The sequence below is a fragment of the Nocardia sp. NPDC006044 genome (assembly GCF_042871115.1).
GTDB lineage: Bacteria > Actinomycetota > Actinomycetes > Mycobacteriales > Mycobacteriaceae > Nocardia.
Map to the genome: position 1 here is coordinate 111,800 of NZ_JBIAID010000009.1, position 54,784 is coordinate 166,583.

A 54,784-nucleotide genomic window follows, 5' to 3' on the forward strand; every position below is an offset into this window, starting at 1 on the left:
GGACGGCAGCAAGACGTGGTCATAGCTCACCCGGACAGGGTACGTACGCGGCCGTTCACGCCGGGCGACGGGCCGTGTGCGGCTCGGCACAGGCGCAGCCGCCGGCCAGGTCGGCACAGTCGACGACGAAGGTGTGCCGCACGTAGTCGAGGTCTACGCAGTCGTTTTCGGTGCATTCGGTGAGCCTGGTCGAGTGCACGATCAGGGTGCCGTGGCAGTGGTCGGCGGCGGACTCGCAGGACGAACAATCCGGCGCGCGCATGCGTCCTCCAGACGTGATCGGTTCGTTATCTTCGTGTTTACCACCTTCGCGCCACCGGCCGCGGGAGGCCGTCGGCGTGTGTCGCACCGCGACCGGCGTTTGCGCTGTTCGGCGCACCCGGTGACCGCTGCGCGATTGTGTCTCACGCGGCCTCCGGCATGTGGTGAACTTGCTGCATGGGCATCAAGGTGTCGCTCGAACACCGGACCATGTACACCTTCGACCGGCCGGTCGAGGTACATCCGCACGTGGTGCGCCTGCGCCCGGCGCCGCACTCGCGCACCAAGATCGATGCCTATTCCCTGCGGGTGACCCCGGCCGCGCACTTCTGCAACTGGCAACAGGACGCGTTCGGCAATTTCCTTGCGCGACTGGTGTTTCCGGAGCCCGCGCGGGAGCTGTCGATCACCGTCGGGCTGATCGCCGACCTCGAGGTGGTCAACCCGTTCGACTTCTTCATCGAGGACTCCGCCGAGCGCTACCCGTTCGGCTACGGCGCGGAACTGCTCGCGGACCTGGAGCCGTATCTGCGGCCGGTGGACGAGGCGGGGCCGGGTTCCGGGCCGGGGGAACTGGTCGCGGACTGGGTCCGCGCGCACACCGTCACGGATCGGCCGCGCACCATCGACTTCCTGGTCGAGCTCAATCGGGCGCTGCGCCACGACGTCGGCTACACGATCCGGATGGAAGCCGGGGTGCAGACGCCCGATCACACGCTGCGCGGGGCGCTCGGGTCCTGCCGGGACTCGGCCTGGTTGCTGGTGTCGATCCTGCGCGAACTCGGGCTGGCGGCGCGGTTCGTGTCCGGGTATCTGGTGCAGCTGGCGCAGGACGTGCCCGCGCTGGACGGGCCGTCGGGGCCGCGGGCCGACTTCACCGATCTGCACGCCTGGACCGAGGTGTATCTGCCCGGCGCCGGTTGGGTCGGGCTCGATCCGACATCGGGGTTGTTCGCCGGGGAGGGACACATTCCGCTCGCGGCGACGCCGCATCCGGTGTCCGCCGCGCCGATCACCGGGGCGACCGGGCCGGCCGGCGCCACCATGGAGTTCTCCAACACGGTCCGGCGGTTTCACGAGGATCCCCGGGTTACCCTGCCCTACACGGCATCTCAGTGGAAGCGGATCACCGCGTCGGGTGCCGCGGTGGACGCGCGGATGGCCGCCGAAGACGTGGGCCTGACCGTCGGCGGTGAGCCGACGTTCGTCTCCATCGACGACCGGACCGGGGCGGAATGGACCACCGAAGCCGACGGCGCGCACAAGCGGGAACGCGCGGTCGATCTGGCCGATCGGTTGCGCCGGATCTACGCGCCGACCGGGTTGACGCAGTATCGGCAGGGGAAGTGGTATCCGGGAGAACCGTTGCCGCGCTGGGAGATCGCGGTCGCCTGGCGCGACGACGGCGAGCCGGCGTGGACGCGGCAGGATCTGCTCGCCGACCCATGGAGCTCGTCGGCGGGGCGTGCGCCGGATCCCGATGCCGCACGGGACTTGATCGCGCACGTGGCGGCGAGCCTGGGTCTGCCGGACCGGCAGGTCCGGCCGGCCTACGAGGATCCGCTGCTCCGGCTGGCCGGGAAAGTCCGTGCCCCGGAGGGAGATCCGGTCGATCCGATCGACGATCTCGACCCCGATGTGGACTCGGCTCAGGCGCGCAAGGAACTTCTGGCCCGCCTCGATGCCGAGGTGACCGAGCCAACCGCCTACGTGCTGTCGTTGTATCGCCGCGACGACGGCTCCGGCTGGGCGAGCGCGGACTGGCGACTACGCCGTGGCGTCTGCGCCGCCCAGCCCGCCGGGCGAATCGTGTTGACGGAAGGCGATTCTCCGGCCGGGCTGCGCCTGCCCCTCGACTCCGTCTCCTGGCACACACCACCGCAACGCCCCGACCACGATCCGCTGTTCGCCGCGCCGTTGACGGTCGAGCGCGCCGAGGAACCCGCGGTCGTCGAACCCGCCGACTGGGAGCCGACGACAGCCCTGGTCGGCGAGGTCCGCAACGGACGACTGCACGTATTCCTGCCCCCGATCGCGGAACTCGACGACTTCCTCGATCTGCTGCGCCGGATCGAGAACGCGGCGGTCGCGGTCGATCGTCCCGTGGTGCTGGAGGGCTACGCCCCACCGGTCGACGCTCGCCTGCGCACCTTCTCGGTGACCCCCGACCCGGGTGTGATCGAGGTCAACGTGCAGCCGACGATCTCGTTCGCCGAACAGTCCGAGTTGCTGTCCACCCTCTACGAGCAGGCCCGGCTGGCCCGGTTGAGCACCGAATCGTTCGATGTCGACGGCACGCACAGCGGCACCGGCGGCGGCAACCACATCACCCTCGGCGGGGCCACGCCCGCGCGTTCGCCGCTGCTGCGCCGCCCCGATCTGCTGGTCTCGATGCTGACCTACTGGCAGCGGCACCCGTCGCTGTCTTACCTGTTCGCCGGCCGGTTCGTCGGGCCGACCTCGCAGGCGCCGCGGGTGGACGAGGGGCGCGAAGAGACGCTGTACGAACTGGAGATCGCGTTCGCCGAGATCGCGCGCCTGGCCAAGCCGAGTCGGGTTGCGCGGGTGACGGATTCGGCCGCTCGCTCGGTGGGTTCGGCACCGTGGCACATCGATCGCGCGCTGCGCCATCTGCTCACCGATCTCACCGGCAATACCCATCGCGCCGAGTTCTGTATCGACAAGCTCTACAGCCCCGAAACCGCTAGGGGCAGGCTCGGATTGGTGGAGTTGCGCGGCTTCGAGATGCCGCCGCACTTCCAGCTGGCGATGGTGCAGTCGCTGCTGGTGCGCGGCCTGGTCGCGCGCTTCTGGTCGGAACCGTTGCGGGCGCCGCTGATTCGGCACGGCGCGAATCTGCACGGACGATATCTGCTGCCGCACTTCGTGGTCGCCGATATCGCCGAGGTCGCCGCCGATCTGCGCGCGCACGGCATCGACTTCGACGCGGGCTGGCTCGACCCGTTCACCGAGTTCCGCTTTCCCCGCATCGGCACCGTCGTGCTCGGCGATATCGAGCTCGAGCTGCGCGGCGCCATCGAACCGTGGCACACCCTCGGCGAGCAGACCACCACGGCGGGCACCGCCCGCTACGTCGACTCCTCGGTGGAACGCCTCCAGGTGCGGGTGACCGGCGCGGATCGCGGCCGCACCGTGCTGACCTGCAACGGCATGCCGGTCCCGCTGCTGGCCACCGGCACGGCCGGCGTGCAGGTCGCGGGCGTGCGGTACCGGGCGTGGCAGCCGCCGAACTCGCTGCATCCGTCGATCACCGTCGACGTGCCGCTGGTGTTCGACCTGATCGACACCGACACCGGCCTGTCCCGCGGCGGCTGCACCTACCACGTGGCGCACCCGGGCGGCATGGCCTACGACGAACCCCCGGTCAACGCGGTAGCGGCGCAATCGCGGCGCAACCGGCGCTTCGAGGCGGCCGGACACACCACGGCACGGGTCGATCCGGGGGAGTTACGTGCGAAAATGGCGGCACAGTCCATGGACAGCGGTGTGCGGGGCATCCTCGATCTGCGCCGGGCGCGGACCGTCTGGGGCTCGATCGGCGACCGTTAGGCACCTCTGGCAGCGGAAGTGAGGTCGGCGCGGTGACGATGCGCGAGGACGCACTGCGGGAGACGACGGCGGCGCCCGGCGTGCGCGAGCAGGTGGCCGAGCAGTTCGCCCGCTACCGGACCGGCGGCGTGGAGACGGCGCCCTACGACGAATGCGGCAGGCCGACCGTGGGCTACTACGACGAACTGGTCGACGCGGGCGGCAAGGTGCGCCGGATGTGGTCGGAGCTGTCCGCCGATTTCGTCGAACTGGGCACCGCCGGACTCGGCCGGCTCGACAGCCGGGTGCGCCGGCTGATCGAGGACGACGGCATCACCTACACCGAGGTCACCGGGGCGGGCGAGCAGGCGGTGACCACGCCGTGGCGGCTCGATCCGATCCCCCTGCTCATCTCCGCGGACGACTGGACCCGGCTGGAGGCCGGTCTGGTGCAGCGCTCGCGGGTGCTCGACGAGGTGCTCACCGATGTCTACGGCCCGCGGCGCACGCTCACCAGCGGGCTGCTGCCGCCCGAGGTGATCTTCGGTTACCGCGGCTATGTCCGTGCCGCGCACGGCATTACGGTGCCGGGCCGGCATCAGCTGTTCCTGCACGGTTGCGATATCAGCCGGTGGAGCGACGGTGAGTTCCGGGTGACCGCCGATTGGGCGCAGGCGCCCTCCGGCGCCGGGTACGCGCTGGCCGACCGGCGGGTGGTGTCCACGGCGATCCCGGAGGCGTTCGAGCATTCCAATCCGCGCCCGCTCACCCCGTTCGCCCGGGCGATGCGGTTGATGCTGATCGAGTCGGCGCAGGAGGGTGAGTCCGACGATCCGTTCGTCGTGGTGCTGAGTCCCGGCGTGCATTCGGAGACCGCGTTCGATCAGGCCAATCTCGCGTCCATGCTCGGCTTCCCGCTGGTGGAGAGCGCGGATCTGGTGGTACGCGACGCCGCGCTGTGGATGCGCTCGCTCGGCACGCTGCGCCGGGTGGACGTGGTGCTGCGCCGGGTGGATGCCGAGTTCTCCGATCCGCTCGACCTGCGGCCGGATTCGCGGCTCGGCGTGGTCGGGCTGGTGGAGGTGTTGCGCAGGGGCGCGGTCACCGTGGTCAATACGCTGGGCAGTGGGCTGCTGGAGAACCCGGCGCTGACCGGTTTCCTGCCGCGCCTGTCCCGCGCGCTGCTCGGGGAGGATTTGCTGCTGGAGAGCGCGCCGACCTATTGGGGCGGGGACGAGAAGGAACGCGCTCATCTGACGAAGAACCTGCACCGGTTGATCATTCGGTCCGCGGTCGACGGCGCCACGCTCTTCGGTCCCGAGTTGTCGATCCGGCAGCGCGCCGATCTGCGCGCCCGGATCGAGGAAAGCGGCTGGCAGTGGGTCGGGCAGGAACCCGCGCAGTTCTCGGTGGCGCCCGCGGTCGAAGGGTATGGCGGGCTGGCGCCGGCTCCGGTCGGCATGCGGCTGTTCTCGATGGCGCGGCGCAGCGGGTACACCGCGATGGCGGGTGGGCTCGGTCAGCTGCATCAGCGCACGATGCCCGAGCGGGCGGTGATCAAGGTTGCGGCCAAGGACATTTGGGTGCGGGCGGCGCCGGCGACGGTACCCGCGGTGGGCACCGAGGCGCCGCACGAGGAGCGCGAACGGCGGGCGGCCCCGGTCGTCGCGGCGATCAGTTCGCCGCGTGTGCTCAACGATCTGTTCTGGATGGGACGCTACAGCGAGCGGGCGGAATCCGCGGCGCGGTTGCTCATCGCTACGCACGCGCGTTATCAGGACTATCGCTATCGGCCGTGGCTGGAAGGCGCCGAGGCGGTGCCGGTCTTGATGGCGGCGTTGGGCCGTGCCACCGCGACCATCGCTCCGGTCGCCGTATTGTTCGGCGTCGATGATGCTGCGGCAGAGCAGGATTCCACAGATCACGAAGTCACCCGCCGTATGCCTGTGGATAGTTCGGCCGCCGCAACGGACGGGCCGGCCACCAGAGCCGGCCAGTCGACATCGCAGTCGAGCGAATCCGGGACTTCGGCAGCGGCACAGGCTGGTTCGAGTCAGCAGCAGTCGATGGGTGCACCCTCGAGGTCGGTTGGGGCCGACTCCGATTGGGCGGGTGTGGACGACGCGGGCTCGGGTATTGCCGAGGAAATGAACGTGACCATCCGACCAGGCGTGCTGCACCGGGCGATGGTCGCTGCGGCGAGCGCGGCCGAGGAGCAAGGCGTCGCGCCGCCCGGACCGGGATGGACGCCGGTGGCCGGTGCGTCCAGGGAGGGCTACGAATACTTGGCGGCGTTGACCATCGACCGCGACCTGCCCGGCTCGCTGGCCTTCGCGATCGATCGCTACGAGAACGCCGCCCGCGCCGTGCGCGATCAGCTCTCCGCCGATACCTGGATGATCCTGAGCGCCGTCGACCGCGCGCTCGCCGAGTACCGCGACACGCACGAAGACCAGGAATCCGCGCTGTCGGCGGTGCATTCGCTGACCTTGGCGGCGCTGCTGTCGCTGTCCGGCATCGGCGCCGAATCGCTGGTGCGCGACTCCGGTTGGTACGTCATGGATATCGGCAAACGCATCGAGCGCGGACTGGCGCTGACCGCGCTGATGTCGGCGGCGTTGACCCAGACCTATCCGGACGAAGCCGGGCGGGTGGTCACCGAGTCGGTGCTGCGCGCCACCGAGTCGCAGGTGAGTTACCGTCGGCGGCACGGCGATTCGGTGCGCATCTCCGCGGTCGCCGGCCTACTGCTCTTCGACACCGCCAATCCGCGATCGCTGGCCTACCAGCTCGATCGCCTCGACGCGGACCTGCAGGCGCTGCCCGGCGCCTCGGGATCGTCACGGCCGCAACGCTTGCTGGCCGACGCGCAACGGATGCTGCGTCGCGTCGACCCGGACGATCTCGACGTCACCGACGACGAAGGCACGCGCATCGAACTGCTCGAATTGCTGGAGGGTGTGCACCTGCGGCTGCGCAAGCTGTCCGAGTCGTTCGAAACCTCGAGGCTGTCGCTGCCCGCCGGCTTCCAGCCGCTGTGGGGCAGCACCCGGGTGGTCGGATGAGCGGCCGCAACGGGACGGCCCGGCGCTATCGGGTGGCCCACCGCACCACGTACTGCTATTCCGACGAGGTCACCAGCTCTTATGGGCGTGCGTACCTCACCCCGCGCGAATTCCCCGGGCAGCGCCTGCTTTCGCACGACCTCTCGATCGATCCGGTGCCGTCGGATCAGTCGGTCGGCCCGGACGTGTACGGCAACACCACCTCCTACTTCCACGTCACCGCCGAGCATCGGACCCTGGTGGTCACCGGCGAATCCCTGGTCGAGGTCGACCGTCCCGACCGCGCCGCGAACGGACCGGCGGCCCAGGCGTGGGAGCACGCCCGCCCGAGCGGCGCGACCGGCCCGCTCGCCGTGGAGTTCACCCTCGATCTGCAACCACCCGAGATCACCCCCGAGGTCCGGGCGTACGCGGCCGAGTCGCTGACCCCCGGCCGGCCGCTCATCGACGCGCTGGCCGAACTGAACACCCGCATCCACACCGACTTCACCTACCGGTCCGGCTCGACCACCGTGTCCACCAAGGTCGCCGACGTGTTCGCCGCCCGGGCCGGGGTCTGCCAGGACTTCGCCCGAATCGGCGTGGCCTGCTTGCGATCCCACGGCTTGGCCGCCCGTTACGTGTCCGGCTATCTGGCCACCGACCCGCCGCCCGGCAAGGAACGCATGGTCGGCGCCGACGCCACGCACGCCTGGTCGGCGGTGTGGGTGCCGGATGCCGACGAGCACGACCGCACCGGTCACTGGATCGACTTCGACCCGACCAACGATCAATTCGGCGACGAGCGCTATGTCACCGTGGCCTGGGGCCGGGACTATGCCGACGTGCCGCCGCTGCGCGGCATCATCTATACCGACGCCAAGGAGAGCACGATTACCGTCTCGGTCGATGTCTCACCGGTGGAGGTGTAACCCGCGTGCGCGATTTCGCCTGCCCCAACTGCGGCCAGCAGTTGGCCTTCGAGAACTCGGTGTGCCTGTCCTGTTCCAGCCCACTGGGTTTCAGCCTCGCCGATATCGCCCTGCTGGTGATCGGCTCGGCGGACCAGCCGATGACCGGGGTGGTGGACGCGGGCCGGTTCCGGCTCTGCGACAACCTGCATGTGGCGCAGTGCAATTGGCTCGTCGCCGTGCCCGAACCCGGCGCGGATGCGCCCGAGCCCGTGCTGTGCGAATCCTGCCGGCTCACCCGGACCCGCCCCAACGACCTCGACCCCGCGGGCCTGGCCGCCTTCGCCGAAGCCGAAGCGGCCAAGCGCAGGCTGATCGTCGAGCTGACCGAGCTCGGCCTGCCGATCGTCGGCCGCGACCGGGATCCGGATCGCGGCCTCGCCTTCGACCTGCTCACCAGCGTCGGCGGCACCGTCGTCACCGGCCATAAGAACGGCGTGATCACCCTCGACCTGGCCGAGGCCAACGACCCGCACCGCGAACAGCTGCGCATCGAGATGGACGAGCCCTACCGCACCCTGCTCGGCCACTTCCGCCACGAGATCGGTCATTACTACTACATGATCCTGGTCGCCACCGACGAAGCCGCGCAACGCTTTCGCGCCCTCTTCGGCGACCCCGACGCCGACTACCAGGCGGCGCTGAACCGCCACTACGCCGACGGCGCCCCCGCCGGCTGGGAATCGGACTACGTCTCCTCCTACGCCACCATGCACGCCGCCGAGGACTGGGCCGAAACCTTCGCCCACTACCTGCACATCCGTGACACCCTGGACACCGCCGCCGCCTTCGGCCTCGCCCCCGCCGGCGCCTCCCTCGACCGGCCCCAGGTCGGCCGCGCCGGCTTCGACAAGATCATCGACCTCTGGCTGCCCCTGGCCTGGTCGCTCAATATGGTCAACCGCTCCATGGGTCATCCCGACCTCTACCCCTTCGTCCTGCCCGACCCCGTCCTCGACAAGATGCGCCTGGTCCACGATCTCTGCGCCACTCCACGCCGACCGGGACCGGCCGAGGGCGGTGGCGCGATCGACGACGGTGGACTAACCTCTTAGCTAAGGAGGTGGGTCATGGCGGGCGAAGCGGCTGGGCAGTTCAATATTCACGAGGCGAAAACCAACCTGTCGCGCATCATCGAGCGGGTCGAACGCGGCGAGGAGATTATCATCAGCCGGGCCGGCCAGCCGGTCGCCAAAGTGGTTCCGCTGAGCCGCAGCGCGAACCGGGGCGGTCGCGGCTCGCTGAGCGGGCGGCTGGTCCTCGCCCCCGACTGGGACTCCGAGGAGACCAACGCCCAGATCGCCGGCGACTTCGGGATGGTGCCGTGAGGCTGCTGCTTGACACCCATGTGGTGCTGTGGTGGCTCACCGACGATCCGACCCTCGCCGACGCGATGAAGGAACGGATCACCCACGACCCGGACATCCTGGTGAGTGCGGCCACGATCTGGGAGGTCGCCATCAAACAGGCCCTCGGCAAGCTGCAGGGACCGGTCGGGCTGGCGGACTACATCGGCAACGGCGGATTCATCCCGCTCCCGATCGGCCTCGACCACGCGGCCGCGGCCGGTCGGCTGCCCATGATCCACCGGGACCCGTTCGACCGAATGCTGGTGGCGCAGGCGCAATTCGAGGACCTCACGCTGGTCACCCGCGACCCGTGGTGCCGGCAGTACGACGTTGCCGTTCTCCCCGTGTGAGGCGCGTCAGGCGTGCGCGGCGTAGATGTGGGCGGATACCTCGTCGCGCTGGTGGAGGAAATCGGGGTGGGCCCGCAGGGTGGTGAAAGAGGCGTCCGGGAGCAAGGATTTGAACGTGGTCGGCTCGTCGTAGATGACGCGACCGGGGCGGGTGCCCATGACCAGCACACGGGTGCCCAGCAGCAGGGCCTCGTCGATGCTGTGGGTGACGAACAGGACCGTCTTTTTCCGGTCGCGCCAGAGGGTTCGCAGTTCGCCCTGAAGGTTTTCCCGGGTGAGGGCGTCCAAGGCGCCGAACGGTTCGTCCATCAGGATGATCTGGGGATCGTTGACCAGCACGCGGGCTATTTGAGCGCGCTGCTGCTGGCCGCCGGAGAGTTCGTAGGGGCGGCGATTGCCGAGGTGGTCGAGGCCGACGAGGGTGAGCATGCGGTCGGCGTCGGCACTGCGCCGATCACGCGGCACGCCACGGACTTTGGGGCCAAACTCGACGTTCTGCCGCACGGACAGCCAGGGGTAGAGGCTGGGTTGCTGGAAGACGACCCCGCGCTCGGGATCGGGTCCGGTGATCGGGCGGCCGCCGACCTGGACCGTGCCCTCGGTCGGTTCCAGGAAACCGGCCAGCAGGCTCAGCAAGGTCGACTTGCCGCAGCCGGAAGGACCTACCACGCAGACGAACTCGCCGCTGTCGATGGACAGGTCGGTCGGCGCGAGCACCTGCGTCGGGCCGTCGGCACCGGGGTAGCTCTTGCTCACTCCGATGAGCCGGACGAGCTCGGTCACGAGCTCGCGCCCTTGGCCGCATCGCCGTAAATGCCGGTGCGGTAAGCGGATTCGTCGCCGACCGCGCCGATTCCGCCCTGGCTCAACAGGAATTCGGCCGTCTTGTGCAGATCGGCGCCGAAACCGCCGCCCAGGTACTTCGCATCGGCCTGCTCGGCCGCACCGAGGTAGGTGTATCCGGCCAGCTGCGGCCCGACCAGCTTCGGCTCGATGCCGAGCTGCGCGCCGATCGAGACAGCCGCCTCGTCGGGCTTGGTCCGCAGCTGCGTCACCGCGTAGTCCTGCAACTTCGCCCACACCACCGCGAAGCGCGGGTTCTCGTCCAGGAACTTCTTGCTCGCGACGGCCAGGTCGAAGGTCGGCGCGCCCGCGGCGGCGGTGTCGGCGCTGGAGGTGACGACGTGGCCGCCGGATTCGGCGAGCTTCGACAGGGTCGGGTCCCACACCCAGGCCGCGTCGATCTGGCCGCCGGTCCAGGCGCCGGGAATCGCGTCCGGCGTCATGTTGATCAACTGCACGTCGGCGGCCAGGCCGGCCTTGCCGAGCGCGGCGAGCAGGCTGTAATGCGCGGTGCTGCCGAACGGTGTCGCGACGCGCTTGCCGCGCAACCCGGCCAGCGAGGTGATCGAGTTGTCCTTGGCGATCAGCGATTCCGACTTGCCGATCACGTCGTGGATCCACAGCACCCGGACCGGCAGATTCAGCGGCGCGGACAGCGCCTTGGTCGCCGGGCTCGATCCCATGGTGCCGATGTCGAGGCTGCCCGCGCCGAACGCCTGGACCACGTCGGCGCCCGAGGAGAACTGGCTCCAGGTGACCTTCGCGTTCGGCAGGCAGGCGGCGAGTAGTCCGCGATCCTTCACCAGCAGGTCGGCATTGGGGATGGCCTGGAACCCGATCCGCGCGGTCGCGGTCACGCTCGGATCCGCCGCGAAGGGGCACGCTGTCTGCGCCCCTGCGGCCGCGGTGTCGCCGCGACCGGACTCGACGCATCCTGCGGTCGTCGCGACCACGGCGGCGACGGCCAGACCGGCGGTGACCGCCCGGCGGAGTGCGGATTTCATACCTTGCCTTTCCACGGAACTGCTTTGGCACCAAGGAATTTGATGACCGAGTCGAGCACGAGCGCGGCGCAGCCGATCACGATGATGCAGGCGATGGTCAGCGGCGTATTCAGCTGTGTGCCGGAGATATACGCGAGGCCGCCGATGCCGGGGATGCCGTTGTTCAGCTCGGCGGCCACCACGGTGGTCCAGGCGAACGCGGTGGCGATCCGGATGCCGCCGATCACCTCGGGCAGCGTCGCGGGCAGCACCACCCGCGAAATCACCTGGGCGCGACCGGCGCCCAGCGAGCGGGCGGCATTGAGATAGTCCTGTTTGACCCCGGTGACGCCGCTCAGCGTGGCGACGGCGATCGGCGGGAAGGCGGCCAGGAACAGCAACCAGATCTTCGACATGTCGCCGATGCCGAACCACACGATCAGCAGGCCGATATAGCCGAGCGGCGGCAGCGACCGCAGGAAGTTCAGGATCGGCTCGGTGACCAGTCGCACCGGGGTGAGCATGCCCATCCCGAAGCCGATCAGCGGGCCGGCCACGACCGCGAGGCCGACCCCGGCGGCGATCCGCTGCAGGCTGGCCAGCAGATGCTCCCACAGGTAATAGTTCTGCTCACCGATCACCGTGCGATCCACGCCCGCCGCGATCTGATGGCGAGAGTTGGCCCGCACGAACGCATCCCACACCGCGTGCGGGGACGGCAGATACAGCGGATCGACCAGGCCGGCGGCGGTGACCACGGTCCATACCCCGAGCACGAGCACCAGCGCGCCGAGCCGGGTCAGCGCCGGACCGAGCAGACGACGGTAGGCCCGAGGACGTCGCGGCACGACCGCAGGCGCGGCCACGTCCACCGTCGGCGTGTCCGGCGTGGTGACAGCGGTCATGCGGCGCTCGGTGACAATCCACGCCGATGCGGGCCCACGTCGGACACGGCACTCTCCTCAAAACTCGGCAAACCTCGACGCTATCCGCGCCGAAGGGGTCGAGGGGAGAGTTAGAAACGCCGTGAACTTAATTGGCGGGCGGGCCGATCACGCTATTCCGTTGACGCTGCCGTTCATGCCGTTGACGCCGTTCATCCCCACGTGCTCGCCGATGTTGCCCGCCAACCACTGGTTCTGCGCCAATGTCTCGAAAACACAGATCAGCAACAGTTTCCGGCTGCGCCGGCTGACCGAGTACTCGAGATCGGGCGCGGTTTCCGGACCGCGCAGCGCGCTGCTGATGCCTTTACGCAGGTTCGGCTCGGACAGCAGCCAGAATAATTCCGGCCCGATCAATACCGATTGCCCGCCGGTTTCGTGGAACCAGCGCCCGGCGAATTCGATCAACAGGTCGGTGAACGCGTCCCCGCTTTCCACCGATTCGGTGAGCTGGCTCAGCGCACCCGATCGGTCCACGCTGCTCTGGATCACCGAGGCGAGTCTGCTCGCTACTTCACGGAATTGATCGACGTCCTGGTCTTGCCAGACTGTGAGAGACATGCGTTTTCTCCATCGAAGTAGTCGAGCGTGGGTGAGTTACTAACTACCTGGACGTCGCCGCGGGATTATCGGTGGTTGACCAGCTTTCGGCCCTCGGCGTCGAAAGTGTTGAAGCGCATGGGGGTATTCGGGCCTGCGGCGAAGGGGCCCGCCGCGGGCTTCGCGGTCTCGTGCCCGTTCGCCGGTGTCTGGCCATTGACCTGAGGATGTCCGTTGAGCTGCGGCGATGTCACCTGCTCCGGCAGTTCCTCGGCGGTCACGTAGTGATCGATTTCCGAGGCGAGCGTGTCCGGGAGCTGGCGCGCGGCGGTGCTGCGGCCCAGCAGGATCAACGTGAGATGCACCGCGAACAGCAGCGTCAGCGGCATTCCGGCATAGATGATCAATGACACCGGGCCGCCGCCGATCTCGCGTGCGTATTCGATATTCCCGGCCACCGATACCAGCGTGGAAAGCACGAAAAGCCCGGTGGCATACCACCAGCCGGCGCTGCGTTTCGGGAATGAGGCGGTGGCGACGATGGAACCGACGACCAAGCCGTCGATGGCGATCGGCACATTGGACGCGAGATCGGCTTCCACCAGATTGCGCACGGCCAGATGGTGCAGCGCGGCAAAAGACATCTCGAATGCCTTGAGCGCGACCACCGAGGAAACGATCAGCGACAGATACAACGGACGCGGCCGCACGATGCTGCGCCAGCGAGTCCATATCGGGGGACGGCGTGGCATGACCGGCTGCGCCATTGATTCGGCAGGCAACCCCGGCGTGATCGTCGTCATAGCGGGGAGCGTAGCGCGTCGATAGCTCAGCGCATCGGAGCCTATCGGCCGAGTCGCGTTTATGGATTGGCGAGGTCGCGACCTCGCATTGTGTTATCTGGTGCCGGAGTTCCTAGGCGCGCAGCCGTTCACGGCGAAGTTGCTCGACCTCCGGCATCGGCAGCGGCGCCAATTCGGTGACGCCGAGCGCCCGCATGAGCAGCAGATCGGCCAGTTCCGGATTGCGGGCCAGCGCGGGACCGTGCATGTAGGTGCCGATCACCGAGCCCTGCACCACACCCTCGAGGCCGTCGCCTACCCCGTTGCCGACGCCGCGGGTGACCTTGGCCAGCCCGGTCGCGTCGCCGCCGAGTTTCGTGCCGCCCCGGTGGTTTTCGAATCCGGTCAGCGCCGCGCTCAGCCCGGACAGCAGGGGCGCGGTGGTCACCTCGCCGATCGCGCGCTTGGGCTGCGGAGAGGTGGTCACGTCGATCATGCCCACGCCGTCCACCCGCTCGCCCGACGACGTCTCGTACCACTGGCCGAGCACCTGGATGGCGGCGCAGATGGCCAGCACCGGAGTGCCGTTCGCGGCCGCCTGTTGCAGGCCGGGGTAGCGCTGCAGGTGCCGGGTGGCCAGGCGCTGCGCCGAATCCTCCGCGCCGCCAAGGGTATAGATGTCCAGCGAGTCGGGAACCGGGTCGGCCAGGGTGATCTCGACGACCTCGGCGGCGTAGCCGCGCAGCCGCAGCCGCTGCCGCAGCACCAGCGCGTTGCCGCCGTCGCCGTAGGTGCCCATCACGTCGGGCAGCACCAGACCGATGCGCACGGTCGATTCAGTCATGACTTCGCCTCGAGGTCGCGGTTGAGATCCCGGAATGCGGTGTAGTTTGCCAGCACCTCGACGTGCCCCGCCGGGCAGGAGGCGATGGCGCGCAACGGATTCGGCACCGTGGTGTGCTCGACGCCCGCGTAGGTGAGGCGCACGGCGAGGTCGGTGGCCCGCTCGCCGGAGGCGACCACCTGGACGCCCTCGAAGTGCTCGAACCGCACGTCCCACAGCCAGGACAGGTCCTCGCCGTCGGGTACCTGCCCGTTCACCGCGATCACCAGCCCGGCCGAACTCGGCTCGATCATGGACAGCGCTTCCTGCCAGCCCGCCGGGTTCTTCGCCAGCAGCAGCCGGGCGTCGTGCTCGCCGACCTGCACGGTGCGGTAGCGGCCGGCGATCTCGCGCACGGTGCCGGTCGCGGCCACCGCGGCCGCCGGATCGGCGCCGAGCGCGATCGCCGCGGCGACCGCCTGCGCGGCATTGCCGCGGTTGGCCCGGCCGGGCAGCGCCAGGGTCAGCGGGAACCGTTGCTTGCCCGGACCGATCAGATCATCGCCGTCCAGCCACCAATCCGGTTCCGGCCGTTCGAAATCCGCCCCGGTGCTCCGCCAGTGCTCGCCCTCCCACAGGACCGGTTCGCCGCTGCGCGGGCAACTGGTCGCGTCCATCGACCAGCCGCTGCCCGCGGCCACCCACACCACGTTCGGGTGGTCGTAGGCGATCGAGGTGACCAGCACGTCGTCGCAGTTGGCGATCACCACGGTGTCGGGGTGGCGGGCGAGGCCGGCCCGCAGCTTGCGCTCGATCATGTTGATCTCGCCGACCCGGTCCAGCTGATCGCGGCTCAGATTGAGCAGCACGACCGCGGCGGGGTTCAGCGCGTCGGTGACGTGCGGCAGGTGCAGCTCGTCCACCTCGATGGCGGCCAGCTCGACGCCGCGATGGGCGCTGAGCGCGGCCACGATGCCCGCGTCCATGTTCGCGCCGTCGGCCTGGGTGGCGACCTCGCCGAGCGTGCTGAGCGCCGCGGTGGTCATCCTGGTCGTGGTCGACTTGCCGTTGGTGCCGGTGACCAGCACCGTGCGCCGGCCGCGGCCGAGCTGGTCCATGATCGTCTTGTCGATCTGCAGCGCGATGAGCCCGCCGATCATCGATCCCTTGCCGCGTCCCGCCTTCTGCGAGGCCCACGACGCTGCCGCCGCGGCCCGCAGGGCGATTCGCCCACGCACCGAAATTTCTGCCACGCCGCGAGTCTATGTTCGACCCGGGTTACCGGCGCGGTCCGGGCCAGTGGCGTAGCCCACCCGGCGCGGCTAGCCCTGGTACAGCTTGCTGTTGTAGTTGGCGGGGGCGTAGTGGCGTTCGAGTTCCTCGAGCGTTTCGGTGGTGTCGGTCTGGACCTCTTTGACCAGGCGCGGCCAGGACGGCAGGCCGTCCTCGGGCCACTGCTCCGGTTCCCACAGATGGCTGCGCAGGAACGCCTTCGCGCAGTGGAAATAGATCTGCTCGATGTCCACCTCGACGGCGAGGATCGGGCGGTGGCCGCGCACCACCATCTCGTCGAAGTACGGCGCGTCGCGCACCAGCCGGGCGCGCCCGTTGATCCGCAGGGTCTGGCTGCGGCCGGGGATGACGAACAGCAGGCCGATGTGCGGGTTGGCGAGGATGTTGAAGTAGCCGTCCGCGCGCCGGTTGCCGGGCCGCTCGGGAATCGCGAGGGTCCGGTCGTCGAGAACCCGGACGAAGCCCGCCGGATCGCCCTTCGGCGACGCGTCGCAGTTGCCCTGCGCGTCGCTGGTGCTCATGACCAGGAACGGGGTGGCGGCGATCCAGTCGCGATCCCGGGGATGCAGCGTGACCCGCTCCTTGTTCGCGGCGCGGGACCCCACCTCGCCCAGCAGATTTCGCAGTTCGACGGGGTCGGTGAGCTGTTCGGTGGACTCGCGCATACCCGATTCAAGCATCCGGATCGCGGTGTGCCGCCGGGAGATCGGTCACATCAGATCTGCACGTCGAACAGGTTGGGCTGGCCGGCGGCGTAGCGGTCCGCGTCCATCCGGCGCAGCGGCTCGAGTTCGGTCGCGCGGTAGAGCGTGTACATCCGGCAGCGTTCGGCGTTCGAGCCGGACACGTCGAGCAGCGCGTTCACCGCCGCCCTGGCCGACTCGTTCGCGCCTTCCATGGTGGCCAGGTCGACATTGGTGCGGACGTAATCGCCTGCCAGGAACAGGTTTTCGAGCGCGCCGTGTGGCTCCGGCCGGAACTCCCAGGAGCCCGCGGTGTTGATCAGCAGCGGGTCGGCGTTGGCGTTGCGGTGCAAGCCCTCCTGCCAGGAGATGCCGGGATCGAGGTGCCAGGAGTGCAGGTCGGCGTCGCGCAGCACGTCACCGCGGTCGTTGAGATGCGCCGTGATCTGCGCCCACACCTCGCGGGCGATCTCGTCGTGGGTGCACTCCTTGGCGGGCTTGCCGTACAGCATGCCCGGGGTGTTCCAGTCGGAGATGTCCACCGACAGGCAGTCCTGCACGGAGCCGTCGCCGAAGTCGGTGAATTTCCGCGCCCAGACCTGGTTCTGGTTGATCGAGGTGAGTGCCCATGGCGCGTCGATATAGGCGGTGTGGCCGCGCGAGATGTCGGCGGGCCTGCGCAGATAGAACTGCAGGCCGTTCATCCAGTCGGAGAAGAGCCGGTCCATCGCGGCCAGTTCGGGGCGCACCGCGAGCACGTCCTTCGACCACAGGGCACGCGCCTGTTCGGCGGGCATGGCGACCACGAAGTAGTCGGCATCGATGGTGCGTTCCGTGCCGGACTTGTCCGCGATCCGGGCCGCGGTGATCCGGCCGTCGCGCACGTCGAGCCCGCGCACCTCGGCGCCGAGCTCGAATCGCACGCCCAGTTCGCGCATCCGCTGCAGCCACGGCTCGATCCAGACGGCGTTGGTCGGCCCGTTCAGCACCCGGTCGAGCCCGCCGTCGTTGCCGATCTCGGCCGGATTGCCGAGGAACTGCTCGCCCATGTTGCCGATGGTTCGGACGCTGGCCACGTCCTCCTTCGCGGCGACCATGATGCTGGTCAGCGTGCGGGACAGGAGTGCGCGGAATTCGTGCGAGCGGGCGTTGCCGCCGACGTAGTCACGCCAGGACGTGTGCTCCCACTGGCCGAGCCTGCGGGCATCGCAACTGCTGTTGAACACGAGCAGTCGATTGGCGAAGTAGAGGCCCTCGTTGACCGGCATGTGCAGCGTGGTGGAGATCGTGGCGCCGAGGGTCTCGCGGAAGCTGTCCGGGGTGAACCCGGTACGGGCGCGCGGGCCGAGCGGCAACCGGAAGTCGTCGCCGTCGCGCCGGGCGAAGCGGGCCTCCGGCACCGCCACCAGGTTGTTCCACACGCCGTTCGGGTTGCCCGCGAACGGAATTCGGCGCATGGTGTCCGGCACGTGTTGATAGAAGCCGGGGAAGAAGCGGAAGCCGTGCTCGCCGGGCAGGTCCGCCCGGCCCGCGGATCCGGTGCCGGGCACCGGCATGCTGCGCGCCTTACCGCCCCACGCGCGGCGCTCGAAAATCGTTACCTGGAAGCCACGTTCGATCAGTTCGTGCGCCGCGGTCAGGCCCGCCACGCCACCACCCAGTACCGCGACCCGCCTGCCGCCCGGACTACCCGCGGCAGGCCCGGATCTCAGCGCCCCCGCCGTCAGTGCCCCCGCTGCCGCTACCCCCGCCACAGCCGTTCCGCGAAGCAAGGTCCTTCGCGATACGGTCCACCGATGTTCTGCCATGCGCCGCTCTGTGCCTAGCCTCGGGACCTTTGTTACATGTTGTCACTACTGTAAAGCGGCAGGTCCGCACCGGCGTACCCGCCCTGTGCCTGGTCCGAGGTGAAGGCTGATTCGGTCGGCGGATGTGAGCATAGCGATATCCGGGATCGCGTAGGCGAACCTGTGACGACGGTTTCCCGAACCCGTTGGTAGGCATAAATATCTGCGCCCGCGCCGGCCCGCTCGGCGGCCCGGGCGAGACCGCGGGCGGCATCCTGCGCGGGGTTCAGGCCTTGACGAGTTCCGGGGTGCCCGCGGCCGCGTCGAGTTCCGCGGCCTGTGCCGGGTCGACCTTCGTGCGCTTGCCCGCGGTCGCGGCGAACGCGCCCGCGATGACGATCACGCCGCCGAGGAGCGACAGCGGTGTCGGGGTCTCGTCCAGGAACGCCCACGCGGCGGCGATGCCGACGACCGGTACGAGCAGCGTGAACGGCGCGACGACGCCCGCGGGGTAGCGGCTCATCAGGTACGTCCACATGCCGCTGCCGACGACCGTCGCGAGCACGGCGGTGTAGGCCACCGCCGCGAGCGCGGGCCAGCCCGCCGCGGAGAAGGAATCGGCGATCGCGTGCAGACCGGTCGTCGGCCCCTCGGTCACCGCGGACAGCACGAACATCGGCAGCGGCGGAACGACGGCGATCCACAGCGTCAGGTGCATGGTGTTGAGGCCGGGGGATTCGACGGTGGCCTGCCGCGCACCGATATTGCCGAACGCCCAGCCCAGCCCGGCGGCCAGCGTGAGCAGCACCGGCAGCAGCGAGGCGTGCTCGAGCCGATCCCAGCCGATCACCGCCATGCCCGTCATCGCCACCGCGATGCCAGCGACCTGCACCGGACGGATCCGCTCGCGCAGGAACAACGCGCCGAGCAGCACGGTGAACGGCGCGGACGACTGCAACACCAGCGAGGCCAGCCCGGTCGGCATGCCCGCGCGCATCGCGGTGAACAGGAACGCGAACTGCAGGATGCCGAAACCGGTGCCGTACAACAGAAGCCAGCGCAGCCGGACCTTCGGGCGAGGGACGAACAGCAGCACCGGCACCGCGATGACCGCGAAGCGCAGCGCGGCGAAGAAGAACGGCGGGAAGTGGTCGAGTCCCGCGCGCAGCGCGAGGAAGTTCAGTCCCCAGAGCAGAACGACGGTCAGTCCGAGCAGGCGATCACGAGCGGTCATGGGACCAATCGTGCGCGGGCCTAACCATCAGAACAATCGAATTAATATGGACTATTGATGTAGTTTTGCTTCATGATCGACAAGGACGCTCAGGCGGGTCTGTCACCAGGGCAAAACCGTGGTTGACCGGCCGGTTGGGCCGCCGATGTCAGTCGAGCGCCTGCGGGTGCTGCGCGAGTTCGCCGATCGCGGCACCATCGCCGCCGTCGCCGGCGCGCTCTCGATGACCCCCTCCGCGGTGTCGCAACAGCTCAAGGTGCTGGCCAAGGAGGCGGGTGTCGCGCTGCTCGAACCCGACGGCCGCCGCGTCCGCCTGACCGATGCGGGCCGGGCGCTGGTGGTGCGCGCGGACGAGGTGCTCGCGGCGATGGATCGCGCGGTCGCGGAGATGGCCAACTATCGCGGCTCCCCGCGTGGCCGGGTCCGGGTCGCGCTGTTTCCCTCGGCCGGCTCGCTGCTGCTGCCGCTGGTGCTGTCCGCGCTGGCGGGTAGTGGGGTGGACCTCGTCGCGAGCGATGTGGACCTGCCGCCGTCCGAGGTCACCCGGCTGCTGGCCGATTTCGATGTGGTGCTCACCCATCGCGACGAGCGCGCGGCGCCGATCGCCGACCCGCGGATCGCGGTCCGACTGCTCATGCGCGAACCCATCGATGTGGTGGTGGCGCCGTTCCATCGGCTGGCCGGCCACGCCTCGGTGATCCCCGGGGAACTGGCCGACGAGACCTGGCTGAGCGTGCGCGGCGGCTATCCGATCGACGACGTGCTCCGCTCGATCGCCACCCAGACCGGTGTGCAGCCGCGAATAGCCCAGCGGCTGAACGACTTCCGCGTCATCGAGGCGTTGGTGATCAGCGGGTACGGCGTCTCGTTGATGCCGCGCTACTCGGTGTCGCACCCGGACCTGTCGCTGCTGCGCCTCACCGGAGTCCGCGCGGCCCGCATGTTCGAACTGGCCACCCGCCCCCGGGCCGAACGCAGCCCGGCCATCGCCGCGGTGCTGGCCGCCTTCCACGATGCCGCGGCGAGCGTGGTCGCGGAGTCCGGGCCGCGGTCTACGGGGCAGCGGGAGAAGTGATTTCGGCGTCGCGTCGAGTTGTCGGCTTTCCACAGCGGGTTGCGGGGTGATCGAAATGGTGTGACGCGAAGGCACTGGTACGGGAGTCGGGGGCGGAGCCTAAGCGGCCGACTGTTGTTGCGTCGTTGGCACATTCTCACAATTCCTGGGTGTGTCCTGTGAGAGTTCCGCACATGTCGCCGCCCGGTTCGGCCAAATAGATTGCTGGACAGGCTTTCCGCGTGGTGCGGCTCGACGAAAGGACACGCGACGGCAATGCGTGATATCACCCAATTCTCTACGCGCAACGGAGGATTCCGAAGCGTGGTGGTGACCGCGGTAGAGGTTTCCTCCGCACTCGGCGCGGACGCGGAGTCTACCTGGAAGGGGTTGCTGGCGGGGGAGAGCGGTGTGCGGGTGCTCGACGATCCGGAGGTCGAGAGCAGGCGGCTGCCGATCAATATCGGGGCGACGTTCAAGAGCGATCCGACCGCCGAGCTCGACCGGATCAAGAAGCGGCGCATGTCCTATGTCCAGCAGGTGGCCTACGTGATGGGCAAGCGGATCTGGGAGACGCTCGGCGCGCCGGAGGTGGATCAGGACCGGCTCGGCATCTCGATCGGGACGGGGGTCGGCGGCGCGGAGGTGATCGTCGACTCGAACGACATCATGCGCGACCAGGGGTATCGCAAGGTCTCGCCGTTCGCGATCCCGATGGCCATGCCGAACGGACCCGCCGCGGTGCTCGGACTCGAACTCGGCGCGCGGGCGAGCGTGGTCACGCCGGTGTCGGCGTGCTCCTCGGGCTGTGAGTCGCTGGTGCACGCCTGGCGATCGATCATCCTCGGCGAGGCCGACATCATCGTCGCGGGTGGTGTCGAGGGGCGGATCAATGCCCTTGCGCTGGCGGGCTTTACGAATATGCGCGCGCTCAGTTCGCGGGTCGGGGAGCCGGAACGCGCGTCGCGGCCGTTCGATCGTGACCGGGACGGTTTCGTCTTCGGCGAGTCCGCGGCGTTGCTCGTGCTGGAGTCCGAGGAGCACGCGCTGGCGCGTGGGGCCCGGCCGCTGGCCCGGTTGCTCGGTGCGGGGCTGACGGCCGACGGCTACCACCTGGTCGCGCCCGATCCGGAGGGGCGCGGGAACGCCAGGGCCATGCGGCGCGCGTTGGCGACCGCGGGCGTCGACGGCGCGGATGTCGATCACGTCAACGCGCACGCCACCGGGACGCCCTTCGGAGATCTGGCCGAGGCCAAGGGAATCGAGGCCGCGATCGGTAAACACCCCGCGGTCTACGCACCCAAATCCGCGCTCGGGCACTCGGTCGGCGCGGTCGGCGCGCTGGAGGCGGCGATCTCGGTGCTGAGCCTGCGCGACGGCGTGATCCCGCCGACGCTGAACCTCGACAACCAGGACACCGACATCACGCTCGACATCGTCAGCGGCGCCGCGCGATACACCGACGTCCGATACGTGATGAACAATTCCTACGGCTTCGGCGGCCACAACGCGGCGGTCCTGTTCGGTAAGTACTAGTCCGCAAAACACTGCGGCCCGGCGCGAGAAGCGCCGGGCCGCAATGGTTTTCGTCTGTTCTAATGCCCCATCGGGCCGGGGTGGTGGTATTGCTGCGCGCCGACGTAGCCGAAGTCGTCGGCGACCATCGCGGCCAGTTCCAGCAGGGCCCGCCGGGTCGGCTTGCTGACCAGCTCCAGGTCGATCTCCGCGCCCTCGGCGAGGTGATCGTCGAACGGCACCACCTGAACCGCGCGGGTGCGGTCGAGGAAGAGCTTGCGCAGCTGGTCTAGGTCGACCGTGGACGCGCCGCGGCGGGAGGCGTTGACCACGACGACGGTGCGCTCGACGAGCTTGCCGTAGCCGTGGTGGTCGAGCCAGTCCAGGGTGGCCGAGGCGCTGCGCGCGCCGTCGATCGCGGGCGAGGTGACCAGCACGAGCGAGCTGGCCATGTCCAGCACGCCGGCCATGGCCGAGTGCATCAGGCCGGTGCCGCAGTCGGTCAGGATGATGTTGTAGAACGACTGCAGGATGCCGATCGCCTTGCGATAGTCGGCCTCGCTGAACGCCTCCGAGACGGCCGGATCCTGTTCGCTGGCAAGCACTTCCAGTCGGCTCGGCGCCTGCGAGGTGTGCGCCCGCACGTCGGAGTACCGGCTGATGTGCTGGTCTTCGAGCAGGTTGCGCACGGTGGAGCGGGTCTGGCGCGGCACCCGGTGGGCGAGTGTGCCGAGGTCCGGGTTGGCGTCGATCGCGATCACCCGGTCACCGCGCAGCGACGCGAACGTCGAGCCGAGGCCGACCGTGGTGGTGGTCTTGCCGACGCCGCCCTTGAGCGACAGGATCGCGATCCGGTAGTCGCCGCGCACCGGCTGGTTCACCCGGTCGACCAGGTCGCGGTAGACGACATCGGCGGCGGACTCGCCGGGATTGAGCACGCCGCCGGTGGCCTTGTGCACCGCCCGGCGCCAACCGCTGCGCGGCGCGCGACGGGCGCGCTTGAGCAGGTTCAGGTCGTTGACCGAGTGGCCGGGCTGGCCCGGCGCGGGCACATGCTGCGGCTGGAACGGCTGCGACGGCTGATGCGGGTTCGGCCCACCCTGCCAGCTCGGCGGCGGCACCTGGCCCATCGGCGGTCCGGGCGGCTGCTGGCCCATCGGCGCGGGCGGCGGCTGATACGCGGGCGGCGGCTGGTGGGTCACCGGCGGGGGCGGCGGCGCCCAGCTGTAGATCGGCGCGGCCGGCTGATCGGGTTGCGGCGCAGCGGCTTCGGCGTGTTCCTGCGGCACCCGGCGGACCAGGCCGTCGGGGCCGATCTCCTGCCGGTACTCGCCATAGCCCGGGTTCTGCGGCTCGGGCGCGATCTGATGGCTGCCGCTGTGCGCGGTCACCGGCGGGTACTGGCCGGTCTGATACGGCTCATATGCGCCAGTGGGCGCGAACGCCCCGGCGCTCGGCGGTGCGTAGCCGCCGTACTGCTCGGCGGGGGCGGGCGGCGCGAAACCCTCGGGCGGGCCGTAGGACTGCGGTGGCGTCGGCGCCTGCGGGTAGGACACCGTCTGATCCGTCGAGCCGCCGAAGTCGGGCGCCGCCGGTTCCGGTTCCGGCTTGTCCGGCGTTTCGACGGTCTCGGACTCCGCCACTTCCACGTCGCCGGGCTGCTCGGCCGACGGGTCGGCGGCTTGCTCCGACTCGGCGCCATCGGCCGTGTCCACCGACTGACTCTGCAGCCAGGGCGGTGAGGTCGGGTTGTGGTCGTTAGTTGTCACAGTTCCCCCATCTGCTCGGGACTACGAGCAGAGAGCTCGGCGCTTGAGTGCGAAACCAACGCTAGCACGGGGTTCGCGGGCTCGCGTCGCGGTCCGCGGCCTCGAGCATCCGCTCGCGCAAGCGCAATATGGAGCGGACGCGCCCGGATGACACGCCGCCGATATCTGGTCTCCGACAGCAAGATCGAGAGCCGGGTGCGGGGTCGATCGACGACCACCACACCCGGCTCTACCGTACTCGACCTGCGCGATCAGCGTGCTCGGTTGGCCGAGGAGACGGGCACGCGTACCGCCGGGGTTGCGCTCAGTGTGCCCGGTTCACCGCGGAGACCACCGCGCGCAACGACGCGGTGGTGATGGAGGTGGCGATGCCGACGCCCCACACCACCTTGTCGCCGATCGCGCACTCGACGTAGGCGGCGGCCTGCGCGTCGTCGCCGGCGGACATGGCGTGCTCGGAGTAGTCCAGCACGCGCACGTCGAAGCCGACCGTGGCGATCGCGTCGATGAACGCGGCCAGCGGGCCGTTGCCGGTGCCGGTGATCTCCTGCTCGACCCCGTCCACCTTCACCACGACGGAGATGGTGTCGGTGCCGCCGTCGGTCTCGGACGCGGTGACCTTCTGCCGGATCCGCTCCAGCGGCCGGATCGGGCTCAGGTACTCGTCGGCGAAGACGTCCCACATCTCCTTCGGCGTGACCTCGCCGCCCTCGCCGTCGGTAATCCGCTGGACCGCCTGGGAGAACTCGATCTGCAGCCGGCGCGGCAGCGCCAGGCCGTGGTCGGTCTTCATGATGTAGGCGACGCCGCCCTTGCCGGACTGCGAGTTGACCCGGATGACCGCCTCGTACGTGCGCCCGACGTCCTTCGGGTCGATCGGCAGATAGGGCACCGCCCAGATCATGTCGTCGACGTCGGAGTCCGCGTCGTCGGCCGCGACCTTCATCGCGTCCAGGCCCTTGTTGATCGCGTCCTGGTGGCTGCCGGAGAACGCGGTGTAGACCAAGTCGCCACCGTAGGGGTGGCGCTCGGCGACCGCCAGCTGGTTGCAGTATTCGACCGTGCGGCGGATCTCGTCGATGTCGGAGAAGTTGATCTGCGGGTCGACGCCGCGGGAGAACAGGTTCATGCCCAGCGTGACCAGGCAGACGTTGCCGGTGCGCTCGCCGTTGCCGAACAGGCAGCCCTCGATCCGGTCCGCGCCGGCCTGGTAGCCCAGCTCGGCGGCGGCCACCGCGGTGCCCCGGTCGTTGTGCGGGTGCAGCGACAGCACGATCGACTCGCGGCGGGCCAGGTTGCGGCTCATCCACTCGATCGAGTCGGCGTAGACGTTCGGCGTCGCCATCTCGACGGTGGCGGGCAAGTTGATGATCAGCGGCCTGTCCGGGGTCGGCGCGATGATCGCGGAGACCGCGTCGCAGACCTCCTTGGCGTACTCCAGCTCGGTACCGGTGTAGGACTCCGGGCTGTATTGGTAGCGCCAGTTGGTGTCGGGGTAGCGCTTCTCGATCTCCAGGCACAGCGTCGCGGCGTCGGTGGCGATCTTCTTGACCGCCGCGCGATCGGCGCGGAAGACCACCTTGCGCTGCAGGATCGAGGTGGAGTTGTAGAAGTGCACGATCACGTTCTGCGCGCCGGCGCAGGCCTCGAAGGTGCGCTCGATCAGCTCGGCGCGACACTGGGTCAGCACCTGGATGGTCACGTCGTCCGGGATCGCGCCGTCCTCGATGATCTCGCGGACGAAGTCGAAATCGGTCTGGCTGGCCGACGGGAAGCCGACCTCGATCTCCTTGTAACCCATCCGCACCAGCAGGTCGAACATGCGGCGCTTGCGGGCCGGGCTCATCGGGTCGATCAGCGCCTGGTTGCCGTCGCGCAGGTCGACCGCGCACCAGCCGGGCGCGACATCGATGATCTTGTCCGGCCAGGTGCGGTCGGGCACGCTGACCGGCTCGACCTCCTCGGCGAACGGGCGGTACCGGAAGGTCGGCATCGAGGAGTTCTTCTGCGCGTTCCACCCGGGCTGGTCGGCCGGGGCGGGCTTGGACGGCGGCGCGATGGTGCGTGAGCCGGATACGAATGCGTCAGCAGGGGACATGGCGATTACTCCGAGGGTGTGGTGTTTCCCAAAGGGTGGGTCGACCGGCGCGGCGAAACCCCGCGACGGGAGCCGGTCCGATCAGACCCCGTCGCGGCGGCTGAGAAGAAGTGCCCGCTGCATGATGTCGGCGAGTTTACCGTGTGGCAATACACCTCGGAACCCCGGTCCCGTCCACCGTTCGACCGACATTGCGGCTAGCGTTCGAGCAGAGCAAACGCTTGTACGGACCAACCGGTCCGACGGGACGTGGAACGGATTCGACGTATGACATGGCTGGAACAGCTCGCGGTCTTCGGCGCGGGCATCGGAGCGGGCGGCATCAACGCCGTCGTCGGCTCGGGCACCCTGATCACCTTCCCGGTACTGCTCGCCTTCGGGCTGCCGCCGGTGACCGCGAACGTGTCCAACACGATCGGCCTGGTACCGGGCTCGCTCAGCGGCGTGCACGGTTACCGCCGGGAACTGGCCGGGCAACGCGAGCGGCTGCTGCGCTTCGGCACCGCGTCGCTGCTCGGCGGCATCACCGGCGCGATCCTGCTGCTCGTGCTGCCCGCGACCGCGTTCAAGGCGATCGTGCCGGTGCTGATCATTGCGGCGCTGGTGCTGGTCGTCGTGCAACCGCGGTTGTCGCGCTGGGTCAAGGGCCGGCGGGAGAACGGCGACAGCCCGGCACCCAAGCACGGCGGCCCGATCCTGCTGGTGGCGATCTTCGCGACCGGCATCTACGGCGGCTACTTCGGCGCCGCGCAGGGCGTGCTGCTGATGGGGCTGCTCGGCGTTTTCGTGCACGACGACATGCAGGTGCTCAACGGCATCAAGAACGTGCTCGCGACCATTGTGAACGGGGTGGCCGCGGTGATCTTCATCGTGATCGCCGACGTGGACTGGCGGGCCGTGGTGTTGATCGCGCTCGGCTCCATCATCGGCGGCCAGCTCGGTGCGAAGATGGGCAGGCGGCTGCCGCCGACCGCGTTGCGCGCGGTCATCGTCGTGGTCGGCCTCATCGCGGTGGTCCGGCTGTTGACGACCTAGGAGGTGGCGGAGATCTCAGGGTGCAATTCATCCCTGTGGTGGACGACGGCCGTGCCGTTGCGGCACAAGATGTTCGATATGCGTGGGTGGAGGATCGTCGTCGTCGGTGCGCTGGCGGCGACGTTGGCAGTGAGCGGTTGCGGTACGCCGAAGAAGCACGAACAGGCGGTGGCCGACCTGGTCGCCCAGGCCGATGCCGCGCCGACGCCGCGGCTGGACTGGGCGCCGTGCCAGGAGAAGACCCTGAGCAAGCTGCAATGCGCGACGGCGACGGTGCCGGTCGACTACGCGCACCCGGACGGCCCGACGCTCGGGCTCGCGCTGGTCCGCCAGCCCGCGACCGATCAGTCGCACCGCATCGGCACCCTGTTCAGCGCGGCCGGCGGGCCGGGCGCCTCCGGCATCCACTGGGCCGGCGGCGGTGAGATGTTCCCCGGCGAGATCGCCCGCCGCTTCGACGTGGTCACCTTCGATCAGCGCGGCGTCGGGCGCAGCTCGCCGGTCCGGTGCTTCCCCGATGCCGAAGCGGAGCAACGGTTCTGGGCCGGGACCTGGATTCCGCCGGTCGGTGCCGAGCAGGAGGCCGCGCAGGCGCGGTTCAGCCGGGACCTCTCGGCCGGCTGCGCGGCCAACAGCGCGGCCCTGCTGCCGCACCTGACCACGGTCGACGCCGCCCGCGACCTGGACCTGCTGCGCCGCGCGGTCGGGGACAAGCGGCTGACCTACGAAGGTGGTTCCTACGCAAGCTATCTCGGTGAGGTGTACGGCGCCGTCTTCGGCGACCGGGTGCGTGCGCTGAGCCTGAGTTCGATGATCGATCCGGACGCCTACACCTCCGACACCCGCACCGAGGTCGCGGCCGCGGCGGCAGGCACCGACGAGGTGCTCGGCGAGTTCTACCGGCTGTGCGCCCAGGCGGGTCAGCCGCGCTGCGCCTTCGCGGGCGCGAGCAAGCCCGCCGCCGATCCGATCGGTCAGATTCGCAGCGACCAGAAGCCAAGCGGCGGTGACGATTTGCGCGCCCGCGACCTGGCCCTGCTGGACCGGCTGCGGCAGGGGCCGATCACGGTCGGCGAGGGCGAACGCGCCCGGACGGTCGCCTTCGACGACGTCGTCTCGCCGCACACGCTGATGCTGTACGACCCCGAGAAGGGCTGGCCCGCACTGGCCCAGCTGCTCACCGAACTCGAGCGCGGAGCCGCGGGCAACCCCGACGTCGTGCGCGCGGTCCTCGACGCGAACGCGGTGCCGCCCGGCTTCCTCGACTCGTTCATCGCAATCTCCTGCGCGGACAACACCTTTCCGCGCGATCCGGATCAATGGCCGGCCATGGCGAAGGAATTGGGCGCCGAGGGTTCGGTGCTCAGCGGCTTCTGGCTGTACCTGCGGCAGTCGTGCGCCTCGTGGCCGTCGCCGCAGGGCGGCTACCCGCAGCGCTACGCCGGTCCGTGGATCCTGCGTTCGGACGTGCCCGCGCTGCTGTTCAACAACCGCTTCGATCCGGTCACGCCGCTGACCGCGGCGCGCAAGGCACAGCAGGCGCTGGTCAACGCTCGCCTCGTGGTCATCGACGGCGGCTACGGCCACGACACCACCGTCGACTGCACCCGGCGGTTGCAGGAGCGCTACCTCATCGACCAGCAGCTGCCCGCGCCCGGCGCGACCTGCAAGGCCGATCGGGCGCCGTTCACGGAGTGAGCCGCCGACCCCTCCCGGCCATCTGCCGAAGGCCTCGCGTGGCCTGTTCGTCACGCCGCCGTTGCCGCCGCCGAGCGCGGGCCCGGTGCCATCGGGCGGGACAACGGAAGGGGGACAACGGATGACGGTCCGGCAACGACTGTTCAGCCCGCCGGAATACCGGTAATCTGCGCTCGGCCATGCGTGATGAGGGAGGTGGCTGGGTGCGTAGACGCGCCTTCTTCAAAGCGGCGGGTACGGCCGCGCTACTCGGTGCTGTCGCGGGATCGCTGCCGGGCGCCGGACCGGCGTCCGCCGACCCGGTCTGGAACCTGCTGTTCCAGTCGTGGGTACCGGAGATCTTCGCGCCGCTGCCCGATCCGCCCGAGCATTCGCCCGCGATCGTGATCGGCTCCGGCTTCGGCGCCGCGGTCACCGCGCTGCGCCTGGCCGAGGCCGGGATCGCCAACACGGTGCTCGAACGCGGGTCGCGCTGGCCCAACGATCCGTGGCGGGAGATCTTCACCGGCGACGATCTGCCGGACGGCCGCGGCTTCTGGCATCGGACGAACTTCACCGGCGTCAGCAAGGTGCCGATGACCTTCGCCAGCTTCGGCGGCGTCCTCGACTGCACCGAATACCCGGGCATCGACGTGTGGCGCGCGGCCGCGGTCGGCGGCGGATCGGTGATCTTCACCGGCGCCATGGTCGCGCCCGAACGCCGCTTCTTCGACCACCTCTTCGGCGGCACGGTCGACTACGGCGAGCTGGACCGCGTCTACTACCCGCGGGTGCGGCAGATGCTGCGCCTCGATTCGATGCCGGGCGACATTTACGCGGCCAAGCCGTTCGCGCACTCCAGGGCCTGGGACGACCAGGTGCGCAAGGCCGGCTACCAGCCGACCCCCAACGACTCGATCTTCAACTGGGACATCCTGCGCGCCGAGCTGGCCGGCGGCTCCCGGGCCTCGGCCACCGCCGCCCGCAGCAACCTCGGCAACTCCAACGGCGCCAAGTTCGACCTCAACCAGAACTATCTGAGGTACGCCGAGGGCACCGGCAAGTCCGCGATCTTCCCCGGCCATCAGGTGGAATCGATCGCGCAGGAGCCGGGCGGCCGGTACTCGGTGCGGGTGTCGAAGCTGGCGCCGACCGGCGAGGTGCTCGGCACTCGCACGCTCACCTGCGATCGGCTGTTCCTCGGTGCGGGCTCGGTCGGCACCTCGGAGTTGCTGGTGCGCGCGCAGGCGACCGGCACGCTGCCCAACCTCAACGAGCACGTCGGCGACGGCTGGGGGACCAACGGCGACGTGGTGCTCGGCCGTGGCGCGAGCGCGCTGGCCGGTTTCGGTCAGGGCGTGCCGAGCGCGAGCCGGATCTTCGACGATTCCGGCCTGCCGCTCAGCCTGGAAAGCTGGTACATCCCTGGCATTCCGTTCGAGACGGGCGCGCTCGCCTCGCTCGGCATGGTGCTGGACCCGGCCCGCACGCGGTTCGGCTACGACGCGGCCACCAACCGGGTCGGGCTGTCCTGGCCGTCGCGCAACCGGGACGACATGGTCGCCGCGGCCCGCGCGGTCGATCACCGGATCGCCGAGCGCGCCGACGCCGTCCTCGAATACGGTGCCCTCGGCTACGACGCGAACGCGCTGTTCACCGCGCATCCGCTGGGTGGTGCGGTGCTCGGCCGGGCCACCGACGGCTACGGCCGGGTGCACGGGCATCCCGGTCTGTACGTGATGGACGGCGCCGCCATTCCGGGCAGCACCGGCACGGTGAATCCGTCGCTGACCATCGCCGCGCTCGCCGAGCGCAATATCGAGGCCATCATCCGCTCCGGAAAGTAGCGGTCCAGCCGAAGCGCGGTCGTGCCGACTAGTGTCGGCACGACCGTTCGGCGTTGAAGGGACATCCAGGTGACAGCTGCGCGAACCACTCCGGTCAGCGAGGAACTCCCGGAGGGCGATTACCCGCGTAAGCCGCCCGCACTGTGGACCGACTTCGTCATGCTGGCTCTGGCCATCGTGTCGGTGGTGCTGGTCGTCTGGATCACCTTCTTCGACGTGTCCGCGCACACCCACCGCGCGATCGTGACCGTCGACTGGACGATCTGCGGCGTGTTCGCGGTCGAGTTCCTGTGGCGCTGGCGCCGGGCGGGCTGGCCGTGGACGTTCCCGTTCGTCTACTGGTACGAGGTCCTCGGCATGATCCCGGTGACCAGCCCGTTCTTCCGAGGCTTCCGGCTGCTGCGGATCGTGGTGATCGTGGTCCGGCTCGGCCGGGTCGCCGACCGCGTGTTCGGCGACCGGATCACCGCCGCGCTGGTCAACCGGTTCGTCCTGACCATCGTGGACACGATCAAGCGGCCGATGACCATCGCGGTGATGGACGAGGTCGCCGCGGTGATGCGCACCGGCCACTACACCCGCAACATCGCCGCGGCGCTACAGGAGAACCGCGCCGAGATGGACGAGATGATCCTGGAGCTGATCAAGAAGGACCCGCAGGCGGGCCGGGTGCGCTACATCCCGTTCCACGACGACATCATCCGGCTGATCGCCGACACCACCTTCCGCATCCTGTTCCAGGTGCTGGAGGATCCGCGCACCGACGAACTCGTCTCGGATGTGTTGCGGGAGAACATCGATCAGATCCGGCACGCGGTGCGCAACGATGTCCGGGTGCCGCCGTCCGCGTACGGGCCGACGCCGGCCGAGCACAGCGTCCGGCATCACCTCAGTCGGATACCCCGTGCCTGATCTCGTCGCGCGGCTGCGCGAATCGGATTGTTTCCCAGACGATCAGGATGCCGAGCACCGCGCACAGGATGGCCAGCGACGCCAACGCGGGCAGCGCGGCGGCCAGCGGGATCAGTGCGAGCAGCGCGACGATGACGATCACCCGCGGCACGCTGATCTGCCCTGTCGCATAGTGTTTCGCGCCGACCAACGCGATCAGATACAGCACCACTCCGCCGTACAACGCGAACAACGGAATTCCGTACAACGCGTCTTTCAACGTGTGATGTGACTCGTCGCCGACGTAGTAGAGGACTTTCTTCAATCCCAGTGAGAGCGCGATGATTCCGACGATCATCGGGAAATGCCAAAAGGTGTAGGCGCCGCGCGCGATCTTGATCTGCCTGGCGCCGTCGGCGTGGTTCAGCTCGTGTTCGATGGACAGCGCCGCCACATCGAAATAGGACCACCACAGCAGTCCGGATACCGCGAGTCCGAGCAGCGCGCCCACCGCGATCGGCCAGGAGATGGGCAGTCCGGCCACACCGATACCGATCGAAACGATCGATTCCCCGAGCGCCACAATGATGATCAGTCCGTAGCGTTCGGCGAAATGGGTCACCGAATTCAAACGCCAGTCGGTGCCGGCCAGCAGGGTCCACAGGTAGTCCCCGGCGATCGCGCCGATCCACAGCACGATCTGCACCGTGCCGGAGGTCGTCGCGGCAATCACCAGCAGCGTGGTGCCGATGGCCAGCGAGCCGATCGACCAGCGCAGCACCTGACCGCGCAGCTGCGCGTCCTCGACGCTGGCCAGCCAGAACATCACGACGTGCACCAGCCGCACGACCAGATACGCGATGGCGAAGACCAGCGGGCCGAACCAGCCGCCGGGCAGGTCGTGGAACGCCTCCGGAATGGTGAGCGCGGCCAGGAACGCGCCGCCCATCGCGACGAACATCGCGACCCTGGCGAAGCCCTCGTCGGCGCGGATCACATTGCCGAGCCAGGAGTAGGCGATCCACAACCACCACATCACCGCGAGCACGAGAAACGCGCGCAACATGTTCTTCGCGCTGGTCTCTTCGGCCGCCAGGTCGGTGACCATGGTGAACGCGAAGACGAGCACCAGGTCGAAGAACAGCTCGAGCTGCGTCACCGACTCGCCCTCGGCCACTGCCGTGAGCCGAACCCGTTTGGAACCGATCATGACGCACATAGTCGCACCCCGATCGGGTCGCCGCCTGCTTGCCGGCCTGCGCGTCGCCCGATTTCGCTCAGGGCGTGCGGCTACCGGAGGTTATTCGTTATAGCTATACGGCTTCATCGTTTCCGCTTCCGGAAACGACTCGGCGAACTCGACGAAATTCTGCACAGCGATCTCGTGCTGCTTGCGCACGGTGCGCTTGAGTAGTAGCCCGGGCACCGGGATGGGTAGGTAGACCTCCGCGTGGAACCATACGTCGGTGCCCGCCGCGGCCTCGGTGACCTCGAACCAGCCGCCGCCCTTCGCGCCCCGGGCACTGTCGGTGACCTGCCACGATGACCGTCCGTCGGTCCAATCGTATTCCAGCACCTGCATATCCGAGCTGCCCAGCAGTTCGGTCTTGACGAAAACCCGGACCGGCCTTCCGGCTTCGTCACGTGATGCGACTCGGGCATCGGTATATCCCGGTGACCATTCCGGGAGCATTTCGACAGCGGCCAGCGCATCCATCACTTGCGCGGAATCGGCGTCGACGACGAATCGAATATCGGTTCTCGTGCGCATGCAAAACCTTCCGACCCCCGATGGACAACTGCGCCCGATTCTCTCTATCGGTTATCTGTTCCGTCAACCTCGTCGTCGAGACCGATAGTCCATGGGCGCTGCCGACATGGCCTTATGTGTCCAAAAGTGGACATCGGAAGTAGGTGAACAAGTTCCACGCGGAAGATTTGCGCCGAGTCCGCGCGTCAGGTGGCGGGTTCGACTATCGCGTCCGGACCCGGAAACACCAGCGACTCCCGCCCGTCGGCATATCGCACGAGGTAGGGCGGTGCGCCTTCGGGCCCGCGAACTTCGATGATCTCGCCTTGCCGATCACCCTGCCCCACAACGTGTCCGTGTACGAGCAGTCGATCTCCGACTTTCGCCATCATCGCCTCATTATCGAATATCGGTGACGTGGGTCACAAGGATTCGGCGATGCGCACCGCGGGGTTTTCAGGGGCCGACGAGGCGGTCGACCGCGGCGTCGATCAGTTCCTGGCTCTGTTCTTCGGTGAACACGCCGGGCAGCGTGAGGCGGTCCACGATCAACCAGTTCAACGCCAAATAGAGCAGCTGCACGGACTTTTCGTCGCCCGGCAGTCCGGCGTCGAGGTGATTGCGCACGTTGAACTCCATGTCCGCGCGCACCCGCTCGGTCAGCACGGCGCGCAGTTCCGGCCGGCGGGTCGCCTCCAGTCGCAGCTCGAGCAGCGCGAGGTAGCCGGTGCGGAACGCCTCGATGCGCTCGACGATGTCGCGCATCAGCGTCCGGATGTGTGCGCGGGTCTTCGGTCCTTCGGTCAGCTGGGTCATGGTGGCCGCGCTCGGCGCGAGTCGCTCGTAGAAGCGGCTGCCCACTTGAGTCATGAGGTCGTCGCGATTGGCGAAGTAGTTGGACGCGGTGCCGGCCGGCACCGATGCCTCCTTGTCCACTGCGCGAAAGGTGAGTCCGCGGGCTCCCTCGCGGGCCAGGACCTCGATCGCCGCGTCGAGCAGCGTGTGCCGACGTTCAGGATTAGTTCGCACTTGACACCACTCCATCTGTAGTACTACCTTCGAACCACTACATGCAGAGTACAACAGTTTAGGCGGTACTGGAATGCGAAAGCTCGTCTACTACGTCGGCGTCACGCTCGACGGATACATCGCAGGTCCGGGCGGCGAATACGACTTCTACCCGGTCGATCCGGAGATGGCCGGGTCGATCAACACGGAGTACCCGGAGTTCGTCCCGACCCAATTCCGGCCGCAGGTGGGAATGGCGCTGGACGCGCCGAACAAGCACTTCGACGCGGTGATCATGGGCCGCGGCACCTATGAGCCGGGCTTGTCCGCCGGTTTCCCCAGCCCGTACGCGCACTTGAGGCAGTACGTGGTGTCGAGCACCCTCGGCCGGATCGATGACCCGGCCGTCGAGTTGGTCGACACCGACCCGATCGGTCTGGTCCAGCGGCTCAAACAGGAAGCGGGCCAAGATATCTGGCTCTGCGGCGGCGGTAATCTCGCCGCCCAGCTGCTCGGCGAGATCGACGAGATGATCATCAAGAGCTACCCGGTCGTCGCGGGCGGCGGTATCTCCGTCTTCGCCGGTGAGTTCCGGCCGACCCGGTTCGCGCCGGTCCGGCGCGCGGAATTCGGCAACGGCGCACAGGTCACCTGGTTCACCCGCGCCTGATCACCATTCTTTTCGAAAGAGGTTCTGCTATGCGAAAACTCGTCTATTTCGTCGGCATGTCGCTCGACGGTTACATCGCCGCCCCGGATGGCGATATCTCCTTCTATCCGCTGCCCGCGGACTTCGTCGAGTGGCTCGGCCGGGAATACCCGGAGACGCTGCCCACCCACGTCCGGCCACATTTCGGGGTCGCGGCGGATGCCCCGAACCAGAAGTTCGACACTCTGGTGATGGGCCGGGGTACCTACGAGCCGGGGCTGGCCATCGGAGTGACCAGCCCGTACGCCCACATGCGTGAGTACGTGGTGTCGAGCACGCTCGGCCGGATCGATGACCCGGCGGTCGAGCTGGTCGAGCGGGACCCGGTCGCGCTCGTGCGGCAGCTCAAACAAGAAGCGGGCCTGGACATCTGGCTGGCCGGCGGTGGAAAGCTCGCCGCCGCCCTGCTCGAGGAGATTGATGAACTGGTGATCAAGAGCTACCCGGTCGTCGCGGGCACCGGCATCCCGGCCTTCGCCGGCGAGTTCAAGCCGACGCTGTTCACCCCGACCGCACGCAAGGACTTCGGCAACGGCAACCAGGTCACCTGGCTGACCCGCGCCTGATCCGGCACCGGCGACGGCCGAGCGGTTTCGCCGCGGCCGTCGCCGTCCGGAGGGAGATCATTCGCCGCGGACTCGGTCATAGATGAGGTACAGCGCCCCGGACTCGGTGCTGGACAGATCGGTCAGCGACCAGCTCGACGCCGCCAGGCCGTCCTCGAAGAGGCGGGCGCCGCCGCCGGCGATCTCGGGGCACTGGGTGATCAGGATCCGGTCGACCTCGTCGGCCGCGAGCAGCGCCTTGATCACGCTGCCGCTGGCCAGCACGACGATGTCGCCGCCCTCCTGCTCGCGCAGGTGCTTGACGGTCGCCACCGGATCGGCGTCCGCGATCCGCGAGTGCTGCCACGGCGCGTCGGTGAGCGTGCTGGAGAAGACCACCTTCTCGACGCCGTCGAGCCACTGCCCGAAGGCGCGGTCGCGCGGATCGGCGTTCTCGTCGGCCGCGACGGACGGCCAGTAGCCACCGAAACCCTGGTAGTTCTTCCGGCCGAGCAGCGCGGTGGTGGCCGCCTCGGCCATCTGCACCATCCGGTCACGGACAGTGTCGCTCACCGCGTGCGGCACGATCCAGCTCATGTCGTAATCGCCGCCCGGGCCGTTGGTGCGGCCGTCCAGCGAGAGCGAGATGTTGGCAACGACCCGGCGATTTCCTGTGTTCGTCATGATGTTTCCTTCTGGTCTGTGACGCTGTCTGCGTCGTTGAGACAGATACTTCCGCCGCGGCGGCCGCGGAACATCTGCCACCTGGCCGATATCCGGTGGCTGAGGTGGCCGAGTTGCCGAAGGCGGATAGGGGTCGCCCGCGCGAGCCCGGCGTGTCAGACTGCTGACGCGATGTCCACCGACGCACTACCCACCGAGCTGTCCTCGTTCATCGGTCGCACCGAGGAACTGGAGGCGGTCGGCGCCGCCGTCGGACCGGGCCGGGTCGTCACGCTGGTCGGCCCCGGCGGCTGCGGCAAGACGCGGCTCGCGCTCCGGGTCGCGCGCACGGTGTCCGCGGACTGGCGAGCCGGTGTCCGGTGGGTCGCGCTGGAGGACGAACACGACGACGCGGCCGTCGTGCAGCGCGTCGCCACCGCTTTCGGTGTGCTGATACCCGGCGGCGCCGATCCGGTCGCGACCGTGGCGCGTGGGCTCGCCGATCGCGAAACCCTGCTGGTACTCGACAATTGCGAGCAACTCGGCGACGGCGTCGCGGCGCTGGTCATCGGGCTGCTCGGGCGTTGTCCGCGCCTCGGCGTGCTCGCGACCAGCCGCGCGCCGCTCGGGATCGGCGGCGAGCAGGTGCGCCGGGTGCCCGCGCTCGGGCTGGCGGACGCGGTGACGCTGTTCCTCGAGCGAGCGCATGCGGGGGGGCCGACGCCGCAGGCGCGTGCCGCGGCCCGCCGGGTCTGCGACCGGCTGGATCGACTGCCGCTCGCCCTCGAACTCGCCGCGGGCTGGGCGGGCACGTTGTCGCTGGCCCAGCTCGCGGATTCGCTGCGCGAGCCCTTTGCCGTGCTCGACGGCGGTGCGCGGACCGCGCCATTCCGGCAGCGGACGCTCGCGGAGTCGATGCGCTGGAGTCATGAGCTGCTCGACGACGACGAACGGGTGTTGTTCCGCAGGCTCGGGGTGTTCGAGCCCAGCTTCTCCGCCGACGTGGTGGCCGGACTGGACCCGACGCCTGGTCGCGCCGTGCGGACGTTGCGCGGGTTGATCGACAAGTCGTTGGTGGCGGCCGATACCACCGATGCGGTGGCGCGCTATCGAATGCTGGGCGTGGTCCGGGATTACGCGCTGCTGCGGCTCGCCGATGCCGCGGAGACCGAGCGGCTGCGCGATCGTCACCTCGCGGCGTATCTCGCCCTGGTCGAGCGGGCCGAACCGTTGCGCAACACCGACCAGGACGCCTGGCGGGCACGAATCACGGTGGAGCTGGCCAATATTCGCACCGCCCTCGACTGGGGGCTCGGCCGTGACGATCCGTCCGACGGGCGCAGGCTCGCCGCCGCGATGGCGTGGTTCTGGTATCTCGAACCGCGCGGTGTCGAGGGCGTGCGGGTGCTGCAACGGGCTGTCGACCGGGGCGCGGGGAATCGCGACGAACTACAGGCGCGCGTGCTGGCCGGACTGGCCTTGGTGTGCGACACGGCTGTGTATGGTTTCGCCGGGTACGAATCCGCCAGGGCCGCAGCGGCATTGGCTTCCAAAATCGGCGCGGACGCGGTCGGCCGACTGGCCAGGTCGCTGTGCGCGGTCGAACAACTCGGCATCGATCTGGACCGGGCGTACGCCGACGCCGAGGCATTGCACCGAGAAGCGCTGCACGCCGCCGACGGCTTCGTCGCCGACTCGGCCCAGGCGCTGCTCGGCCTGATCCACCTGTTCCGCGACGAATACCGCAGCGCCATCGAACAACTCGACAATGCCCTGGTCGGAATGCGCAAGCGCAACGACCGCGGCTTCGCCTCCTTCGCCCTGACCTGGCTCGCCAGCGCGACCGCTCGGTCCGGCGATTTGCCGCGCGCCGCCGAACTCGCCGAACAGGCCGTCGCCACCGCGCAACCGCTGCACGACTTCCACCACATGGGCTCGGCTCGCGCGGCCCTCGCCGAAATACGCGTGATCCAGGGTCGTTTCGACGACGCGGCGGCGGCGCTCGACCCGATCGATCGCCTGCTCGACGGCGAGGCCTCACCGTTCGTCCCCGGCTGGGAGCGCGTGCACGGCATGCTCGCGCTGGCGACGGGCCACCCCGCGGAGGCGATCGCGTGGTGCCGCAGGGAGGGTCGCACGCCCGGCGATATCGCAGACGGACCGCTCACGCCGTGGACCCAGGTCGTGCTTGCCGCAGCACTTCGCGAACTCGGCGAATCCGATTCGACAGCAGCGCTTCTCGACACACTCGTGCGTGATCCGAGCATCCGGGCGCTGCCCGCGGTCTCCGCCGAGGCGCTCGATCAGCAAGCATTCCTGTTGCACGACAGCGATATCGAGCAGGCGCTGCGCCTGCACCACGAAGCACTACGCATCCGCACGGAGCGCGAACTCGTCCTCGGTCGCGTGGCAAGCCTCGAGGCGCTCGCCGTGGTGCTGGCCCGGCGCGGCACGCTCGAATCGGCGGCCGTCCTGCTCGGCGCCGCCGAGCGCGCCCGCTCCGACACCGGGTCGGCGCCCGGCAGGCCGGCGGGGGTGGCCCGCACCCTGCTGGATTCCCGTGTCGCAGAACCGGATCTGGCCGGCGCCCTCGACCGCGGCCGAACCATGGGCATAGCGCAGGCCGTCGACTACGCCACCAAGGCGCGCGGCAAACGCAACCGCCCGGACTCCGGCTGGGCGAGCCTCACGCCGATGGAACGTTCCGTCGTCGACCTCGCCGTCGACGGCCTGTCCAACCCGGAGATCGCCGCGCACCTGTTCATCAGTCGCGGCACCGTGAAAACCCATCTGGCCCACGTCTACGCGAAACTCGGCGTCGCCAACCGCACCGAACTCGCCCGCCTGCACGTGCCCGGGGAGAACTAGCCGAGAAACGACAACCGCACCTGACGATCCGGATTGTCGATATTGAGATCCACCAGCGCGACCGACTGCCAGGTACCCAGCGCCATCGACCCGCCGATCACCGGGATCGTCGCGTACGGCGCGATCAACGCGGGCAGCACATGCGAGCGTCCGTGCCCGCGTGACCCGTGCGCATGCCGCCAGCGATCATCCGCGGGCAGCAGATCGCGCAGCGCCGCGAGCAGATCGTCGTCACTGCCCGCACCGAGCTCCAGCACCGCGACCCCCGCGGTCGCGTGCGGCACGAACACATTGAGCAGCCCGTCGCCGCCGCCGGAGGCTTCGCCCGCGAACGACGCGCACTGGCCGGTGATGTCCTGCACAACCTCGGTCCGTCCGGTGGTCACCGTGAATACCGTGCTCTTCATCACTCCATCCTGCGTCATTCACCCGGCGTCGGCCGCGCGCAAGGCCTTGGTTACCCGGACACAAGGTCTCGTGCAGCCGGTGGAACAGCCCGAGGATCAGCTCCAGCTGCTCGACGGTGTACTCGGCGGCCACCGCCCCGAACTCCTTCGCCAGCAGTTCGTAATGCGGGGCCAGCTCGTCGATCCGTGCCGGGACGGCGGTGATGATCACCCGGCGGCGGTCCCGCTCGTCGTGTTCGCGCCGCACGGGCCTTCCACAACACCAAATATCACTGGTTGCTCGCGAAGTTCGCGACCAAGTCCGACCAGCGCAGCAGCTCCGCCGCGGCGCTCGGCTGAGGAGCCAGCCGGAATTCGCTGGACCACGGCCGGTACGCTGGGTGCCTGTTAGCAGCTGGTAGTCGATCTTGGAGGACCCTGTCGTGGCTCTCGTTGTTCAGAAGTACGGAGGATCCTCGGTGGCTACCGCCGAGCGCATCCGGCGCGTCGCTGAACGGATCGTCGAGACCAAGAAGGCGGGCCACGACGTGGTGGTCGTCTGCTCGGCCATGGGCGATACCACCGACGAACTGCTCGACCTCGCCCAGCAGGTGGCGCCCGCCCCGCCGGCCCGGGAAATGGACATGCTGCTCACCTCGGGTGAGCGCATCTCCAACGCGCTGGTGGCGATGGCCATTCACTCGCTCGGCGCGGAGGCCCGCTCGTTCACCGGCTCGCAGGCCGGGGTGATCACCACCGGCGCGCACGGCAACGCGAAGATCATCGACGTCACCCCCGGCCGCCTGCGCCAGGCGCTGGACGACGGGCAGATCGTGCTGGTCGCCGGTTTCCAGGGCGTGAGCCAGGACAGCAAGGACGTCACCACGCTCGGCCGGGGCGGCTCCGACACCACCGCGGTCGCGCTGGCCGCGGCGCTGGAGGCCGACGTCTGCGAGATCTACACCGACGTGGACGGCGTCTTCACCGCCGACCCGCGGATCGTGCCGGACGCGCAGCGGCTCGAGCAGGTCTCCTACGAGGAGATGCTGGAGCTCGCGGCCTGCGGGGCGAAGGTGCTGATGCTGCGCTGCGTCGAATACGCGCGCCGGTACAACGTGCCCGTGCATGTTCGCTCGTCCTATACCGACAAGCCGGGCACCTACGTTTACGGATCGATGGAGGACATCCCCTTGGAGCAAGCAATCCTCACGGGCGTCGCGCACGATCGCAGCGAGGCCAAGGTCACCGTGGTCGGGCTGCCCGACGTTCCCGGCTACGCCGCCAAGGTGTTCCGCGCGGTCGCCGACGCCGAGATCAATATCGACATGGTGCTGCAGAACGTCTCCAAGATCGATACCGGCAAGACCGACATCACCTTCACCCTGCCCAAGACCGACGGCGCGCGGGCGGTCGAGATGCTGACCAAGCAGCAGGACGAGATCGGCTTCTCGCAGGTGCTCTACGACGACCACATCGGCAAGGTCTCGCTGGTCGGCGCGGGCATGAAGAGCCACCCCGGCGTCACCGCCACGTTCTGTGAGGCGCTGGCCGACGCGGGCGTGAACATCGATCTGATCTCCACCTCCGAGATCCGGATCTCGGTGCTGGTCCGCGACAGCGAGCTGGACGAGGCCGTGCAGGTGCTGCACCGGGCCTTCAACCTCGGTGGCGACGAGGTCGCCGTCGTGCATGCTGGAACAGGACGTTAAACCATGGGTGTTCGGGTAGGAGTGGTGGGCGCGACCGGTCAGGTCGGCGCCGTCATGCGAAAACTGCTGGAGGAGCGCAACTTCCCGGCCGACGAGGTGCGGTTCTTCGCGTCCTCGCGCTCGGCGGGCAAGACGCTGCCGTGGCGCGGCGGCGAAATCGTCGTGGAGGACACCGAACTGGCCGATCCGTCCGGCCTGGACATCGCGCTGTTCTCGGCCGGCGCCACCATGTCCCGGATCCAGGCCCCGCGCTTCGCCGCGGCCGGCGTCACCGTGATCGACAACTCCTCGGCCTTCCGCAAGGACCCCGACGTCCCGCTGGTGGTGAGCGAGGTCAATCCCGAGCAGACCCGCAACCTGGTCAAGGGCATCATCGCCAACCCGAACTGCACCACCATGGCCGCGATGCCGGTGCTCAAGCCGCTGCACGATCTCGCCGGCCTGCGCCGCCTCATCGTCTCCAGCTACCAGGCGGTGTCCGGTAGCGGCCTGGCCGGCGTGGAAGAGCTGGCGACGCAGGCGCGCGCGGTGATCGACGACGTCGAGCGGCTGACTCACGACGGCGGTGCCGTCGACTTCCCCGCGCCGAACAAGTACGTCGCGCCGATCGCGTTCAATGTGCTGCCGCTGGCCGGTTCGCTGGTCGACGACGGCTCCGGCGAGACCGACGAGGACCAGAAGCTGCGCAACGAGAGCCGCAAGATTCTCGGCCTGCCCGACCTGCTGGTCAGCGGCACCTGCGTGCGCGTCCCGGTGTTCACCGGGCACTCGCTGTCGGTGAATGCCGAATTCGACCAGCCGCTTTCGGTCGAACAGGCCAAGGAGATCCTGGCCAAGGCACCCGGCGTCAAGCTGGTCGACGTGCCCACCCCGCTGCAGGCGGCCGGCGCCGACGACTCCCTGGTCGGCCGCATCCGGCAGGATCCGGGCGCGCCCGACGGCCGTGGCCTGGCGCTGTTCATCTCCGGGGACAACCTGCGAAAGGGCGCCGCGCTCAACACTATTCAGATCGCCGAGGTTCTGCTCAGCAATCGCTGAGGACGTTTCGGTACGACGCGGCCGTGGATCCCTGCCGGATCCACGGCCGCCGTCGTTTCACTCCAGCACGTAGCCGGTGGTCAGCCGTTGATCGGCGATCGAATGACTCGCCTGGATCTCGTATGCGCCGGGCACCTTTCGCCACGTTCCCTCGTCCCAGATCTCGAATGCCCGGTCCGGAATGCGGATCTCGGCCTCGACCAGTTCGCCCGGATCGGCTTCGACGCGGGTGAAGCCGGCCAGCCAGCGATCGGAGCGCAGCGCCGAATCGGCCACGGGCGCAAGGTAGAGCTGCACGACCTCGCCGCCGCGGCGGTCGCCGGTGTTGCGCAGGCGGACCGTCACCGTGGCGCCCTCGCTGTCGATCGACTCGTAATCCCATGTGGTGTAACCGGATCCGTGTCCGAACGGATAGGCCGGGGTGGTGCCCGCGCGCTCCCAGGCGCGGTAGCCGATGAAGAGGTCTTCGCGGTAGACGAGCTCGCCGTCGGTGGGGGTGACCTCCGAAACGGGGCAGTCGGCCAGGGTGGCGGGCCAGGTGGTGGGGAGACGGCCGCCCGGCTCCGCGTCGCCGAGCAGCACGTCGGCGAGCGCCGCGCCGCCTTGCTGGCCGGGGAACCAGCTCAGCAGGATTGCGGGAACCTCATTACGCCAAGGCATTTCGACCGGCGAGCCGGCGTTCACGACCACCACGGTGTGCGGATTGACCGCGGCGACCCGGCTGACCAATTCGTCCTGGCGGCCGGGAAGTTTCAGGCTTGTCCGATCGAAGCCCTCGGATTCGACCTGCTCGGTGGTGGCGACGACGACCACCGCGACGTCGGCGGCGCGGGCCGCGTCGACCGCCTCGGCGATCAGCTCGTCCGGGTCGCGCCGGGGATCGCTGTGCGCCAGGGTGAACAGGATCGCCTGGATCGGCATGTCCGCGAACTTCACCGGCGTGTGCGTCATGGTCAGCTCGACCGTCGTCCCGGCGGTGAGGTCGACCGTGCCGCGTTCGGTCGGCGTGCCGAAGAAGGCCTCGAACGGGTCTGCGCCGGTGAGGGTTTGACCGCCCTCGAACAACACGGTGTCATCGATGACGAGGCGGAAATCACCGACTCCCTTGGTACCGAACACGTGCGCGCCGGTTTCCTCCGGAGTGAAAGTGCCGTACACCTCGACGGAGTGCAGTGCGTCGTAGTCGATGCCGTCCGGCAGCTCGCCGAGCCAGTTGACCATGCCGTTGGGCAGCGAGCTTTCGCCGAGCAGTGCACCGTCCGCGTCGAAAACCCGGGCGTGCAAGTCGAATCCGCGGTCCGCGGCACCCAGGACATCGCTCGGGGCGGCACCGATCGCATAGGTCAGCGCGCCGTCCGGCAGCGCGGCGGTCAGCCCGTCCAGCGGCGACACCACGGACTCGGGGAACACGGTGGCCGAGCCCCCGCCGAGGATGCGGGCCTCCCGGGCGGCCAGACCGATCAGCGCGACCTTCGTCCGGCTCGCGTCGAGGGGGAGTATGGAGCGCTCGTTGCGCACCAGAACGAAAGCGCGCGAAGCGATTTCCCGTGCCAGCGCGACGCCGTCGAGCTGTGCGGGCGCAGTGGTCACCGCGGGCTCCGCGCCGTCCAGCAGCCCGGTTCGCGCCGCGAGCCGCAGTACATTGCGTACCGCCGCGTTGACGACGGACTCGTCCACCTCGCCCTTGCGCACCGCCGCGACCAGCGCTTCGCCGTAGACCCCACGCGGCCCGGGCATCGCGACATCCAGCCCGGCGGTGATCGCGGCGACCGTCGACCTGGCCGCCATCCAGTCCGAGACGACGATGCCGTCGAAACCCCATTCCCCGCGCAGTATTCCGTTCAGCAGCTCGCCGTGCTCGGTCATCGTCGTGCCGTTGACCTGGTTATAAGCCGCCATTACGCCCCACGGCCCGGCCGCGCGGACCATCGCTTCGAACGGCGCCAGATAGAGCTCGCGCAACGCCCGCTCGGACACGATGTTGTTCACCGTGAAGCGTTCCGTCTCGGCGTCATTGGCGACGAAATGCTTGACGGTGGTGCCGATTCCGCCGTCCTGCACCCCGCTCACATAGCCGGTTCCGATCCGGCCGGTCAGATACGGGTCCTCGGAGTAGGCTTCGAAATGCCTTCCGCCCAAGGGTGATCGGTGCAGGTTGACGGTCGGCGCGAGCACCACGTGCACGCCCTTTCGCCGGGCCTCCTGCGCGAGCACTCGCCCGGCCCGCCGGGCCAGTTCCGGATCCCAGGTGGCCGCCAGCGCGGTCGGCGACGGCAACGCGATGGACGGATCGTCCGCGGTCCAGCGCACCCCGCGCACCCCGATCGGCCCGTCGGACATCACCAGCGACCGCAATCCGATCTCCGGCAGTGCGGGCAGCGACCACATGTCCTGCCCCAGCAGCAACCGGGCCTTGGCCGGCAGGTCGAGCTTCCCGATGGCCGCCGTCACCGCCGCTTCGCGGGCCTCGTCGGCTGGACTCATGATGAACTCCTTTGTCTACCAAGGTCGTGCGGACAGGTTCGGCCGGATGTCATCGACAACCGGTGAGCGCAGACAGCGGGCGTCCGCGATTACCGCTGAAACTCACCTAACCAATAGTAGGTGTCGTTATCTTGTCGTTATGATACTGATCAATCGCACCTAGTCGGCAGTACCACCGGCCGGCCCGAGCAACGCGACGAAATCCTGGAACGAAGCCGCCATATCGACGGCCTCCGGATCGAGCAACCACTGCGTCTGCAAACCGTCCAGCACCGCGATCAGCAGCGGCGCCACCTGCTCCGGCGTCCGCCCGCCCGCCAGCCGCTCCCCGAACTCCGCCCGCAACAGCTCCGTCAGCCGCCCCCTGGCCTGCGCGTACCGCTCGACGAAATACTCCCGCGCCGGATGCCCGCCCGTCACGCTTTCCCCGGCCAGCGCCGCGAACGTCTGCACCACCCCCGGCCGCGTCGCGTTGTATTCGACCAACTGCTCCAGATGCGACAGCCGCCAACTCTGCGACCCCCCGGCCAGGAAAGCCGCCGTATCCCACCGGTCCCGAGCCTCCAGCACCGCCACCAGCAGATGCTCCTTGCTCGGAAAATAATGCAACAACCCCGGCTGCGTAATCCCCACCCGCTCCGCCACCGCCCCCAGCGAAACCCCCCGATACCCCCGCTCCGCGATGACCTCCCGAGCCGCCGCCAAAATAGCCGCCCGCCGCTCAGCAGCCTGCACCGCCCGCCCACCCCGCTGTCCCTGAGTCACAAGCCCGAGCGTAACCAGCAACCCCGCCGTCGATGCACAACCGGCGCGAACGCGATCACGCTGTCACTCTTGCCGGACTGTGCGCTCCGCGCGAATGCCGGCATACATCGCCGACACTCGTTGATACGTCTGGTCGAAAGGACCGACCATGTCGTTCGCCAGCCGCCGCAATGAGATCGGGTCGTCCAGCAGCGCTTGGACCCTGTTCGAGTCCGCCGTTTCCAAGAGCCGCGCGATATCTTGGCCGAGTCGGTGCGCGCTCGCCAGCGCCGCGTCGTAGTCATACGCGGCGAGCAACTCGATGTGTCCTGTGTACAGCTCATCCAATTGATGGCCGCTGTCGTACCAGCGGAGCATCGTTGCCAGGTCGATCGCGTCTTTCGTGCTGCGCCAGTGTCGATCGTGCCAGGCGACGAGCTTCAAGAGCGCCTGTGCCGCGATTGCGGGAACTCGTATGCTCAACCGGCCGGGTAGAACGGCGACGTCGGCCGCGGCGAAAGCTTCGCGAAAACCGAGCGTGTTCATTCTGAAGTCGCCCGGCCAGTCGACGGTGCGATCGTTATTCTCGATCGGCCCGCACGGGATGACATCGACTGGAACGCCGCAGACCTCGAATCTATGGCATGACTGATCGATGGCAGACATCTCTGACTGCAATCGGCGGACTTCATCCCAGCTGGCAACGGCAATGGCGATGTCCACATCGCGGGTTGCGCGTGCCGGGACAGAGCCGAATACCCCGAGAGACACGACGTTGCGTGCGGTGGCCCCGACCACCAGGAATTCGATCCCATGGGTTACCAGTAGCTGATCGACCTGGCTGAGCACGGTTGCGGCCAGCGAGATTTCAGGATCTGTCGAGTTCGACAAGTCGATTGTCATGCGCCCGAACCCTTTCTGCGTGTGCTCGTTGGCGAGGATCACCCGACGCCCACATATCGGCGTAGATGAGCGTGCTCGGTACCAGTGCGTCGAACGGTTCGAGTGACGTCCAGAAACGTTTCCTGACAGTAATATTCGGCTCCTGCCCGGAGCGGCTCCAGCGCCGTTCGGCAACGACGGCCGCCGGAATGGAATCGCAATAGAGAGTGGCCGTCGTCGGTGTCAGATCGGGGTCGAGCACGGCGCCCCCGGCTTCTCCACCGAGTTGAACCTTGTTCTCCAGCAATAGCTCTCGCGAATCACGCCACCAGCGTTCGGTGCTGTCGTGGAATTCGCCGATCGTCAACTTGTAGCTGACCGATGTTGTGAATGCTTCGGTCCATCGGTCCAATAGCTCTTTACCGTTGGCGAGTGCTCTTACTCCGTCGGCGGTGTAGAGGTAGCCGCTGGCTTCCAGCTCGTTCATGACGATCTGGGTGGTGCCCAGCGAGACGCCGGCCCGCTCGGCGATCGAACGCAGGGGAAGATCGAGTGTGTCCGGCCAGCTCAAAATGGCGAAGAGTACTTTTGCCCCGGCGGGACTGAACGCGCGTGGCGCACGCCGAGACGACGCGTACTCAGGCGCGGGGCGTCGGTTGCCGATGATGTAGATCAGCATCGCGGGCCAGCTGATCGAGATGTTCCCCGCACGGTCGACGAAGTCCACCCCGTTCCGCCGCAGCACCTCGGCGCTTTCTCTGGAGACATACGGCGTGAGGAGAAGCGTCGGTAACTCGGTTGGTGGTAGCGCGCGTGCGCTGGTGCTCGTGAGCTGGGCTTTGAACTCGACGGCATAGGTCCGGTCGCCGCGTGCACCCGCATCTAGTCGCGCGGCCAGATCGTGCCGGCGATCAGTGTTCGTGTCGGGTCCGGTCACCGTCAGGCTGATTCCGTGCTTCGCGAGCGCCGCCTGCGCCTCCCGCACGAGCATGTTCGCTTCGTAGCTACGTTCATCCACAATGAACATACTGAAATTATGTACAACGAAATCGTTGAAGGCAAGTATCGAGCTGCCCCACGTGTCAGAGCTACTCGCTGTCTACCAGCTCATGATCTGGGGCGAGCGTCCATGAAATCCGGTCGCCCGCTCGCCCGGGCGGCTGTTAGCCTCCGCCGATGGCAAACCCCTATCCCCATGTGTATCTAGGTGACCGGATCGTTGCGGCCGAGGCGGCTACGGTCGGGGTCGCGTCGTCGGCGGTGTTGTATGGGCTCAGCGTCTATACCGTGTTTCCGGTTCATGTGGCGGGGGCGGCACGGACCGCGTTCCGGTTGGACGATCACTACCGGCGGCTCGAGGAGTCGTGCAAGATCATCGGGATCGATCGGTTCGCGCGGGAGTGGGACTACCAGCGGTTCTATGCCGCGGTGGTCGAGGTGGTGGGGCGGAATGCGCCGGTCGAGGACGTATTCGTCCGGGCGACAGTGCATGTCGTCGAGTCGATCCCGGGCACCCGGGTGCGTGGTTGTGCGATTCAGGTCAGCATTTTCGTCTACGACGCGGTGCCGATCGTCCCGCAGGACGGCATGCGGCTGAAATCCAGTCCGTGGCGGCGCATTCCGGACAACGCGATTCCGTCGCGCGCGAAAGTCAACGGCGCCTACGTGAATTCGGTGCTGGCCAAGCAGGACGCGATCGACAGCGGCTACGACGACTGCATCTTCCTCGACAGCAACGGCCACGTCTGTGAGCTCAGCGCCGCCAACATCTTCCTGGTCCGCAACGGCACGCTGATCACCCCGGACGTGTCCTGCGACATCCTCGACGGCATCAACCGCCGAACCATCCTGACCCTAGCGGCCGAGGACGGCATCCCGGTCGTCGAACGCGCCGTCGACCTGACCGAGCTCTACATCGCCGACGAGGTCTTCGTCACCGGCACCTCCGCGGGCGCCGCCCCGGTCTTCGAGGTGGACGGCCGCACGGTCGCCGACGGGCAGGCGGGCCCGATCTCCCAGGCCCTGCGCAAGCGGCACGCCGCCGCGCTGCGCACCGACGACCTGCACGGCTGGATCACCCCGCTGAACTGACAGCCCGTGTGCCCGGGCTAGGCCGGCGAGTGCTCGGCCCGGCGCACGCGCGCGGACTCCGGCCGGAGGCGATCGAGCAGCTTCCCACCGAACGTGGCGGCCAGTGGAACGAAGAACCAGACGTACCAGATGTACGGCGTGACCCACACCAACCCGGCCGTCAACGCGAAGACCGACGTGACCGCGGCGGACGCGTTCGCGCTGATCCGGAGCTTCGCCGAATCGACGCCGGGCCGCAGCACCGCGCGCCGCCAGGCGAATTCCTTCATGATCGCCTCGGAGCCGAACAGCGCCGCGGCGGTCGCGGCGAACAGGCACGCGGCCAGCTTGTTGTCCGTGGCGTGCCCGAATATCGCGGTCGGGAACGGCAGGAAGGCGGCGAACAGCAGCAGCGGCGCGTGCGCCGCGGTGGTCGCCCGGTCCAGCCGCTCGACCTCGTCGATGAAGATGTGGTGCCTGCGCCACACCGACCACAGCAGGAAGAACGCCAGCACGAACGCGACGAACGACGCCTTCTCGTGCCAGAGGAATTCGGCCAGGGCGTGCGGGCTCGCCAGCTCCGCGCCCTCCGGCCGTTTGATCTCGATGACCAGCAGCGTGATCGCGATCGCGAGCACCGCGTCGGCGAACGCGCCCATCCGATGGGCGCTGAAGAATCCGTCCTCCGCAGAGGGCACTTCGCGGTCGGTCACTGCTCGGCTCCTAACGGCATGCGGTGAATCGGTTGAACCGTATCGGATCACCGGCCGCGGGGTCTGCCGTGGGAAGCGGCGCTGAATAAGCGTGGCGTAACTTCATTCAGGACACAGTTGATTCCTGATTGAGGGGTGCGCATGACCGGACTCGCCGAAGCCGCCGATCACAGCCCGCGGAGCCAGGCCGGAGACGGTGCATCGTCCGCGCACGGAGACCACTGTTTCGGCTGCGGACCGGCCAATCGCGCCGGGGTCGCGATGGTGTCGGCGCTGGTGGACGGACGGCTCACCGGCACCTGCACGTTCGACGAGAAGCACCAGGGCGCGCCGGGCCTGGCGCACGGCGGCGTGGTGGCGGCGGTGCTGGACGAGGCGTCGGGCACCGTGCCGACGCACAGCGGGATCCCCGCGGTGACCGCCAAGCTCACGGTGAACTACGTCAAACCCGCTCCGCTGCATCGTCGGATGGCGGTGTCCGCGCACATCGATCGCCGGGAAGGCGACCGCAAGCTGCACATCTACGCCCGGATCGAACTCGACGGCGAACTGATCGCCGAGTCCGACGCGCTGTTCATCGTCGTCAGCCCGGAACACTTCCGCGCGCACGGCGCCAAGGAGGGCGAGCTGCCCTTCCTCGGCGTGTGACTCAACGGATGCCGGGCGCGTCCGGGCCGAGGCAGGCCATGATCGCGCAGCCCGGCGCGTTGTCCGCGAAGGGCGGAGCCAGCGGAAAGTTCAAGCAGGACAGGACATTGCAGCCGGGATAGGCGAACGGCCCGGCGCCGAACACCGCGAGCACGAAGTTCAGATCGACGAATTGGCTCGGGTTCAATCGCACCGGCGGTTCGACATACGGTCCCGGGTCTGGCATGGGCGGTTCCTGGAACGCCGCGAACAACCGGCGGAAGAATTCGTGCGGCAGTTCGGCGATGTTCTGGATGGTGCCGGTGATGCCGTACTGGCTGACGTTGCCGAAGAACCCGGTCCACATCACCACCAGATCCAGGCTGGGGATGATGAAGATGTTGTTCAGGCCGAGCCCGGCCATCATGTACACATCGTCGGGCAGCATGCTGTCCGACTCCGCGCACCCCGGTCCGAGCCAGAACAGATAGCCGTAGCACCTATTGGCTGTCGACGGTTCGCGCGCCTGCCGCAGGTATTCGGTGGAGACGATTTGCCTTGCGCCCCAACGCCCGTCATTGCTGGCGAGCAGTCCGAGTTTGGCGAAGTCGTCAGGCGGGATCATCAGGTGCGCGTAACCGTAGGTGTGCCCGGCGCGATCGCGCGCCCAGTAATAGTCGCCGCGTTCGATGCCGAGCGGATCGAACAGTTCTCGTTGCGCGAATTGCTGGAGTGGTTCCCCGACCGCCAATTCCAGCACATAGCTGAGCAAGTCGACATTGCGCTGGCTGTAGCTGAACACCGCGCCCGGCGGATTGTCCAGCGGCACACCGAGCGCCTGCACCGCGCTGTTCGGATCGATCGGCACGACACCGGTGGCGCCTTCGGTCAGCACGCCGACCTTCATCCCCGAGGTCTCGGTGAGCAGGTTGGTCACGGTGATCGAGCGATGTTCGGCGTCACCGAGTCCGGCGGGCAGGTAGCGATCGATCGGCGCGGTGAGATCGAGTTTCCCTTGATCCCAGGCGATTCCGGCGAGCATCGAGACCACACTCTTGGTGGCGCTCCAGATATTCCACGCCACATTGTCGGTCGGCGGATTGTTCGGCCCCTCGCCGATCAGGCAATTGTGCCGGAAAACCTTGATATTGACCCGATTACGCCCGGCGGCGAAGGTCAATGCCGCCGCGAGCCGCGCACTGTCGAGGCCGGCCTGTTCCGGTGTCGCCCGCGCCGATTCCCGGCCGGACCGCACCTCGCAGCGCACCGGTTCGGCGGAAGCCTGCCCGCTGCCGGCGAAGAGATTTCCGGCGACCAGCGATAGCACAGCGAACCCAACGAGGAACCCACCGAATCGCCCCATGCGCACGAGGCTATCGCGCGAACGAGGCGGCGACCGGCGAATGACGAGTGTGCCGCAGACTCACCGGATTCCCGGTGCGTCCGGGCCGAGGCAGACCAGAATCGCGCAACCCGGTGCGGTGTCCCAGAACGGCGGAGCCAGCGGATAGTCCAGGCAGGAGAAGACATTGCAGCCGGGGTAGGCATCCGGGCCGATGCCGAAGACCGCGAGCAGAATGTCCGGGTCGACATAGGTTCGGGGGTCGAGCACCACCGGCGGCTCGACGAACGGACCGGGATCGGGCAGCGGCCGATCGTGGAACGCCGCGAACAGTTTGCGGAAGAATTCGTACGGTAACTCCGCCTGGTTCTGCAGGCTGCCGGTCACGCCTTTGCCGCTGCGGTTACCGAAGAACCCGGTCCAGACCACCGTGAGATCCAGGCTCGGAATGCCGAAAACGTTCTGCATCCCGAGTCCGTCCATCATGAACACATCCGGCGGCACGTTGTACAGCGGTGCCGCGCATTCGGGCCCGAGCCAGAACAGATAGCCGTAGCATTCGTTGGCCGAGGACGGCTGCAGTGCCTTGCGCAGGTACTCGGTCGAGACGAGTTGTTTTGTGCCCCAGCGTCCGTCGTTGCTCACCAGCAGGCCGAGTTTGGCGAAGTCGTTCGGCGGGATCATCAGATGGGCATATCCGTAGGTGTGCCCGGCGCGATCGCGGGCCCAGTAGTAGTCGCCGCGTTCGATGCCGAGGGGATCGAACAGTTCTCGTTGCGCGAATTGCTGGAGTGGTTCCCCGACCGCCAATTCCAGCACGTAGCTGAGCAAGTCGACATTGCGCTGGCTGTAGGTGAATTTGGTGCCGGGCGGATGCACCAGCGGCATGCCTAGCGCCTGCACCGCGCTGTTCGGGTCGATCGGCACCACGCCGCTCACGCCCTCGGTGAGCGCGCCGACCTTCAAGCCCGAGGTCTCGGTGAGCAGATTGGCCACGGTGATCGAGCGATGTGCGGCGTCGCCGAGCTCCGGCGGCAGGTAGCGATCGATCGGTGCGGTGAGATCGAGTTTCCCTTGATCCCAGGCGATTCCGGCGAGCATCGAGACGACGCTCTTGGTGGAACTCCAGATGTTCCACGCGACGTTGCCGGTCTGCGCGTTCGTCGGCCCCTCGCCGATCAGGCAGTTGTGCCGGAACACCTGCACGTTGAACCGATTTCGGGTCGCGGCGAAGGTCAGCGCGTCCGCCAGCAGCGCCGAATCCAGGCCGACCTGCTCCGGCTGCGCCCGGGCGAACTCCCGCCCGGACTGCGGCGTGCACCGCACCTCCGCGGCGGCACGACTCGGTGCCGCCTGCGCGCCTGCGGCGAAGACATTGCCCGCGACCAGCGAGAACGCAGCGAACCCAACCAGGAACCCACCGAATCGCCCCATGCGCACGAGGCTATCGCGCAGGTTGCCGAGGGCGGGGCACCGAGGCGGCGAGCCGGGTGGAAAACACAAACGCCGCCAGGTCAAAAACCTGGCGGCGTCGAGTCGCCGGACGCGCGGCCTCGCGCATTCGCGCTCGCAAGCGCTCCAACGCGACAGCGTCACGACTCAGCGTCGACGTCCCACAAGCGCCTCTCGGCGGGTGGTCGCTCGTAGCGACAAAGGGGTGAGGCCCGGGGCTGTCCGGACGCCGACAGAGGTGATCAACGACCACTCACCGGGATGTATTCCAGGAGATCGGATGTGATGTACACCACTTCTCTTTTCTTGACTAATTCCAGAAAAGGTGGAGTATCGAAGACATGCACACCAACCACACCGACCCGCGAACGCAGTTGCGTGCGGCCGGCCTGCGGGTCACCGCCCCGCGGGTCGCGGTGCTGGACGCGGTCGCCGCCGCCCCGCATTCCGATGCGGATCGGGTGGCGGCCACCGTCCGGGAAGTCCTGGGATCGGTGTCCACGCAGGCCGTCTACGACGTGCTGAGGGCCTGCGTGCATGCCGGAATCCTGCGGCGCATCGAGCCGGCCGGTTCGGCCGCGCTGTACGAGACCCGCGCCGGGGACAACCACCACCATCTGGTGTGCCGTAACTGCGGCACGGTCGTCGACATCGACTGTGCCGTGGGCGCAGCGCCCTGCCTGACCCCCGCCGACGACCACGGTTTCGCGGTCGACGAGGCGGAGGTCGTCTTCTGGGGCCTGTGCCCGGCCTGCCGCACGAACAGCGACAGCAATCCTGATTGAGCCCGGGGGTACAGCCCGCCCCCGGGCATCCGCGCCGACGAGGAGGCTTCGAGTATGACCAAGCCGACAACCACCAACACCGGAACCCCGGTGGAGAGCGACGACGAATCGCTCACCGCCGGAACCCAGGGCCCGATCCTGCTGCACGACCACTACCTGATCGAGAAGCTGGCCCAGTTCAACCGCGAGCGGGTGCCGGAGCGGATCGTGCACGCCAAGGGCGCGGGCGCCTACGGCGAGCTGGTGGTGACCAACGACGTCAGCCGCTACACCAAGGCCAAGCTGTTCCAGCCGGGTGCGCGGACCGAGTCGCTGGTCCGGTTCTCCACCGTCGCCGGCGAGCAGGGCAGCCCCGACACCTGGCGCGACCCCCGCGGTTTCGCGGTGAAGTTCTACACCGAGGACGGCAACTACGACCTCGTCGGCAACAACACCCCGGTCTTCTTCATCAAGGACCCGATCAAGTTCCCCGACTTCATCCGGTCGCAGAAGCGCCTGCCCGGCAACGGACTTCGCGATCACAACATGCAGTGGGACTTCTGGACCCTGCGCCCGGAGACCGCACACCAGGTGACCTGGCTGATGGGTGACCGAGGCATCCCGAAGACCTACCGGCACATGAACGGCTACGGCTCGCACACCTATCAGTGGGTGAACGCGGCCGGCGAGCGCTTCTGGGTGAAGTACCACTTCAAGACCGACCAGGGCGTGGACTACCTGACCCAGGCCGACGCGGACCGGATCGCCGGCGAGGACGCCGACTTCCACCGCAAGGACCTGTGGGAGGCGATCGAGCGCGGCGAGTTCCCGAGCTGGACGCTGCACGTGCAGGTGATGCCGGTCGCCGAGGCCGAGGGCTACCGGTTCAACCCGTTCGACCTGACCAAGGTGTGGTCGCACAAGGACTACCCGCTGATCGAGGTCGGCAAGTGGACGCTGAACCGCAACCCGGGCAACTACTTCGTCGACATCGAGCAGGCCGCCTTCGAGCCGTCGAATGTCGTTCCCGGCATCGGCTTCTCGCCGGACAAGATGCTGCTCGGCCGGGTCTTCGCCTACGCGGACGCGCACCGCTACCGGATCGGTACCAACTACGCGCAGCTGCCGCCGAACCTGCCGCGCGCCGCGGAGGTGAACTCCTACTCCAAGGAGGGCGCGATGCGGTTCGCCTACAACGACGCGAGCGTGCCCGTGTACGCGCCGAACTCGTTCGGCGGACCGCACGCCGATCCGGCGCAGGCGCCCGACGGCGGTCTGTGGGAGTTCGATCCGACGATGGTGCGGGCGGGTTACGTCCAGCACGCCGAGGACGGCGACTTCACCCAGGCGGGAACCCTGGTGCGCGAGGTGTTGAACGATGACCAGCGCGAGCGTCTGGTGAACAACATCGTCGGGCACGTGCTCGGCGGCGTGCGGGAGCCGGTGCTGAGCCGGGTCTTCGAGTACTGGACGAACGTGGATCCCGATCTCGGCAAGCGGGTCGAGGAGGGGGTCCGGGCCGGTCTCGATACCGGTTCGACGCCGCCGCCGTCGCAGGGCTGAGCCTGATCTCGAGGCGGGGGGGGGGGGGGGGGGGGGGCGCCCGCCCCCCCCCCGCGGGGGCGGGGGGGGGGGGGGGCCCCCAGAGTTGGGGGGAGCGCGGGGGTTAGGCGGGCGCAAAACACGCCACGCCCCGAGGCGCGCACCC

At 68.5% G+C, this 54,784-nt stretch carries 48 protein-coding genes (1 of these 48 only partly in view); 21 read left to right on the forward strand and 27 right to left on the reverse strand.

What is annotated here, in order from left to right:
- Positions 1–30, reverse strand: the beginning of a protein-coding gene (locus ACFYO1_RS43520) for a hypothetical protein (protein WP_387245516.1). 615 nt of this gene lie to the left of the window's left edge; 30 of the gene's 645 nt are visible here — the first part of the coding sequence; its start codon is at positions 28–30; its stop codon lies off the left edge, out of view.
- Positions 31–55: 25 nt separating this feature from the next.
- Positions 56–262, reverse strand: a complete 207-nt coding sequence (locus ACFYO1_RS43525; protein WP_387245519.1) for a hypothetical protein — start codon at positions 260–262, stop codon at positions 56–58.
- A gap of 176 nt (positions 263–438) precedes the next feature.
- Between ACFYO1_RS43525 and ACFYO1_RS43530 the strand changes: the two genes are divergently transcribed.
- The 6 genes from ACFYO1_RS43530 to ACFYO1_RS43555 are packed head-to-tail and all read left to right on the forward strand — an operon-like array spanning position 439 to position 9,524.
- Positions 439–3,831, forward strand: coding sequence for a DUF2126 domain-containing protein (locus ACFYO1_RS43530; protein WP_387245522.1), 3,393 nt, complete (start codon positions 439–441; stop codon positions 3,829–3,831).
- 38 nt (positions 3,832–3,869) lie between these two features.
- Positions 3,870–6,875 (forward strand): circularly permuted type 2 ATP-grasp protein, encoded by a 3,006-nt coding sequence (locus tag ACFYO1_RS43535; protein ID WP_387245680.1) that lies wholly within the window; start codon positions 3,870–3,872, stop codon positions 6,873–6,875.
- Positions 6,872–7,786, forward strand: a complete 915-nt coding sequence (locus tag ACFYO1_RS43540) for a transglutaminase N-terminal domain-containing protein (protein ID WP_387245525.1) — start codon at positions 6,872–6,874, stop codon at positions 7,784–7,786. Before ACFYO1_RS43535 ends, ACFYO1_RS43540 begins: the two co-directional genes overlap by 4 nt.
- 5 nt (positions 7,787–7,791) lie before the next feature.
- Positions 7,792–8,880 (forward strand): putative zinc-binding metallopeptidase, encoded by a 1,089-nt coding sequence (locus ACFYO1_RS43545; RefSeq protein ID WP_387245527.1) that lies wholly within the window; start codon positions 7,792–7,794, stop codon positions 8,878–8,880.
- Between the two features lie 15 nt (positions 8,881–8,895).
- Positions 8,896–9,153 (forward strand): type II toxin-antitoxin system Phd/YefM family antitoxin, encoded by a 258-nt coding sequence (locus ACFYO1_RS43550; protein ID WP_387245530.1) that lies wholly within the window; start codon positions 8,896–8,898, stop codon positions 9,151–9,153.
- Complete coding sequence (locus ACFYO1_RS43555; protein ID WP_387245533.1) at positions 9,150–9,524, forward strand: type II toxin-antitoxin system VapC family toxin; 375 nt, start codon at positions 9,150–9,152, stop codon at positions 9,522–9,524. Before ACFYO1_RS43550 ends, ACFYO1_RS43555 begins: the two co-directional genes overlap by 4 nt.
- 6 nt (positions 9,525–9,530) lie before the next feature.
- On the opposite strand, the gene ACFYO1_RS43560 is transcribed toward ACFYO1_RS43555, so the two are convergent.
- The 10 genes from ACFYO1_RS43560 to ACFYO1_RS43605 form a co-directional block, all read right to left on the reverse strand.
- Positions 9,531–10,307 carry an ABC transporter ATP-binding protein gene (locus tag ACFYO1_RS43560; protein ID WP_387245536.1) on the reverse strand — a complete coding sequence of 259 codons (777 nt, stop codon included), beginning with the start codon at positions 10,305–10,307 and terminating at the stop codon, positions 9,531–9,533.
- Positions 10,304–11,371 (reverse strand): ABC transporter substrate-binding protein, encoded by a 1,068-nt coding sequence (locus tag ACFYO1_RS43565; RefSeq protein WP_387245539.1) that lies wholly within the window; start codon positions 11,369–11,371, stop codon positions 10,304–10,306. The genes ACFYO1_RS43560 and ACFYO1_RS43565 overlap by 4 nt, the downstream gene beginning before the upstream one ends.
- Positions 11,368–12,255, reverse strand: a complete 888-nt coding sequence (locus ACFYO1_RS43570; protein WP_387245542.1) for an ABC transporter permease — start codon at positions 12,253–12,255, stop codon at positions 11,368–11,370. Before ACFYO1_RS43570 ends, ACFYO1_RS43565 begins: the two co-directional genes overlap by 4 nt.
- 147 nt (positions 12,256–12,402) lie before the next feature.
- Positions 12,403–12,855: a hypothetical protein gene (locus ACFYO1_RS43575; protein ID WP_375908098.1), complete on the reverse strand. Its 453-nt coding sequence runs from the start codon at positions 12,853–12,855 to the stop codon at positions 12,403–12,405.
- A 65-nt stretch (positions 12,856–12,920) separates the two neighbouring features.
- The gene (locus ACFYO1_RS43580; protein WP_387245545.1) at positions 12,921–13,637 is read right to left on the reverse strand and encodes a DUF2637 domain-containing protein; all 717 of its coding nucleotides are present in this window, start codon (positions 13,635–13,637) and stop codon (positions 12,921–12,923) included.
- Positions 13,638–13,749: 112 nt separating this feature from the next.
- Complete coding sequence (locus tag ACFYO1_RS43585; RefSeq protein WP_387245548.1) at positions 13,750–14,460, reverse strand: type 1 glutamine amidotransferase; 711 nt, start codon at positions 14,458–14,460, stop codon at positions 13,750–13,752.
- Positions 14,457–15,692, reverse strand: a complete 1,236-nt coding sequence (locus ACFYO1_RS43590) for a MurT ligase domain-containing protein (protein ID WP_387245551.1) — start codon at positions 15,690–15,692, stop codon at positions 14,457–14,459. Before ACFYO1_RS43590 ends, ACFYO1_RS43585 begins: the two co-directional genes overlap by 4 nt.
- Before the next feature lie 69 nt (positions 15,693–15,761).
- A complete protein-coding gene (locus ACFYO1_RS43595) occupies positions 15,762–16,412 on the reverse strand; it encodes a pyridoxamine 5'-phosphate oxidase family protein (RefSeq protein ID WP_387245554.1) in 651 nt (216 codons plus the stop codon).
- A 35-nt stretch (positions 16,413–16,447) separates the two neighbouring features.
- Positions 16,448–18,223, reverse strand: coding sequence for an FAD-dependent oxidoreductase (locus ACFYO1_RS43600; protein ID WP_387245557.1), 1,776 nt, complete (start codon positions 18,221–18,223; stop codon positions 16,448–16,450).
- Between the two features lie 265 nt (positions 18,224–18,488).
- Positions 18,489–19,436 (reverse strand): EamA family transporter, encoded by a 948-nt coding sequence (locus ACFYO1_RS43605; RefSeq protein WP_387245560.1) that lies wholly within the window; start codon positions 19,434–19,436, stop codon positions 18,489–18,491.
- Positions 19,437–19,581: 145 nt separating this feature from the next.
- Here ACFYO1_RS43605 and ACFYO1_RS43610 point away from each other — a divergent pair, with 145 nt between their 5' ends.
- Positions 19,582–20,511: a LysR family transcriptional regulator gene (locus tag ACFYO1_RS43610; protein WP_387245563.1), complete on the forward strand. Its 930-nt coding sequence runs from the start codon at positions 19,582–19,584 to the stop codon at positions 20,509–20,511.
- Between the two features lie 255 nt (positions 20,512–20,766).
- The gene (locus ACFYO1_RS43615; protein WP_387245566.1) at positions 20,767–22,026 is read left to right on the forward strand and encodes a KasA/KasB family beta-ketoacyl-ACP synthase; all 1,260 of its coding nucleotides are present in this window, start codon (positions 20,767–20,769) and stop codon (positions 22,024–22,026) included.
- Between the two features lie 59 nt (positions 22,027–22,085).
- On the opposite strand, the gene ACFYO1_RS43620 is transcribed toward ACFYO1_RS43615, so the two are convergent.
- Together ACFYO1_RS43620 and leuA are read right to left on the reverse strand one after the other, a co-directional pair.
- The gene (locus ACFYO1_RS43620; protein ID WP_387245569.1) at positions 22,086–23,720 is read right to left on the reverse strand and encodes an AAA family ATPase; all 1,635 of its coding nucleotides are present in this window, start codon (positions 23,718–23,720) and stop codon (positions 22,086–22,088) included.
- A 358-nt stretch (positions 23,721–24,078) separates the two neighbouring features.
- The gene (gene leuA / locus ACFYO1_RS43625) at positions 24,079–25,872 is read right to left on the reverse strand and encodes a 2-isopropylmalate synthase (RefSeq protein WP_387245572.1); all 1,794 of its coding nucleotides are present in this window, start codon (positions 25,870–25,872) and stop codon (positions 24,079–24,081) included.
- A 267-nt stretch (positions 25,873–26,139) separates the two neighbouring features.
- Between leuA and ACFYO1_RS43630 the strand changes: the two genes are divergently transcribed.
- From ACFYO1_RS43630 to ACFYO1_RS43645, 4 genes are all read left to right on the forward strand, one after another.
- Positions 26,140–26,907, forward strand: a complete 768-nt coding sequence (locus ACFYO1_RS43630; protein ID WP_387245575.1) for a sulfite exporter TauE/SafE family protein — start codon at positions 26,140–26,142, stop codon at positions 26,905–26,907.
- A 78-nt stretch (positions 26,908–26,985) separates the two neighbouring features.
- On the forward strand, positions 26,986–28,605 hold the full coding sequence (locus ACFYO1_RS43635) for an alpha/beta fold hydrolase (RefSeq protein ID WP_387245578.1): 1,620 nt from the start codon (positions 26,986–26,988) through the stop codon (positions 28,603–28,605).
- A gap of 203 nt (positions 28,606–28,808) precedes the next feature.
- Positions 28,809–30,431 (forward strand): GMC oxidoreductase, encoded by a 1,623-nt coding sequence (locus tag ACFYO1_RS43640; RefSeq protein ID WP_387245581.1) that lies wholly within the window; start codon positions 28,809–28,811, stop codon positions 30,429–30,431.
- Between the two features lie 69 nt (positions 30,432–30,500).
- Positions 30,501–31,343, forward strand: coding sequence for an ion transporter (locus ACFYO1_RS43645; protein WP_387245584.1), 843 nt, complete (start codon positions 30,501–30,503; stop codon positions 31,341–31,343).
- Here ACFYO1_RS43645 and ACFYO1_RS43650 read toward each other — a convergent pair.
- The 4 genes from ACFYO1_RS43650 to ACFYO1_RS43665 all read right to left on the reverse strand — a co-directional run bounded on the left by ACFYO1_RS43650 (position 31,321) and on the right by ACFYO1_RS43665 (position 34,116).
- Positions 31,321–32,532 (reverse strand): low temperature requirement protein A, encoded by a 1,212-nt coding sequence (locus ACFYO1_RS43650; RefSeq protein ID WP_387245587.1) that lies wholly within the window; start codon positions 32,530–32,532, stop codon positions 31,321–31,323. The genes ACFYO1_RS43645 and ACFYO1_RS43650 overlap by 23 nt on opposite strands.
- A 90-nt stretch (positions 32,533–32,622) precedes the next feature.
- Complete coding sequence (locus ACFYO1_RS43655; protein WP_387245590.1) at positions 32,623–33,093, reverse strand: SRPBCC family protein; 471 nt, start codon at positions 33,091–33,093, stop codon at positions 32,623–32,625.
- A 185-nt stretch (positions 33,094–33,278) separates the two neighbouring features.
- The gene (locus ACFYO1_RS43660) at positions 33,279–33,464 is read right to left on the reverse strand and encodes a DUF1918 domain-containing protein (RefSeq protein ID WP_150400750.1); all 186 of its coding nucleotides are present in this window, start codon (positions 33,462–33,464) and stop codon (positions 33,279–33,281) included.
- A 64-nt stretch (positions 33,465–33,528) separates the two neighbouring features.
- On the reverse strand, positions 33,529–34,116 hold the full coding sequence (locus tag ACFYO1_RS43665; RefSeq protein ID WP_387245593.1) for a TetR/AcrR family transcriptional regulator: 588 nt from the start codon (positions 34,114–34,116) through the stop codon (positions 33,529–33,531).
- 58 nt (positions 34,117–34,174) lie between these two features.
- On the opposite strand from ACFYO1_RS43665, the gene ACFYO1_RS43670 reads away from it, so the two are divergent.
- Both ACFYO1_RS43670 and ACFYO1_RS43675 read left to right on the forward strand, forming a co-directional pair.
- A complete protein-coding gene (locus ACFYO1_RS43670) occupies positions 34,175–34,750 on the forward strand; it encodes a dihydrofolate reductase family protein (protein ID WP_387245596.1) in 576 nt (191 codons plus the stop codon).
- 29 nt (positions 34,751–34,779) lie between these two features.
- Entirely contained in the window at positions 34,780–35,355 is a 576-nt protein-coding gene (locus tag ACFYO1_RS43675) for a dihydrofolate reductase family protein (RefSeq protein ID WP_387245599.1), read from the forward strand.
- Between the two features lie 57 nt (positions 35,356–35,412).
- Here the strand turns inward: ACFYO1_RS43675 and ACFYO1_RS43680 are convergent, their stop codons facing one another.
- Positions 35,413–36,018 carry a dihydrofolate reductase family protein gene (locus ACFYO1_RS43680; protein WP_387245602.1) on the reverse strand — a complete coding sequence of 202 codons (606 nt, stop codon included), beginning with the start codon at positions 36,016–36,018 and terminating at the stop codon, positions 35,413–35,415.
- Between the two features lie 171 nt (positions 36,019–36,189).
- Here ACFYO1_RS43680 and ACFYO1_RS43685 point away from each other — a divergent pair, with 171 nt between their 5' ends.
- Positions 36,190–38,865, forward strand: a complete 2,676-nt coding sequence (locus ACFYO1_RS43685) for a LuxR C-terminal-related transcriptional regulator (protein WP_387245605.1) — start codon at positions 36,190–36,192, stop codon at positions 38,863–38,865.
- Here the strand turns inward: ACFYO1_RS43685 and ACFYO1_RS43690 are convergent.
- Entirely contained in the window at positions 38,862–39,272 is a 411-nt protein-coding gene (locus ACFYO1_RS43690; RefSeq protein ID WP_387245610.1) for a YjbQ family protein, read from the reverse strand. The genes ACFYO1_RS43685 and ACFYO1_RS43690 overlap by 4 nt on opposite strands.
- 422 nt (positions 39,273–39,694) lie before the next feature.
- Between ACFYO1_RS43690 and ACFYO1_RS43695 the strand changes: the two genes are divergently transcribed.
- Together ACFYO1_RS43695 and ACFYO1_RS43700 are read left to right on the forward strand one after the other, a co-directional pair.
- Positions 39,695–40,960 carry an aspartate kinase gene (locus ACFYO1_RS43695; protein ID WP_378725271.1) on the forward strand — a complete coding sequence of 422 codons (1,266 nt, stop codon included), beginning with the start codon at positions 39,695–39,697 and terminating at the stop codon, positions 40,958–40,960.
- Between the two features lie 3 nt (positions 40,961–40,963).
- Positions 40,964–41,998, forward strand: coding sequence for an aspartate-semialdehyde dehydrogenase (locus ACFYO1_RS43700; RefSeq protein ID WP_387245613.1), 1,035 nt, complete (start codon positions 40,964–40,966; stop codon positions 41,996–41,998).
- A gap of 57 nt (positions 41,999–42,055) precedes the next feature.
- Here the strand turns inward: ACFYO1_RS43700 and ACFYO1_RS43705 are convergent, their stop codons facing one another.
- The 4 genes from ACFYO1_RS43705 to ACFYO1_RS43720 all read right to left on the reverse strand — a co-directional run bounded on the left by ACFYO1_RS43705 (position 42,056) and on the right by ACFYO1_RS43720 (position 47,135).
- Positions 42,056–44,482, reverse strand: a complete 2,427-nt coding sequence (locus ACFYO1_RS43705) for a glycoside hydrolase family 3 C-terminal domain-containing protein (protein WP_387245616.1) — start codon at positions 44,480–44,482, stop codon at positions 42,056–42,058.
- 159 nt (positions 44,483–44,641) lie between these two features.
- Positions 44,642–45,247, reverse strand: a complete 606-nt coding sequence (locus ACFYO1_RS43710; protein WP_387245619.1) for a TetR/AcrR family transcriptional regulator — start codon at positions 45,245–45,247, stop codon at positions 44,642–44,644.
- A gap of 63 nt (positions 45,248–45,310) precedes the next feature.
- Positions 45,311–46,129, reverse strand: coding sequence for a nucleotidyl transferase AbiEii/AbiGii toxin family protein (locus tag ACFYO1_RS43715; RefSeq protein WP_387245623.1), 819 nt, complete (start codon positions 46,127–46,129; stop codon positions 45,311–45,313).
- Positions 46,095–47,135, reverse strand: a complete 1,041-nt coding sequence (locus tag ACFYO1_RS43720) for a type IV toxin-antitoxin system AbiEi family antitoxin (protein ID WP_387245626.1) — start codon at positions 47,133–47,135, stop codon at positions 46,095–46,097. Before ACFYO1_RS43720 ends, ACFYO1_RS43715 begins: the two co-directional genes overlap by 35 nt.
- A 149-nt stretch (positions 47,136–47,284) precedes the next feature.
- On the opposite strand from ACFYO1_RS43720, the gene ACFYO1_RS43725 reads away from it, so the two are divergent.
- Positions 47,285–48,199, forward strand: coding sequence for an aminotransferase class IV (locus tag ACFYO1_RS43725; protein ID WP_387245629.1), 915 nt, complete (start codon positions 47,285–47,287; stop codon positions 48,197–48,199).
- A gap of 17 nt (positions 48,200–48,216) precedes the next feature.
- Here ACFYO1_RS43725 and ACFYO1_RS43730 read toward each other — a convergent pair whose 3' ends face one another.
- On the reverse strand, positions 48,217–48,891 hold the full coding sequence (locus ACFYO1_RS43730; protein ID WP_387245632.1) for a TMEM175 family protein: 675 nt from the start codon (positions 48,889–48,891) through the stop codon (positions 48,217–48,219).
- A gap of 141 nt (positions 48,892–49,032) precedes the next feature.
- Between ACFYO1_RS43730 and ACFYO1_RS43735 the strand changes: the two genes are divergently transcribed.
- Entirely contained in the window at positions 49,033–49,539 is a 507-nt protein-coding gene (locus tag ACFYO1_RS43735; RefSeq protein WP_387245635.1) for a PaaI family thioesterase, read from the forward strand.
- Position 49,540: 1 nt separating this feature from the next.
- Here ACFYO1_RS43735 and ACFYO1_RS43740 read toward each other — a convergent pair whose 3' ends face one another.
- Entirely contained in the window at positions 49,541–50,881 is a 1,341-nt protein-coding gene (locus ACFYO1_RS43740) for a serine hydrolase domain-containing protein (RefSeq protein WP_387245638.1), read from the reverse strand.
- A gap of 60 nt (positions 50,882–50,941) precedes the next feature.
- Positions 50,942–52,294 carry a serine hydrolase domain-containing protein gene (locus tag ACFYO1_RS43745; RefSeq protein ID WP_387245641.1) on the reverse strand — a complete coding sequence of 451 codons (1,353 nt, stop codon included), beginning with the start codon at positions 52,292–52,294 and terminating at the stop codon, positions 50,942–50,944.
- Between the two features lie 359 nt (positions 52,295–52,653).
- On the opposite strand from ACFYO1_RS43745, the gene ACFYO1_RS43750 reads away from it, so the two are divergent.
- Together ACFYO1_RS43750 and ACFYO1_RS43755 are read left to right on the forward strand one after the other, a co-directional pair.
- Positions 52,654–53,097 (forward strand): Fur family transcriptional regulator, encoded by a 444-nt coding sequence (locus ACFYO1_RS43750; protein ID WP_387245644.1) that lies wholly within the window; start codon positions 52,654–52,656, stop codon positions 53,095–53,097.
- A gap of 54 nt (positions 53,098–53,151) precedes the next feature.
- Positions 53,152–54,639 carry a catalase gene (locus ACFYO1_RS43755; protein ID WP_387245647.1) on the forward strand — a complete coding sequence of 496 codons (1,488 nt, stop codon included), beginning with the start codon at positions 53,152–53,154 and terminating at the stop codon, positions 54,637–54,639.
- Positions 54,640–54,784 lie beyond the last annotated feature (145 nt).

Coding starts and splice junctions, on each gene's coding strand:
- ACFYO1_RS43525 (WP_387245519.1), bottom strand. CDS start 262: ATGCGCGCGCCGGATTGTTCGTCCTGCGAGTCCGCCGCCGACCACTGC.
- ACFYO1_RS43530 (WP_387245522.1), top strand. CDS start 439: ATGGGCATCAAGGTGTCGCTCGAACACCGGACCATGTACACCTTCGAC.
- ACFYO1_RS43535 (WP_387245680.1), top strand. CDS start 3,870: ATGCGCGAGGACGCACTGCGGGAGACGACGGCGGCGCCCGGCGTGCGC.
- ACFYO1_RS43540 (WP_387245525.1), top strand. CDS start 6,872: ATGAGCGGCCGCAACGGGACGGCCCGGCGCTATCGGGTGGCCCACCGC.
- ACFYO1_RS43550 (WP_387245530.1), top strand. CDS start 8,896: ATGGCGGGCGAAGCGGCTGGGCAGTTCAATATTCACGAGGCGAAAACC.
- ACFYO1_RS43565 (WP_387245539.1), bottom strand. CDS start 11,371: ATGAAATCCGCACTCCGCCGGGCGGTCACCGCCGGTCTGGCCGTCGCC.
- ACFYO1_RS43570 (WP_387245542.1), bottom strand. CDS start 12,255: ATGACCGCTGTCACCACGCCGGACACGCCGACGGTGGACGTGGCCGCG.
- ACFYO1_RS43575 (WP_375908098.1), bottom strand. CDS start 12,855: ATGTCTCTCACAGTCTGGCAAGACCAGGACGTCGATCAATTCCGTGAA.
- ACFYO1_RS43580 (WP_387245545.1), bottom strand. CDS start 13,637: ATGACGACGATCACGCCGGGGTTGCCTGCCGAATCAATGGCGCAGCCG.
- ACFYO1_RS43585 (WP_387245548.1), bottom strand. CDS start 14,460: ATGACTGAATCGACCGTGCGCATCGGTCTGGTGCTGCCCGACGTGATG.
- ACFYO1_RS43595 (WP_387245554.1), bottom strand. CDS start 16,412: ATGCTTGAATCGGGTATGCGCGAGTCCACCGAACAGCTCACCGACCCC.
- ACFYO1_RS43600 (WP_387245557.1), bottom strand. CDS start 18,223: ATGGCAGAACATCGGTGGACCGTATCGCGAAGGACCTTGCTTCGCGGA.
- ACFYO1_RS43605 (WP_387245560.1), bottom strand. CDS start 19,436: ATGACCGCTCGTGATCGCCTGCTCGGACTGACCGTCGTTCTGCTCTGG.
- ACFYO1_RS43610 (WP_387245563.1), top strand. CDS start 19,582: ATGTCAGTCGAGCGCCTGCGGGTGCTGCGCGAGTTCGCCGATCGCGGC.
- ACFYO1_RS43615 (WP_387245566.1), top strand. CDS start 20,767: ATGCGTGATATCACCCAATTCTCTACGCGCAACGGAGGATTCCGAAGC.
- leuA (WP_387245572.1), bottom strand. CDS start 25,872: ATGTCCCCTGCTGACGCATTCGTATCCGGCTCACGCACCATCGCGCCG.
- ACFYO1_RS43630 (WP_387245575.1), top strand. CDS start 26,140: ATGACATGGCTGGAACAGCTCGCGGTCTTCGGCGCGGGCATCGGAGCG.
- ACFYO1_RS43635 (WP_387245578.1), top strand. CDS start 26,986: ATGCGTGGGTGGAGGATCGTCGTCGTCGGTGCGCTGGCGGCGACGTTG.
- ACFYO1_RS43650 (WP_387245587.1), bottom strand. CDS start 32,532: ATGATCGGTTCCAAACGGGTTCGGCTCACGGCAGTGGCCGAGGGCGAG.
- ACFYO1_RS43655 (WP_387245590.1), bottom strand. CDS start 33,093: ATGCGCACGAGAACCGATATTCGATTCGTCGTCGACGCCGATTCCGCG.
- ACFYO1_RS43660 (WP_150400750.1), bottom strand. CDS start 33,464: ATGATGGCGAAAGTCGGAGATCGACTGCTCGTACACGGACACGTTGTG.
- ACFYO1_RS43665 (WP_387245593.1), bottom strand. CDS start 34,116: ATGGAGTGGTGTCAAGTGCGAACTAATCCTGAACGTCGGCACACGCTG.
- ACFYO1_RS43670 (WP_387245596.1), top strand. CDS start 34,175: ATGCGAAAGCTCGTCTACTACGTCGGCGTCACGCTCGACGGATACATC.
- ACFYO1_RS43675 (WP_387245599.1), top strand. CDS start 34,780: ATGCGAAAACTCGTCTATTTCGTCGGCATGTCGCTCGACGGTTACATC.
- ACFYO1_RS43680 (WP_387245602.1), bottom strand. CDS start 36,018: ATGACGAACACAGGAAATCGCCGGGTCGTTGCCAACATCTCGCTCTCG.
- ACFYO1_RS43685 (WP_387245605.1), top strand. CDS start 36,190: ATGTCCACCGACGCACTACCCACCGAGCTGTCCTCGTTCATCGGTCGC.
- ACFYO1_RS43690 (WP_387245610.1), bottom strand. CDS start 39,272: ATGAAGAGCACGGTATTCACGGTGACCACCGGACGGACCGAGGTTGTG.
- ACFYO1_RS43700 (WP_387245613.1), top strand. CDS start 40,964: ATGGGTGTTCGGGTAGGAGTGGTGGGCGCGACCGGTCAGGTCGGCGCC.
- ACFYO1_RS43705 (WP_387245616.1), bottom strand. CDS start 44,482: ATGAGTCCAGCCGACGAGGCCCGCGAAGCGGCGGTGACGGCGGCCATC.
- ACFYO1_RS43715 (WP_387245623.1), bottom strand. CDS start 46,129: ATGACAATCGACTTGTCGAACTCGACAGATCCTGAAATCTCGCTGGCC.
- ACFYO1_RS43720 (WP_387245626.1), bottom strand. CDS start 47,135: ATGTTCATTGTGGATGAACGTAGCTACGAAGCGAACATGCTCGTGCGG.
- ACFYO1_RS43725 (WP_387245629.1), top strand. CDS start 47,285: ATGGCAAACCCCTATCCCCATGTGTATCTAGGTGACCGGATCGTTGCG.
- ACFYO1_RS43735 (WP_387245635.1), top strand. CDS start 49,033: ATGACCGGACTCGCCGAAGCCGCCGATCACAGCCCGCGGAGCCAGGCC.
- ACFYO1_RS43740 (WP_387245638.1), bottom strand. CDS start 50,881: ATGGGGCGATTCGGTGGGTTCCTCGTTGGGTTCGCTGTGCTATCGCTG.
- ACFYO1_RS43745 (WP_387245641.1), bottom strand. CDS start 52,294: ATGGGGCGATTCGGTGGGTTCCTGGTTGGGTTCGCTGCGTTCTCGCTG.
- ACFYO1_RS43750 (WP_387245644.1), top strand. CDS start 52,654: ATGCACACCAACCACACCGACCCGCGAACGCAGTTGCGTGCGGCCGGC.
- ACFYO1_RS43755 (WP_387245647.1), top strand. CDS start 53,152: ATGACCAAGCCGACAACCACCAACACCGGAACCCCGGTGGAGAGCGAC.